The organism is Sphingomonas aquatilis (assembly GCF_014196115.1).
Taxonomy (GTDB): Bacteria; Pseudomonadota; Alphaproteobacteria; order Sphingomonadales; family Sphingomonadaceae; genus Sphingomonas; species Sphingomonas aquatilis.
In genome coordinates, this window is the sequence record NZ_JACIDB010000001.1 from 56,229 (window position 1) to 110,458 (window position 54,230).

Consider the following 54,230-nt stretch of genomic DNA (forward strand, 5'->3'; position numbering starts at 1 on the left):
TGTGTCACCGAAACATCGCGATACGCGCGCATCAAAGCGATAAACGTGCTGTGGCGGCCACAATGGGCAAGTATCGGCACGACTTGCACCCAAGATACGACGAATTTGTTCGCGGGGACTTGTAATGTGCGCTATGGCAGGTCCCAAGGCGCAATAGGTTTGGCGCCCGGAGGCTCGCGTTCGTCGTCCGGCGCACGGGTTCTTCGACGGATTGGATGCGGGCGAACCGGGAAGACGAATAGGGTTATGAGTTACGACAAAGGTGGCCGCGGCAATCGTGGCGGACGTGGTCGCGACAAGCGCGACGGTTTCGGCGGCGACGATTTCGGTGGCGGCAGCAGCTACGGCGGCGGCGGCTTCGGTGGCGGCGGCTTTGGCGGCGGTGATCGTGGCGGCTTCGGCGGTGGTGGCTTCGGTGGCGGCGGCTACGGCGGCGGCGACCGTGGCGGCTTTGGCGGCGGCGGCGGTGGTGGTTTCCGCGGCGGCGGTGGCGGCTTCAGCGGCGGTGGCCGCGGTATGCCCCCGCAGGTCGTCGGCGAAGGCACCGGCGTGGTCAAGTTCTTCAACGCGCAGAAGGGCTTCGGCTTCGTCGTCCGTGATGACGGCGGCGAAGACGTGTTCGTCCACATCTCGGCGGTCGAGCAGGCGGGCCTCAGCGCGCTTGCCGAAGGCCAGCCGCTCGGCTTCACGCTGGTCGACCGCGGTGGTCGCATCTCGGCAACCGAGCTGAAGATCGACGGCGAGCCGATGGCGGTGACCGAGCGCGCGCCCCGCGAGCCGCGTGAAGGCGGCTTCGGCGATCGCGGCCCGCGCGCCGGCGGCGCCGGTGGCCCGCAGCGCCAGTTGACCGGTGAGAAGGCGACCGGCACGGTCAAGTTCTTCAACGCGATGAAGGGCTTCGGCTTCATTCAGCGCGACGACGGCCAGCCCGACGCGTTCGTTCACATCTCGGCCGTCGAGCGCGCCGGCATGGGCACGCTGAACGAAGGCGACAAGCTGCAGTTCGAACTCGAGGTCGACCGTCGTGGCAAGTATGCCGCGGTGAACCTGTCGCCGGCTTCGTAATCGTCCCGATTCGCTAATGTGAAAGGCCCGGCCCTGCGATCCGCAGGTGCCGGGCTTTTTGCGTTTCGGGGGCGGAGCGTGTGCGCGGTGTGGAGGCCGATCTGGTGTTCGGCGCGACTGCCGTCACGGCCAGGCCCCACGGCTGATTGCATTCGGCCCGTTGGCTCGGTCCTCCCCCCCCTCGCGGGGGAGTTCGCATACCGCAGGCATGACGGAGGGGGAGTGGGGTAGCGCCCTGTGATCCGAACGTTCCTGTCCTCCCGCTCCGTCACCGCCTCGGGTCGATCATGCCCCCGGCATGATCTTGAACGGCCGGGGGCCGTTCATCCCGATGCGCCCTGGCGGGGGAGGACCGCCGGTCTGTTGGTAATGTCGATCGAGCCGGGTTCATCACATCGGAAGGGTCGCCACGGGCAAAGCACGTCCTTTGCCCGCGCCTCGTCTTTCATGACCGATGGCCTGCATGCGGTAGGCGGCGCGGTCTTTGCCGAAGCGTAGCGGCGAGCACCGCCTGCTTTTTGCGTTTTTCGGGCGGGCGTGCGACGGCATGTGCCGATGATGGCACGATCTTCTCTGGCGGCGATCGCCGCGGCGGTGGCGGTTCTGGGCGCGGCGGGGGCGGCCGTGTCGCGTCAGGCAGCGACAACTTCGCAGGCCACCCGCACCAGCGCGCCGCGTACGCCTGCTGCACCGCCTGCCGCTCAGGCTGTTCCCGCGGCCGACGCCGAATCGGGCGTGCCGGTCTATGCCGCCGATGTGGTGGCGCGCTTCCCGCATGATTCGGGGGCGTTTACCGAGGGGCTGCTGTTCTGCGGCGGCGCGCTGTACGAAAGCACGGGCAAGGAAGGCGCCTCGGATATCCGGCGGGTGACGCTGGACGACGGCAAGGTGGTGGCGCGCGCGCGGCTGTCGCCCGACCTGTTCGGCGAAGGAATCGCCTGCTGGCAGAAGAGCCTGGCCAGCGTGACGTGGAAGACGGGGATCGGATTCCGCTGGGCGCTGCCGGCGTTGACGCAGACGGGCAAGCCGTTCCGCTACACGGGCGAGGGCTGGGGCATGACCAGCGACGCGACGTCGATCCTGCTGTCCGACGGCACGCCGGTGCTGCGGCGGATGGACCCGGTGCGCTTCGCCGAGCGCGGGCGGATCGCGGTGACGCTCAACGGGCGACCGCTGAAGAATCTGAATGAGCTGGAATATGTCGGCGGCAAGATCCTGGCCAATGTCTGGATGAGCGGGTTCATCGCGCGCATCGATCCGGTGAGCGGCAAGGTGGAGGCGCTGATCGACCTCAGGCCCCTGATCGCGGAGATCAACAATCCCGATCCCGACGCGGTGGCGAACGGCATCGCGTACGACGCGGCGCACGACCGGCTGTTCGTGACGGGGAAATATTGGCCGACGCTGTTCGAGATCAAGCTGGGCGACGAGGTCGGCCGGGCGCGGTAGAGGTCTTTTCCAACCGTCATCCCGGCCGTGAGCCGGGATCCCGCTTCTTCTTCTGCGGCGGCGGTGGAAAGCGGGACCCCGGATCAAGTCCGGGGTGACGAGGGGGTGCTAATCACCGGCCGGCGAGATAGCGGGCGAGCGGGTCGATCATCTCTTCGGGAATGCGGCGGGCGATGACGGGCATGGTCGCGTGGCTCTTGCGTGCGTCGACCACGGTGTCGTCGCCGCGCCAGTGGCGCAGGCGCTGGGCGATGTAGCTCGCACGCTGGCCGGCGAGGACGGGATAGGGTTTGCCGGGAGCGTGGCAGCTGGCGCAGGCGGGCAGTTGCTTTGCGGGCAGGCCCTGCTCGACGATACGCGCGGCGGCGGCATCGGCGTTAGGGATGGGGCCGGGCGCGGCGCCTAGGCCGGGCATGGCGGCATAGGCGCGGGCGGCGGCGCGCATCTGTTCGGGCGTCATGCGCATCGCGACCTGCTGCATCACCGCGCTGGAGCGGGTGCCGTTGGCATAGCCTTGCAGCGCGGCGAGCAGCGCCGCCTGCGACTGGCCGCCGAGGATCGGCATGTCGGGCGCATTGCGACCGCGTCCGTCGCTGCCATGGCAGCCGGCGCATTGGAACAGCGGCGCGGCGGGGTCCGCTGCGCCGACCAGCGCCTGATATCGTGCGGGCGTCATGCCGGGCAAGCGACGGATGAAGGCGACCATGCGGCGCACCTCGTCGCGGCGGTCCTGCACCGCCCAAGCGGGCATGCCGGTATATTTGACGCCGTGCTGGAGAATCCAGAACAGCTGTTTGTCGGTCCATTCCTTCGCGTTGATCGCGAGGTCCGGCGCGGGCGGGGTGGCGGCCTGCATGACGGGCGAGGGCTTCACGCCGGGCGCGCCGTGGCAGACCGCGCAGGAATTGGCGAAATGGCCCGCCGCGCTGACGAGGCTGCGCGCGTCGGCCGGGTCGTCGGGCGAGGTGAAGGCGGCATGCGTGCGCACCGAGTTGCGCATCGCCCAGTGGAGGAACCAGTCGGTGATCTTCCAATGGCTGGACGAGGCGGCGAGGTTCATCACGCCCGACCAGGCGAACAGCATGCCCGCCGCGCCGAGCAGCACCAACGTGAGGATGGCGCGCACCCAGGTGATGCGGATCGTCATGCGGGCGCTCCCTCGCGCGGCTGGAGCAGGCGACCGAGTATCGCCAGCCCGCCGATCAGATAGGCGATGCCGCCGACGAGCAGCATGACGACGCCGGCGAGTTGCTGATCGGCGAGCGCGTCCGCTCCGTGATGCATATACAGCGGCCGCGGCGCGAGGCCGATCAGCGCGCCGAGCAACGTCATGTGCATCGACGTGACGAGCAGTGCCGCGACGCCGGCCGCGCGGTGGCGGGGGGCGAGGACGGCGGACCAAAGCAGCAGGCCAGCGGTGAGGAACATCGCCTGTTCGACCGCGAGCCACGCCGGCGCGTGCGCGACGAGGCGGCGCAGCGCGGGGACATGCCAGCCCCATACCACCACCGCCTCGACCAATGCGGCGGCGAGTGGGGTGGCGAGGCGGGGGACCAGCACGGCGGGGTCGTAGCGGCTGCCCTGTACTCCCAGCGCGATCAGCGGCGCGGCGATGGCGACGGCGATCATGTGCGCCGCCATGTGGCCGGTCATGCCGAACGGGCTGAGCACCCAGCCGACCGGCACGAGCGCAAGGCCTGCGAACAGGGGCGCGCGGCTCATCGGCAATCGCTCAGCACGATGACGGGGGCGGCGGTGAAGAGCACGGCGACGAAGCTCAATCCCGCGAGCAGCATCGTCGCGTACGCGAGGAATCGCAGGCGGTCGATGTCGGTGCCTTCGTTGTGCGGCGGCGGATCGCCGGGCGTGCGCGACTGCTGCCAGGCGATGACGCCCGACGCGACGATGACGAGCAGGGCCGCGACGGTGCCGATCGCGAAGGCGGTGGGGAAGCGCGCCCATTGCCCGAGCTTCGCGCAGGACACCGCGGCCCAGAGGTAGGAAAAGAGGAAATGCACCGCCCAGGTGGTCGGGGGGACGATCAGCGTCCATAGTGTGACGCGCAAGCTGCGCGCGCGGGTGAGGAGGCGCTTCACAGCCCTGCCTCCGGGAACAGGCCGACCGTCAGATAGGTGACGAGCGCGGTGAGCGCGAAGAAATGCTGGTAGACGGTGATGTTGCGCAGGTCGGCGTCATGCGCAGGGGCCATCCTCCGCGCCAGGCTGCGCGCGAGCGTGTAGAGCTGCATGACGATGCCGACGCCGGCGTGGACGGCGGTCCAGATGATCAACACCCAGACGATCGCGGGGTAGACGTTCGCCTTGGGATCGAGGCCGTCGAGCGATCCCAGCGCCGCGACGATGCTGGCGAGCGCGACGGCGGCGCCAGCGACGAGTGCCACGCGGGCGAGCGTCACGGCGCTGCGGTGGTTGAGCTCACGGGCGGCGACGGTCGCGGCCCAGCTGGCAAGGCTCAGGCCCAGCGCCAACAGCGGCCCACTGGCGCCCGGTCCGGCGAAACCCGCGCCGAAATCGGGGTGGATCGTCCAGTAGAAATAATAGCCGAAGACGAGGCCCGAAAAGGCGGTGGCATCGGCCATCATCGTGATGAACATCGCCCACCAGCCGGGCGCGGCAGGGCCGGAAATGTAGAGCGGCATCGTCATGCCGTGGCCGATCGGTTTGTCAGGCTTTTCGGGGATTTCGGCGGTGTCCCACAGCCACCACAGCACGCAGGCGAGCGTGACGACGCCGCTGGCCGCTGCCGCCAGGTAGAGGTGGTAGGTGGTGAGGATGAACACCGCGCCCAGCGCGACGGCGGTCATCATCGGCTTTACGCTGGGCGTGCCGAGGCGGATGACCGAGACGGGCTTGGCATCGAGGACGGAGGTGATGATCGTCTCGCGCCGGCCTTCCTCGGCATCGGGCAGGAAGAAGCGGCCTTCGTCGACCTTCTGCACGAAGTTCTTCTGGTCCCAGATCGGATAGCGGCTTTCGATCAGCGGCACGGAGCGGATACCCCAATCCTCGTCATCGGGGTGCGCCAGCCATTCGAGCGTGCCGGCGTTCCACGGGTTGCGCGGCGCCTTCCTACGCGTCGGTGACAGCGCGAGGTCGAGCACGAGTACGAGGACGCCGGTTGCGAACAGATAAGACCCTGCGGTCGAGGCGAGGTTGAGCCAGCCGATATTGAGGTCGGCGGGGTAGGTGAAGACGCGGCGCGGCATGCCTTCGAGGCCGGACAGGTGCATGGGCATGAAGGTGAGGTTCACGCCGACGAACATGATCCAGAAGGCGATGCGGCCGAGGCGGTCGCTGAGCTTTTTGCCGGTGATGAGCGGCCAGTAATAATAGAGGCCCCCGAACAGCGGCAGCAACGTCCCGCCGATCAGCACGTAATGGAGGTGCGCGACGACGAAATAGGTGTCGTGCGCCTGCCAGTCGAACGGCGCGATCGCGACCATCACGCCGGTCAGCCCGCCGATGACGAAGATCGCGAGGCTGCCGCTGGCGTAGAGCAACGGCGTCGACCATTTCACCTTGCCCGCCCACAAGGTCGCGATGAAGGCGAAGATCTGCACGCCGGTAGGGATCGCCACGGCTTCGGACGCGGCGGAGAAAAAGGCGAGGCTGATCTTGGGCAGGCCGGTCGCGAACATGTGGTGGACCCACAGGCCGAACGACAGGAAGGCGGTGCCGACTGCCGCCAGCACGATCCATGGATAGCCGAGCAGGTGGCGCTGCGCGAAGGTGGGGATCAGCATCGCGAACAGGGCGATGCTGGGCAGGAAGACGATATAGACTTCGGGGTGGCCGAAGATCCAGAACAGGTGCTGCCAGAGCAAGGGGTCGCCGCCCTTGGCCGCATCGAAGAACGGCCAGCCGAGCAGTCGCTCCATTTCGAACAACAGGTCGCCCGCGATCAGCGGCGGGAAGGCGAACAGGATCATCACCGCGACGACCAGGATGTACCAGGCGTAGAGCGGCATCAGGTTGAGGCGCATGCCCGGCGGGCGGCACTTCAGGACGCCGACGATCAGTTCGACCGCGGCGGCGACCGACGAGACTTCGATGAAGCTGAGGCCCAGCATCCAGATGTCGGCGCCGAGGCCGCTGAGGTCGGTGCGCGTCGTCAGCGGCGGGTACATGAACCAGCCGCCATCGGGCGCGGCGTTGAAGAAGATCGACCCGCCGACGAAGACGCCGCCGAGCAGGAAGCTCCAATAGCCGAAGGCGGAGAGGCGTGGGAACGGCAGGTCGCGCGCGCCGAGCAGCTGCGGCAGCAGGATGATCGACACCGCCTCGAACATCGGGACGGCGAACAGGAACATCATCATCGAGCCGTGCAGCGTGAACAGCTGGTTGAAGGTATTCGCCGAGACGAGGTTGTTGTCGGGCACCGCCAGCTGCGTGCGCATGATGAGCGCGAGTACGCCGGCGAACAGCATGAAGCCGAAGGCGGTCAGCGTGTACCACACGCCGATGCGGTTGTTGTTGACGTCGGTCCAGCGGAAGAACCACCCCGTCGGCGCCTTCCACACCGCGCGCAGGCGCTCTTCCTGTGCGGCGCGAAGCTGCGGATCGTCTTGCGCGTGGAGGCTCATTTCAGGCCCTCGAGATAGCGGGCGATGGTGGTGGCCTCGGCTGGAGTGAGTTGCGGGAAGGCCGGCATGCGGACGCCGGGCTTGGTCTTTTCCGGATGGCGGATGAAGGCGGCGACGTTGGCGGTCGTCATCGGCAGGATGCCGGCGGCGAGCGTGGGGCGGTTGCCGAAATGGGTGAGGTCGGGGCCGATGCGGCCTGCGGGGCCGGCGCCGCGGACGGTATGGCAAGCGTTGCAGCCGTTCTGCGCAAACAGGCGGGCGCCGTCGCTTTGGGACGTGGCCGGGCGGCGTTGGTCGGCAAGCCAGGCGTCGAACGCCGTAGGCTCCATCGCGATGACATCGAGCGCCATCAGCGCGTGGCTGAGGCCGCAGAATTCGGCGCATTGGCCGCGGTAGCGCCCGGCCTTGTCGGCGCGCACGACGAGCGTGTTGGTGCGGCCGGGAATCATGTCCATCTTGCCGGCGAGGCCGGGGATCCAGAAGCTGTGGACGACGTCCGCCGCGGTCAGGCGGAAGGCGACGGTGCGACCGACGGGGATGCGGATTTCGTTGGCGGTCTCGACCGGTGCGGCACCGGCGGGACGATAGGTGACGCGCCACCAGAATTGCTCGCCATCGACCGCGACCTGCAGATCGGCGGGCGCGATGGGGCGGGGGCGCATGAAGGGGAGCGAGTAGACGAGCAGGCCGAGCAGCAGAATTGTGGGGATGATGCCGCCGAGCCACAGGACGAGGCGCATGCCGCCGCGCAGGCCCAGCTCGCCTTCGGGCGCGCGCACCGCATGGCGCATCAGCAGTGCGAGCGCGCCGGCGATCACGACCGCGCCGGCGAGCATCAGCAGGAACAGGTGGCGGATGTCGGCGGCGTCGGCGCCGAACGGCGCGAGCGTCGACTGATGCGTGTTGCAGCCTGTCAGCAGGATGCAGCCGCCGGTAATGATGAAGCCCCTGATCCCCCGCATCGATGCCGAACGCTTCGGGGCCGAAACGGTTCGAGTTCAATCGTGTAAGGAAAGATTGCTGGGGGTGGGGGCCTCTTCTTCGTCATTCCCGCGGAGGCGGGAATCCAGACGCGCAGGTCTTCGATAGAGCCGCACCGTCAGAGGTTCTGGATTCCCGCCTGCGCGGGAATGACGGTGTGGGGGTGGCGAGGTTCCACATATCGGGCGGGCTGAATCGGCGGACGACGTCGTCGGAGCCGAGACGCAACGGCTTGACCCCTGCCGCCGCGCGGACGATGCGCCCGCGGCATGACTGCACATACGCTCGGCCTCGATTTCGGCACCACCAATTCCGTCGCCGCGGTGGCGCGCGGGGGGCAGGCGGAGCTGGTGACGCTCGACGCACCCGATGGCGCCGACGCGGTGTTCCGGTCGGCGCTGTGCTTTTGGGAGGACGAGCGCGGGCGCGGCGGCGTGCTGTCGGAGGCGGGGCCGTGGGCGATCCGCGAATATCTCGACTTTCCGCAAGGCAGCCGCTTCCTCCAGTCGTTCAAATCGGTGGCGGCGAATGCGAGCTTCGATACCGCGCCGGTGTTCGATCGGCGGATGCGCTTCGAGGAGCTGGGCCAGCTGTTCGTCGCCAAGATGGCGGCGCGGGCGAAGGGCGCGATGGCACGCGCCGATCGAGTCGTCATCGGCCGGCCGGTGACGTTCGCGGGCGCCAAGCCCGACGAGGCGCTGGCGAAGGCGCGCTACGATGCGGTGTTCGCGCAATTGGGCGCGGAGGTGCATTACGTCTACGAGCCGATGGGCGCGGCGTTCAGCTATGCCGAACGATTGAGCGAACCGGCGACGATCCTGGTCGCCGACTTCGGCGGCGGCACCAGCGACTTTTCGGTGGTGCGGATCGCGGCGCCGGGCGCGGGGCGGCGGTGCGAGCCGCTGGGCCACGCCGGCGTCGGCATCGCGGGCGACCGCTTCGACCGGCGGATCGTCGAGCATCTGGTGATGCCGATGCTGGGCAAGGGCGGCACCTATCGCTCGTTCGACAAGGTGCTGGAGATTCCGGGCGGTTATTTCGCCGACTTCGCGGACTGGTCGCGCCTGGCGCTGATGCGCAACCGCAAGACGCTGGCCGAGCTGGAGAAGCTGCGCCGCAACGCGACCGACCCGGAGGCGATCGGGCGGATGATCGCGGTGATCGAGGAGGAAGAAGGATACCACCTCTACGACGCGGTCGGGCGGCTGAAGCGCGCGCTGTCGGCGGCGGAGGTGGCGGAGTTCCGCTTCGAGGGCGCGGGGCTGAACATCGCGGCCGAGGTGCGGCGCGCGGATTTCGAGGCGTGGATCGCGCCCGATGTCGCGCGGATCGATGCGGCGGTGGATCAGGCGCTGGTCGCGGCGGGCGTTGCGGCGGAGGGGATCGACCGGGTGTTCCTGACCGGCGGTACGTCGCTGACGCCGCGCATCCGGCGGTTGTTCGCCGAGCGGTTCGGCGAGACGCGGCTGGCGACGGGCGGCGAGCTGACGTCGATCGCGCATGGCTTGGCGCTGATCGGGCAGCAGGCGGATGTCGGGGTGTGGGCGGTGTGATCCTCCCCAAGTCCTCCCCCGCCAGGGGGCGGGGGACCGTTCGGCGTCAGCCGAATGGTGGAGGGGGAGGAAGCGGCGGATCACGTGACGAAGGACACCGTTGACCTCCCCCTCCGTCACCGCTTCGCGGCGCCACCTCCCCCTGGCGGGGGAGGAATTGGGGTGGCCGGGGTTGCCGCCCGCCTCATCCACGTTAGCATGCGGCAACATCCCTGCCGGAGATCCTCGATGCGTCGTTCCGTTCTGCTGCTGTCCTCGATCGCACTTCTGTCGGTGGGGGTGCAGGCCCAGACGCAGACGAACCCGAACCTGCCGCCGCCGGGGGGCGATATCCCGGCGAAGTTCGTGCTGCCGACCGCCGATCACGATTACATCAAGCGCGACGTGATGATCCCGATGCGCGACGGGGTGAAGCTGCACACCGTCATCGTCATCCCGAAGAATGCGACCAATGCGCCGATCGTGCTGACCCGTACGCCGTACAATGCCTCGGGCCGTGCCAACCGCAGCGATTCGCCATCGATGGTCAATGCGCTGCCGCTGTCGGACGAGATCTTTTCGAAGAACGGCTATATCCGCGTCTATCAGGACATCCGCGGCAAATACGGGTCGGAGGGCGAGTATGTCGTGACGCGCCCCGTTATCGGTCCGCTCAACCCGACCAAGGTGGACCACACCACCGACGCCTATGACACGATCGACTGGCTGGTGAACAAGGCGAACCTGCCGCAGTCGAACGGGCGCGTCGGCATGATCGGGTCGAGCTACGAGGGCTTTACCGTCGTCATGGCGCTGCTCCATCCGCACCCGGCGCTGAAGGTCGCGGCGCCGGAAAGCCCGATGATCGACGGCTGGATGGGCGACGACTGGTTCCATTACGGCGCGTTCCGCCTCGCCAACATCGCCTGGATCGGCGGACAGACTGGCTACAAGAGCGGCGGGCCGCTGCCGCCGACCGGCGGGTGGGACGATTACGACAATTTCCGCACCGGTTCGGCGGGGGATTGGGCGAAGAAGTCGGGCTACGACCAGCTGCCCTATTGGAAGCGGATGTCGGACCATCCGGCCTATGACGCCTTCTGGCAGGGACAGGCGCTCGACAAATTGCTCGCCGCCAACCCCTCCAACGTGCCGACGATCTGGGAACAGGGCCTGTGGGACCAGGAGGATATGTATGGCGCGATCACCAGCTGGGAAGCGCTGAAGGCGAAGGGGAAGACCGGCAACAACTTCCTCGTCATGGGGCCGTGGCGGCACAGCCAGATCAACCGCGAAGGGCGCAGCCTGGGGCCGTTCCAGTGGGATGGCGACACCGCGGCGCAGTTCCGCGAGCAGATGGTCCTGCCGCTGTTCGACCAGTATCTGAAGGACGGGCCGGCGGCGAACCTGCCGACCGCGGCGATCTACAACACCGGCGAGAACCACTGGGACCGGTTCGCCAATTGGCCGCTCGCCTGCGACAGCGGCTGCGCGTCGCCGCTGAAGCCGATGTACCTGCAGGCGAACGGCGGGCTGGGCTTCGACACCGCGGCGGTGGGGGGTGACAGCTATGTCTCCGATCCGTCCAAGCCGGTGCCGCACCTGCCGCGGCCGGTGAATTTCGACGACGGGCGCTGGGGCGACTGGCTGGTCAGCGACCAGCGCCACGCCGATGGGCGGCCCGACGTGATGACGTACATGACGCCGGTGCTGACCGAACCGATGCGCGTCTCGGGTGCGCCGATCGCCGACCTGTATGCGACGACGACGGGGACGGACGGCGATTTCGTCGTGAAGGTGATCGACGTCTTGCCCGCGCAGAATGCGACCGATCCGAAGATGGGCGGGTATCAGCTGCCGATCAGCCTCGACATCTTCCGCGGGCGCTATCGCGACAGCTTCGCCAAGCCGAGCGCCATTCCGGCGGGCAAGGTGCAGCATTACCGGTTCCGCCTGCCGACGGTGAACCACGTGTTCCAACCGGGGCATCGCGTGATGGTGCAGGTGCAGTCGAGCCTGTTCCCGCTCTACGACCGCAACCCGCAGACGTACGTGCCGAACATCTTCTTCGCCAAGCCGGGGGATTACCGGAAGGCGACGGTGACGATCGAGCGCGGCGGCAAGACACCGAGCGCGGTGCTGCTGCCGGTGGTGCCGGTGGAGCAGGCGCAGGCGAAAGCGCAGTAATCCCTTGTCACCCCGGACGTGATCCGGGGTCCCGCTTTTGCCGCCGCTGAAAGACGAAGCGGGACCCCGGCTCTTCGGCCGGGGTGACGGCGTGGGTTAGTTGAGGGGCAGCGTCACGCGGAATGTCGTCGGCTGCGAATCGACCAGCGTGATCGTGCCGCCGCCGGCTTCGAACAGCGAGCGCGCGATGGGGAGGCCGAGACCGGTGCCGCCCTGCCGGCGGCGGGTGGTGAAGAAGGGTTCGAACAGGCGGGCGGCGTCCGCGGGCGCTATGCCGGGGCCGTCGTCGTGGATGGTGAGGACGGCCTGCGCCTCGTCCACGGAAGCCTCGATCCGCACTGCGTGGGCGCCCGCTTGCCGCGCATTGTCGAACAGCGTCGCCAGTGCCGTTTCGATCGTCGTGGCGGGGAGCGCGACCGGCGGGATCGGGCCGGGTGTGACGTCGACCGCGAAGCTCGCCCCCCGCACCGCATCCGCCGCGCGGGCGATCACGCTGGCGGGATCGGCGCAGGGCTCGCCGGGTGCGGTCATGTCGGCGCGGGCGAGGTCGAGCAGGCGCGTCGTCAGCAATGTCAGCCGCTGCGCATCGGCGTCGACATTGGCGAGGAAGCGGGTGCGGTCGGCCGCGGCCATGTCGGGATGGTCGTGCAGCAGCTCGATCGCGCCGCGGATGCCGGCGAGCGGTGTCTTGAACTCGTGGCTGACCGCATAGGCGAAGTCGCGCAGGTAGCGCGAGCGATGCTCGATCGCGGCGGTCATCGCGGCGAAATCGGCGTAAAGGCCCTGGATCTCGATCGCGGCGGTGGGCGGCACCTCCGGCACGCTGCCGCGGCCGCTGGCGACGGCGCGGGTCGCTTGGCCCAGGCGCTCGATCGGGCGGGTGACGCCGCGCGAGATGACGCCGCTGATGACGATCAGCAGGCCGAAGATCGCGGCGATGCCGATCGCGATCTTGCCGCGATCTTCATACAGGCCGCGGAACAGCGCGCGAGCGGTGCGCGACAGCAGCAGCACGCCGACGACGCGGCCGTTCACGACGATGGGGCGGGCGTGGTGGATGCGGATCGCGGCGGCGCGGCTGAGCCATTCGAAGCGATAGACCGCGCGATAGGCGCCGTTGCGGCGGAGCGTGGTGGCGGGCCGGCCGTGCAGCGCGGCGGCGACTTCGGGCAGCGCGGCAAGGCTGCCGCCGCCATTGACGAGGCGGCCGCCCCGGTCGAGCAGCAGGATCGAGGCAAGCGTCGTCATCTGGGTCGCGCGCAGCACGGGGGCGAGGGTGTGCGCGGCGGCGACCGCATCCGGGGCGGGCGCGGGCGCGGGCGTCGGATCGGGACGTTCGGGCAGGATCGGGGTGAGGCTGAGGTCGACACCATATCCGGGCACGACGATGCGGGCCGGATAGAGCGGCGTGCCCGGTGTCGCGCCTGGCCAGTCGGCGGCGGCGGCGGCAGCGAGCGCGGCGCCTTGCGCGACCAGCTCCGCTTCGGTCTGGCGGACGAGCGTGTTTTCGTAGACGCGCAGGAACACCGCACCGAAGCCGGGCAGCGCCGCGACGACGAACAACGTCGCGAACAGGATCGTGCGCAGCCGCAGGAGCGGCCAGTGGCGCTTCGCCCAGTCCTTCAGCGCGATGATCACGCGCCCGTGCAGGGGCCCAGGCGGTAACCGATGCCGGCGCGCGTTTCGATCAGATCGGCAGCGCCTATCCCCGCGAACTTGTGGCGCAGGTTGCGGATGTGGCTGTCGATCGTGCGGTCGGTGATTGCGAAGCCGGGTCCGTGCAACCGGTCGATGATCGCGTCGCGGCTGAAGACCTTGGCGGGCATCGAGGCGAGCAGGCGCAGGATCGAAAATTCGGTGACGGTCAGGGCGACCTCTGCGCCGTCCCAGGCGGCGCACCAGCCGTCGAGGTCGAGGGTCAGGCGGCCGTGGCCGAGCGTGCGCCCCTCCTCGACCTGCGGCGGGCGGGCGGCGGTGCGGCGCAGGATCGCCATGACGCGCGCGACGACTTCGCGCGGGGAGAAGGGCTTCACAACATAATCGTCGGCCCCCAGTTCGATGCCGAGCACGCGGTCGATCTCGTCGTCGCGGCTGGACAGGAACAGGATCGGCGTGTCGCCGCCGCCATCCTTGGCGCCGCGAAGCCGGCGGCAGACCTCCAGCCCGTCCATGCGCGGCATGTTGATGTCGAGGATGACGAGGTCAGGCTTGTGCGTCTGTACCATCGCGAGGCCCGCCTCGCCGTCCGCCGCCTCGACCGGCGACAGGCCGGCCTTGTCGAGCGCGAAGGCGAGCAGCTGGCGGATATGGGGATCGTCGTCGACGATCAGCACGGTGCGGGGCATCGGGCACAGGATCATCGTTGCGGGGCCTTCGTCAATGGGGCGGGCGTCGATGGGGCGGGTGCGGGCTGGGGCGGCGGTTCGATGATGCCGCACCGGCGGCCGTCGGGCGCGGGGCGCAGGCGCGGCGGGGTGGCGCCCATCATCGCCTCGACGCTGGCGAGGCGGCGGGCGCCCCGCCATGTCCAGCCGCGTGAACTGCTCTGTTGCGCGGTGAGCGTCCGCTGCGCCTCCCAGCGGATCGAGGCGATCGCGTCGCGCGCGGCGGGGTCGCGGGCCGCCTGCTCTAGCCGGGCAAGCGGCAGGATCGCGGACGGGCCGAGCGTGTCGAGATAGCACAGGTCGAGGTCGGCGAGCGGCGTGTGGCGGCGGATCGCCATGTCGACATTCCAGGCGGCGGCGGTGGCGCGTAGATCGACGAGGGTGCAGCCCGTCAGCACGACCGCGGCGGCGAGTGCGTTGGCGTTGACCAGCCATGCGCTCGATCGGCCGGCGAGCAGCCGCCACAGGATCAGCACAAGGCCGGTCGCGACCAGCGCCATCCAGATCAGCGCGGACAGGCGCAGTACCGTCATCGAATAGGCATCGACATAATCGAGCGTGCGCAATGCGCTGGACGCGACCAGCAGCACATTCTGGACGATCCACAATGTCACCAGCCGGCGTATCGCAGGGCTCGCCGCACCGGGGCTGCCCGGGCGGAGCGTCACCAGCACGAACAGCCCGGCGAGCAGCGCGGTGACGATCAGCGCATAGGCGCCGCGATGCGCATAGTCCGCCATCGTCACGCCGGCGGGCAGGGGCGCGCCGCTCCACAGGAAGGCGAGGTCGAGCGCGTTCTGGATCGCGAAGATCGTGTTGAAGGTGGCGAGCGACAGGATCAGCGTCGCGCTACCCACTTGCGGCAGGGCCAAGGTGGGCAGCGTCCCGTCCCAGCCGGTGCCGCGCGGATCGGGGCGCAGCGTCGCCCACACCGGGAGCAGCACGACGATCGCGATGACGCCGCGGAACAGGACGACGCCGATATCGGGCAGGACCATGCCGGCGAAGGCAGATTCGATCAGTGGATTGGCCTGGGCGAACAGCGTCAGGAACAGCGCGCCGCCCGCGATCGGCAGGGCCAGCGTGGCGGCGACGGCGCCGGGGCGGATGCCGGGACGGGCGCGGCGCGTGCGGGCGCGCGCGGTGAGGGCGACGTCACGAATCGGCAGCAGCAGCGCGGTCAGCCCGGTCCAGGCAAGGCGCAGGCCCCAGGCGATCGCGGTGTCGAAGCGTCGCCGCGGCAACAATGCGGCGAGCACGATTGCGACGAGGAACAGCAGCACGGCGAGCGCGCTGGGATCGTCGAACAATGCGGCGACGAACAGCGTGGCGGCGGCAAGCGCGACCTGCGCCGCGCGGTTGCGGCGGACGGCCGGCCGGGTCGCCACCAGCGCGACGATCCAGGCGAGCGCGGCGGTCCACAGGAAGGCGGCGGCGTCGAGCACCAGCGCTTCGACGAGGCAGATCACGGCGGCGGTCGCCGCGATCTTGGCGGACAGGGTGGAGAGACGGTGCGGCATGCGGGCATCCTGTGCGAGGGGCGCGGCAGGGATGGCGGGCAGGCGTCGAGGCGCGATGGCGCGGGGGGTGCTGAGGCGGTGTGCGTGTGGTGCAGATCCGGTGCAGGCGTCGATCGACCGCCCTACGGCCGTTCGCGCTGAGCCTGTCGAAGCGCTGCTGTCCTCAAGTGCGCCGCCCGTCGCGCCCCGCTCTTCGACAGGCTCAGGGCGAACGGGGTGAAACGGATTGCGTTAGGCCTGATCCCTGGCCCGCTTCGCCGAGCCGTCGCGCAAGGCCCATCGCAGTACCGATCCGACGCCCGCCATGCCGGCGCGGACCATCGGGCGGCGGCCGGGCGGCGGCGTGAGGTCGTGAAGCGTCACGGCCCAGCGCGGCAGCAGGTCGATGCCCGCGGCCATCAGCAGCTTTTGCGCGGAGGCGAGCGCTGGCGCCGCGACGGGCTGGTCGAGCAGGGCGCGGGCAACCTCGCGCGTGCGATGATCGGCGCGCAGGCGCGGGCGGATCGCGGTAAAATACGCGTCCACCTCGGCGCGGCTGCGTGGGACGTCGCGGGCGCCGAGCGCTTCGGCGACGCGGGCATATTCGGCGAGATAGCGGTCCTGCTCCGCCGCGGGATAGTCCGGGTCGCGGTAGCGGCGGTGCGCGGCGAGGAAGCTCGCGACCTCGGCGACATGGACGAAGGTGAGCAGTTCGGGATCGTTCGCGCTATAGGGCGTGCCGTCGGGCAGCGAGCCCGCGACGGAATCATGGATGCGGCGGACGCGGGCGATCATCCGCTCCGCCGTCTCGGTCGAGCCATAGGTCGTCGCGGAGATGAATTGCGCGGTGCGCCGCAGCCGGCCGAGCATGTCGGCGCGGAAGTTGGAATGGTCCCACACGCCCGCCAAGGCGCCGGGGTGCAGCATCTGGAGCAGCAGGGCGGCGACGCCGCCCGCCATCATTGCGGTGAAGTCGCCATGCACCACCCAAGCGGCCGAGCCGGGGCCGAACAGGCCGTCGTCGCCAGGCGGACGGGTGAGATCGATCGTGCCGTCGTCGAAGCCGACGAGCCGATGCACTTCGCGCTGGATCGCGCCGCGCAGATCGCTCATGCTGCTGTCCGTCAATCTCATGCACGTCCAACCGGTTGAGGGGTACAAAAGATGCGGCTGATCGTATCGATGATCGCAGGCCTTGCGATGACCACCGCCGTCGTGGCGCAGGAAAAGGCTGCGCCCGCCGGCAGTGCGATCGGCCGGGCGCTCGCCGATCCTGCGCGCGCCGACCAGTCGGGGGACGATGCGCGGCGCCAGGCGGCGGCGGTGCTCGCCTTTTCGGGTGTGAAGCCGGGCGACGTCGTCATCGATTATCTGCCGGGTGCCGGATATTGGACGCGCATCTTTTCCGGCATCGTCGGGCCGAAGGGCAAGGTCTATGCGCTGTGGCCGGCGGCGGGGGCGAAATATGCCGCGAAGACGCTGCCCGCCTTGCAGGCGCGCGGCTTGGCTAACGTGACCGCCGAGGTGCAGCCGACCAACCTGCCGACCGTGCCGCAACCGGTCGACCTGTTCTGGACGGTGCAGAACTATCACGACATTCCGAATAACGGCGCCGGCGAACCCGCGCTGCGCGCGTTCGACGCGGCGGTGTTCAAGCTGCTGAAAAAGGGCGGCACCTATGTCGTCATCGACCATGCCGATGCGCCCGGCACCGGCCTGTCGGGCACCGCGACGCGGCACCGCATCGATCCCGCCGTGGTGCGCCAGCAGATCGAATCGACGGGCTTCCGCTATGTCGGGTCGAGCAACGTGCTCGCCAACCCCGCGGACGATCATACGAAGAACGTGTTCGATCCGGCGATCCGGGGCAAGACCGACCAGTTCGTGATGAAGTTCCGCAAGCCCTGAGGGGCGACGCGTCTATCGATCCGTTCGTGCTGGGCCTGTCGAAGCACGGCCATTCACGTGCGGTGCGGGTGTGGTGACGCGCCCTGCGACAGGCTCAGGGCGAATGGTGGGCGGATAGGCGGCGATATGTCGTCGCGTCCACGAACCTCTCCGTCGTGTGCGGCGTTGGGCGCTGCATCTGACCAGGAGAATGCGTGTGTCGTCACTTGCCAACAGCCTGCCCAAGACCCTGCTCGCCGGCGTCGCCGGGGGGATCGTTGCCAGTCTGGCGATGGACCTGTTTCAAAAGGGTGTCGCCGCGGTGGTCGACATGGGCGGCAGCAACGACGATCCCGCGACGGTGAAGGCGGCGGACAGCGTCAGCGCGGCGGTGACGGGCGAGCCGGTGACGCAGAAGCGCCGCGAGAGCGCGGGGGTGCTGGTGCATTATGTGACCGGCGCGGCGCTCGGCGCGGGCTATGCGCTGGCGGCGCGGGTGTGGCCGGAAACGACGGCGGGGTTCGGCACGGCGTTCGGCGTCGGCGTCGCGACGCTGCTCGACGATGTGGCGGTGCCCGCGTTCGGCTGGGGACCATCAGCCACCGATACGTCGCCGGCGATCCATGCGTACGGGCTGGCGAGCCACGTCGTGTTCGGGGCGGCGCTGGAGGGAACGCGGCGGTTCGTCGAGGCGGTGGATTGAGGCGGGACTATCGCCTCTGACTCAGCGTCACCTTGGACGCCGGGGTCCCCTCTGCGGCGACTGAAAACGCAGGAGCCTCTGGCCAGCCCCCTGAGGCGCGGTGGACCCCGGACCGAGTCCGGGGTGACGTGGTGGATGGGGTAGGCGCCGCGCTTATGCCATCGCCGCGCGCAGCGTTGCCCTGACGCCCGGTGTGCGGGGTTCGTATTCCACGGCGGAATGCAGGCTTTGCGCCATGGCGCGGATCAGCTTGGTGCCGAGGCCGGTGCCCTTGGGCGTCGCCTCGGCGGGCATGCCGCAGCCGTCATCCTCCACCGCGAGCAGGAAGATGTCGTCGCCGTCGCGGCGCAACAGCACGCGAATCTCACCGCCGACGCCGTCCGGATAGGCATATTTGCACGCGTTGGTGACGAGTTCGGTGACGATCACGCCCAGCGACACCGCCTTGTCGGTCGGCAGGCGGATCGATTCGGCGACAAGGTGCAGCGTGTTTGCGCCGTCGTCACACGACAAAGTTTCGTTGAGTTCGTCGATCAGCGACTTCAGATAATCGTGCATGTCGACGCTTTCGACGTCGTTCGCCGAATACAGCCGGCGGTGGACCTGCGCGATCGCACCGATGCGGCGCTGCGTATCGTCCAGCGCGGCGCGCGCGGCGGGGTCGCTGAGCGCGCCTGCCTGCAACCGCACCATCGCTGAGACGAGCTGCAGCGAATTGGCGACGCGGTGGTTCACTTCGGACAGCAAGGTCTCGAGCCGCGCGTTGCTGGCGCGCAGATCCTCTTCGGCGCGCGCCTTTTCCCGCGTCAGGCGGCTACGCTCCAAGACCTGTTCGAAGCTGGCGGTAAGCAGATCGAAGAAGTCTTCGCCCACCGTCTTGACGACATAGTCCGCGGCGCCCGCCTTCAACGCGGCGATCGCGATCCGTCCCTCGTCCGATCCGGTGACGTAGACCACCGGTGGCGGCTCGGGCAGCGCCTTCAGCTGCTCGAGCGTTTCCAGCCCGTCCATTTCCGGCATGTAATGGTCGACCGCGACGAGATCGAACGGCTGGCCCGCCGCCAGCATCACGCCCTCCGCGCCGCTGTCGGCGACCGTCACGCTATAGCCGCGCCGTTCGAGCGTGCGCGCCGCGAGCCGGCGCAGACCGGCGTCGTCGTCGATATACAGGACGCTGGCGGGCGCGCTGGGCGGAACCTGGGTCAGGATCAGTGTTCCTCGACCTCGGGGACCTGGATCACCGACAGGAACAGGCCGAGCTGGCGGATCGCCTGCGCGAAGCTTTCGTAATTCACCGGCTTGGTGATGTAGACGTTGCAGCCCAGATCGTAGCAGCGCTGGATCTCGACCTTGTCGTCTGTGGTGGTCAGCACGACGACGGGGGTGCGCTTCAGGGGGCTGTCCTCTGCCTTGATGCGGGCGAGGATGTCGGTGCCGCTCATGTCGGGCAGGTTAAGGTCGAGCAGCACCAGCGCCGGGCCGTTCCTGGCGGGGCCGTCGGGCGCCTCGAACAGGAAGTGCAGCGCCTGGTTGCCGTCGGTGAAATGCTTTATGTCGTTGTTGATGCCGGCGCGGCGGATGTTCTTTTCGATCAGGCGCGCGTGGCCTTCGTCATCCTCGATCATGACGATGCCGACGGATTGATGGGCGTTCATGACGCAATGTCCTGGCTGGAAAAGGTGGCGGGAAGGTTGAGGCGGAAGGTCGACCCTTCGCCCAGCGCGCTATCGACGTCGATCGTGCCGCCGAGGCGATAGGCCAGCGCGCGGACATGCGCCAGCCCGATCCCCTCGCCGGGCTGGTCCTGTTGGCCCGATCGGCGGAACAGATCGAAGATGCGCTGGTGATCGCGGGCTTCGATGCCGCGGCCGTTGTCGGCGACCGACACGATCACGCGATCGCGGCGCTGCTCCGCCGATACGCTGATCGCGCCGGGGCGACCGGGCTGGAGGTATTTGCTCGCATTCTCGATCAGGTTCGACAGGATCTGTTCGATCGCGACGCGGTCGGTCACCACGCGCGGCATCGGGCGGATGACGGTGAGCGTGACGCCGCGATCGTCGAGGACGTGGCGGATCGACCCTTCGATCGTGTCGACCACGGCGGCGAGGTCGATCGCTTCGGGGGTGATGACGCGGCGACCTTCACGCGACAGCTTCAGGATGGCGTTGATCAGCCGGTCCATCTTCTGCGTCGAGGTGCGGATGAAGCCGATCGCTTCGGGCAGGTCCTCGCGCACCGCCAGCCGCGCATCCTCGGTAACGATATCGGGGCATTGCGCCTCCGCCTGCTCGACCAATGTGGTGAGCGGCGGAATGACCGCGGCGAGTTCGGCGGTGAAGCCCATCACGTTGACCAGCGGCGAACGCAGGTCGTGGCTGACGATATAGGCGAAGCGCTGGATTTCCTCGTTCGCGCGGCTGAGGTCGGCGGTGCGCTCGGTCACCGTCTCTTCGAGCCGCTCGTTGAACGAGCGCAGCGAATCGCGCGAGGCGGCAAGGTCGCGCGTGTAGCGCAGCACGGTGAGCAGCGAGGCGAGCACGACGAACGCGAGGATCACCGCGGCGGTGGCAAGGATGCCGTAGAACAGGCGGACGCTGGCGCGCTGTGCGGCGTTGCGGATCTCGAGCAGCCGGCGTTCCTCGCCGCTCATCCGTTCGAACAGCGCGCGGATCATCATCAGCCGCCGGATGCTGGTTTCCTGTTCGAATGCGGTCACCGCGTCCGCGCGGCGACCGGCATCGACCAGCGCGATCGTGCGACTGCGCTGGTCGAGCAGGGCAGCGACCTCGCGTTGCAACAGCGTGAAGCTCGTGACCTGGCGCGGATTGTCGTGGGTCAGCGATTCCAGCCGGGCGAGTGCGGGTGCCAGCGCCGCGCCCCATTCCCGGTAGGCGTCGCGATAGCGCACGTCGCTGGTCAGCAGATAGCCGCGACGCGAGGCTTCGCTCTGTTCGATCAGGCGCCGTGCGGTGCCGATCGCCAGTTCCACCTCATAGGTGTGGCCGACCGTTTCAGTGTGCTGTTCGCCACGCGCGGTGGCGAGGCCGGCGGCGATGCCCGCCACGATCAGCGCGGCGAAACCCATCACCATGAAGGCGATCAGCACGCGGCCGAAGCGGCCTTCCCTGACGACGAAACGGTTGCGGATGGTGGCGATCACGGGCGCTGCCTTACGCCAGCGTTACGAACCATTCCAGAGGGGTGAGATTATACTACAGCAAGAGGTCCTGCGCGCTGGCACGTCCCACGGCGCCGCCACCGCTGCGGCGATCCATTTCGGCATTGGCGGTGAAGCGGATGTCGGGATCGCGATCGGTCAGGAAGGCCATCAGGCTTTCATGGTCGAGCTCGCTCCATGCCTTGCCGCGATAGGGGCCGTAGCGGACACGCGGGATCAGGCCCGGGGTACGCGACCAGTCGAGGCATTGCGCGAGGCCCGCTTCGTTCAACTGATCGCGCAAATGGTGCGCGGTGACATAGGCGTCGGGGAAGGCGCGATGGACGGGCAGGCCACGCTGCTGGTCCAGCCCCTCGGGGCGGCGGTAATAGCGCAGCACCTGGTTGGAAAAACTGGGGCTGTCCGGCCACAGGCGCAGCGCGCACTTCCAGGTGCAGATCCATTCCTGGCCGTGGGTCAGGCTGGGCGTGCAGAATTGCTGTTCAAAGTCCGCCCGATGCGCGGCGAGCGCGACGCGGCGCGGGTAGGGATCGAGCACGCGGCGTGCGACGTCATGCCACCAGGGTGCGTCGGCGACATCCTCGTCGAGGATGTGGTGGATCGCCTGCGTGATCGGCGGGATGGCGCGGCCGGGATTGACGAGGATCGACCCTCCCTCGCCCTGCAATTCCCAGCGGCCATCGGCGCCGAGCGCAACGTCCTGCCAGCCGATTTCGCACACGCCATGCGCAGGCGGCGCGCTGCCGGTGGTTTCGAGGTCGATGACGCGGACGATCTGGGGCTGGGGACGCATTGCTGGGGTAGATGGGGGATGTGGACGGATTCCGCCAGCATTTGGTGAGGGGGGTGGTGAGCGGTGCTTGCTATGCAGAGGGCATTGCTGTCCGCCCCCTCCGTCACGCCTTCGGCGCGCCACCTCCCCCTGGCGGGGGAGGACTTTCGTCGTTGGCGTTGACGAGGGTGTGGGGTGTGTGGGGGGCGGGGTGTGGCGTGTGAGAGTACGAGACGGTTCGTCTCTCTACTCGTCACCCCGGACTTGGTCCGGGGTCCACCGGGCCGCAAGGGGATGGCAAGAGGCTCAAGCCACCCCCCTCGCCGCGGAGTGGACCCCGGACCAAGTCCGGGGTGACAGTGTGGGCGGCCGGTGGCAACCCACTCCGCTCCCGATCAGCGATAGTCGTCTTCGTCGATGTCCAGCTCGCGCACGCCGCGCTGCCGCCGGGCGCGGTCGACGAGTTTGCGGATGCCCTCGCGGCGTTCGCGGGCGGCGGGGATGTCGCGCAGGACGAACTGCATATTCTGCGTCGTGCGGTCCGACGAGGTGATGGTGATCGTGCCGATATCCGCGATCTGGTTGATGACCGAAAAGTCGACGCGCACGTCCTTGATCCGGTACAGCTCGATCTCGTCGATCGATTTCATGACGAGGCCGCGCTTCACGATCAGCCGCTGGTCGGTGATCTCATAGGCGGCGGCCATGTTCTGCAACCAGCGGACCGCGATGATGACGAGGCCCACGCCGATCGCGCAGCTGAGGATCGTCAGCCAGCCGGTGAAGCTGCCGAGCAGCCAGCGATTGGTGCTCGAGCGGAAGCTGTCGACGGCGCGTTCGGCACTGTAGGACCCAGACATGACACCGACCCTATCGGGCACGGCATGTCTGTCAATCGCGGGCGATGCCGCAGGCGGCAAGGTGCGCATCGACCTCGGCGAGCAAGGCGTCGAGCGCCGCCTGGGAGCGGGCTTCGGCGCGCAGTGTCAGCATGTCCTGCGTGTTCGAGGCGCGCAGCAGCCACCAGCCCGCGGGCGTCGTGACGCGGACGCCGTCGATCGCGACGACGGGCGTGCCGGTCGCCTCGACCCGCGCGCGCACCGCATCGATCACCCCGGCCTTGCGCGCCGGATCGATGGCGAAGCGCAGGTCGGGCGTGCTGACGAACGGCGGCATCGCGTCGTGCAAGGCGGTGAGCGACTGGCCAGAGCCATGCACTGCGCCGATCAGCTGCACCGCGGCGTACAGCGCGTCGTCGAAACCGTACCAGTCGTGGCCGAAGAAGATGTGGCCCGACAATTCGCCCGCGATCGGCGCGGCGTGGGCGAGCATCGCCTCCTTCATCGGGCTGTGGCCGGTCGCGCCCATCACCGCGGTGCCGCCCAGTTCCGCGATACGATCGAAGACGTAAGCCGAGGATTTGACGTCGGCCACCACGGTGGCGCCGGGACAGGCGGCCAGGACGGGCGCGATCAGCAGGGCGAGGAGCTGGTCGCCCCACAGCACGCGGCCCTTGCCGTCGACCGCGCCGATCCGGTCGCCGTCGCCGTCGAAGGCGATGCCGAAGTCGAGGCCCTTCTCCCGCACGAGCGCCTTGAGGTCGGCGAGATTGGCCTCTTCGGTCGGGTCGGGGTGATGGTTGGGGAAGCGGCCGTCGACGAGGGTGTGGAGCAAATGATGCTCGCCGGGCAGTTGCGCGACGAGCCGCTCCACCGCGGGGCCGGCGGCGCCGTTGCCGCAATCCCAGCCGATGCGGAACGCACCGCCGGCATAGCCCGCGAGTAGGCGCGCGACATAAGCGGGCAGGACGTCGTGGTGGGTGACGCTGCCGGTGCCCTCGCTCCACGCGCCGGTGGCGGCGAGGCGGGCGAGATCGACCACGTCGGCGCCGTAGAAGGAGCGGTGGCCGAGCACCATCTTGAAGCCGTTGTCGTCGCGCGGATTGTGGCTGCCCGTCACATGGATGCCGGCGTCGACGCCCAGCGTCGCCTCGGCGAAATACAGCATCGGCGTGGGGCCGAGGCCGATGCGGACGACGTCGACGCCGCCCGCGACGAGGCCGGCGACCAATGCGGTTTCGAGGTCGGGCGAGGACAGGCGCCCATCGCGTCCCACCGCCACGCTTGTGCCGCCCGCGGCGCGGACGCGGGTGGCGAAGCTGCGGCCGATCGCGGTCGCGTCGGCGGGGGCGAGGTTGCGCCCCACAGTGCCGCGAATGTCATATTCCCGCAGGATCGCGGGCGAGAGGACATGGCTCATGCGGGGCGGCGCAGGCCCTCGATCAGCAAATCACGCGCCGCGTTGATCTCACGCGTCGCCGATTCCGATCCGCCGCGATCGGGGTGGAATTCGGCGAGCAGGCGGCGATGCGCGGCGCGAATCTCCGCCTCGTCCGCCTCTGCCGCGACGCCCAGGATGCGGCGCGCGCGCTGCTGCGGGCTGACCGCGGTGCGCTTCGGCTTTCGGCCCAGATAGTGCCATGCGAGCCAGATCAGCCCGATGACGATCAGCCATTTCATGCGGCGATATCGGGGGTCGGCTCGGCGGCCTGGGATTCGAACGGCTGCGAGTCGGATGGCTGGGCCGGTTCGGGCAATTGCAGCGCCGCCATCATCTCGCGCAATTCCTGGCGCGAGGCGACATGGCCCAGGCCCATCGCGCCGAATTCCTTGGCATCGATCATGGTGAGGCCGGTCGGGAACAGCTCGCGATAGATCACGCGTTCGCCCAGGCCCGGAATGATGCGGAAGCCGACGCGCTTCGACAGCTGGGTCAGCGCATCCGATACGCGGCGCATGTTGCGCGCCTCGATATGCTGCAGGCGGTTGCGCAGCACGACCCAGTCGATCTGCGTCCCATCGGCGCGGGCACGCTGCTTGCGCGCGTCCCAGATCAGTTCCGAATAGAAGCTCGGCTTGGTGACGTTGAAGGTTTCGGGATCGACCTGGCCGATCAGGTCGAAGTCGACGAAGCTGTCGTTCATCGGCGTGACCAGCGTGTTGGACAGCGCCGCCGCGGTGCGCGCGAAATAATCGTCGCGACCGGGGGTGTCTACGATCAGGAAGTCCGCACCCTCGGACAGGCGGGTCCACTTTTCCTCGAACACGTCTTCGCTCGTGCCGTCGTGCGTGTCGTGGACGGGCATGGGCAGCGCGCTGCCCTTGCGCTGCATCGTGGCGGCGCGATTGTCGAGGTAGCGGCCGACGGTGCGCTGCCGGTGATCGAGGTCGAAACAGGCGACCTTCGCGCCCTTAGCGGCGAGCGCGATGGCGACGTGGACCGCCGTCGTCGACTTGCCGGTGCCGCCCTTTTCATTGGCGAAGACGATGACGTGGGGGGAGGGGACATGTGGCCCTGCGGGCACGGCTCGTTCCTTAATGCGTTCTTCCGGGTTGCCCGGTTGCTGCCCTCTTCATAGAAGCCGCGCGCTCATTGTTCGAGGGGGTAAACGGTGCAGACAGTTCGAGACCTGGCCGGCTTGCGCGACGCGGTCGCCGCATTCCGCGCCGAAGGGGCGACCATCGCGCTGGTGCCGACGATGGGTGCGCTGCACGCGGGCCATATGGCGCTGGTCGAGGCGGCGCGGCGCCCGGGCACGAAGGTGATCGCATCGATCTTCGTCAACCCCAAGCAATTCGGCCCGAACGAAGACCTCGCCCGCTATCCCCGGCGCGAGGCGGCGGACGCGCGCCTGCTCGCCGACCATGGCTGCGACCTGCTGTGGGCGCCGCCGGTCGAGGTGATGTACCCCGAAGGCTTTGCGACGAACGTCAGCGTTTCCGGCGTCAGCGACGGGCTGGATGGCGCGGCGCGGCCGGGGCATTTCGATGGCGTCGCGACCGTCGTCACCAAGCTGTTCAACCAGACGCGCGCCGACGTCGCCTATTTCGGCGAGAAGGATTTCCAGCAGCTCGCCGTGATCCGCCGCTTCGTCGCGGACCTCGACATGGCCATCGAAATCATCGGCGTGCCGACGCAGCGCGACGATGACGGCCTCGCGCTGTCGTCGCGCAACATCTACCTCGACGAGGAACAGCGCGCGAAGGCCATCGCACTGCCGCGCGCGCTGGGCGTCGCGGCGCGCAGCATCGCACGCGGCGACGATCCCGAAGGCGCGCTGGCGGAGGCGCGCGGCGCGCTGGTCGCGGCGGGGTTCGAGGTGGATTACGTCGCGCTGGCCGATGCCGAAACGCTGGCCGAATCGCCAGCGGCAGACCGGCCTCGGCGGCTGCTCGCGGCGGCGCGGATGGGCACGACGCGGCTGATCGACAATGTCGCGGTCGAGGCAACGCCCTGACGGACATGGTGTTTTTCGCGTTAACCATTTCGTAGCGGTCGGCGCGCCATGGTGGCCTTATGAAAAATAGGGGCGATCCATGGCTAACAGTCTCAAGAGTGCGCAGTTTCTTTTAGAAAGCCGCATCGCCGACGCGATGCGCGGCCGGCCCGAGGCGTTGTTCGACCTCGGCGTGTGCTATCAGACCGGGACCGCGGGGGCGGGGATCGATCTGATCGAGGCGCACAAATGGTTCAATCTCGCCGCCGTGGCGGGCCTTGAGGACGCGGTGGATGCCCGCGCCGACGTGGCCGAGGACATGACCGCGCGCGAGATCGCCGAAGCGCAGCGCCAGGCGCGCGCCTGGCTGATGATGACGCAGCGCCGGGCGGCGTAGGCGGTTCGCTACGACCTGGTGTTCGTCATCCCGGCGCAGGCCGGGATCCATGGACACGCCGCCGCCGATGGTTTGCGAACCACAGCCGTCCCGCCACCATGGATCCCGGCGTGCGCCGGGATGACGAGGGAGGGGCGGTGCCCATCCCACTGCCGTCATTCCCGCCTTCGCGGGAATGAAGAACCTCTGACCTTTCGGCAAGAAGCGCGACGGTAGCGCATCTGGATTCCCGCCTTCGCGGGAATGACGGGGTGGGGTGAGGTCCCTCTTTCCTCGTGGGACGCTAGGCGGCGGTATCTTTTGCCGGGGGCGCAATCACCCGAGCCGCGTTTGCCGCCTCGGATGGTTTTCGCGCCGCATACGGGCGGTCACCATTTGCGCCTAGATGACGAGGGGGTTCACCAAAGCACCGTCATTCTCGCGCAGGCGGGAATCCAGAACCTCTGACCTTTCGGCAAGAAGCGCGACGGTAGCGCGTCTGGATTCCCGCCTTCGCGGGAATGACGAACGTGGGGATCAGTCCGCCTTCTTCTTAGCCGGCGCCTTTTTGGCGGCCGGCTTCTTGGCAGCCGCATCCTTCGCCGACGGCTTCTTCGCCGCGGCCTTTTTGGCCGGCGCCTTCTTCTTTTTCGCCGGGGCCGCCGCCGCGCGGGCATCGATCAGCGAGGCCGCTTCCTCCAGCGTCAGCGCCTCGGGCGTGATCGACTTGGGCAGCGTCGCGTTCGTCTCGCCGTCGGTAACATAGGGGCCGTAGCGCCCTTCCATCAGCTTGATCTCCGCCTCGGTGCGCGGGTGCTTGCCGAGCTCCTTGAGCGGCGCGCGTGCGGCCCCGCGGGCGGGACGGCCACCGCCGGCCGCTGCCTCGGCGAGCTTGACCACCGCGGCGTTCATCCCTGTTTCGAACACGTCGGCGGTCGATTGCAGCCGCGCGTATTTGCCGCTGTGCGCCAGATAGGGGCCATAGCGACCGATCGAGGCGGTGATCGGCTCGCCCGTTTCCGGGTGATTGCCGATCGTGCGCGGCAGGCTCAAGAGCTTCAGCGCCCATTCCAGGTCGAGCTCGCCAGGCAGGTCCTTGGGGATCGAGGCGCGCTTGGCGTCCTTGCCCTCGCCGAGCTGAATGTACGGCCCGAACCGCCCCGACTTGCGCTCGACCTCCAGCCCGGTGACCGGGTCCTTGCCCAGGCCCTCAGGGCCGCTGTCCTCACCAGCCTCGGCACCGGCCTGCGCGAAGCGGCGGGTGTATTTGCACTCGGGATAATTGGAGCAGGCGATGAACGCGCCGAACCGGCCGCCGCGCAGCGCGAGCTTGCCCGCCTCGCATTTTGGGCAGAGCCTGGGATCGCTGCCGTCCGCCTTGTCGGGGAACAGATAGGGCGCGAGGAACTGGTCGAGCTCCGCGGTGATCGCCGACGGCTGCTGCTCCATCACCTCGCTGGTGCGCGGCTTGAAGTCGCGCCAGAAGGCTTCCAGCACGGCCTGCCATTGCGCACGGCCGCCGGACACGTCGTCCAGCTCCTCCTCCAGCTCGGCGGTGTAATCGAAGCCGACGTACTTCTCGAAGAAGCGTTCGAGGAACGCCGTGACGAGCCGTCCCGATTCCTCAGCGAAGAAGCGGTTCTTCTCGACGCGGACGTAATTGCGGTCCTTCAGCGTCTTGATGATCGAAGCATAGGTTGACGGGCGACCGATGCCGAGCTCTTCCATCCGCTTCACCAGCGAGGCTTCGGAGAAGCGCGGCGGCGGCTGGGTGAAATGCTGTTCGGCGGCGACGTCCTTCTTGGCCGGCGCATCGCCCTCGCGCAGGCGTGGCAGCCGGCGCGCTTCCTCGTCCTGGCTGTCGTCCTGGCCTTCTTCGTACAGCGCGAGGAAGCCGGGGAAGAGCACGACTTGGCCGGTCGCGCGCAGCACGTTGCGCCCCGTGCCGTCCGCCATCTCGACCGTGGTGCGCTCCATGCGCGCCGACGCCATCTGGCTGGCGAGCGCGCGCTTCCAGATCAGGTCGTACAGGCGCGCGTGATCGCCGCCGCCGACGCGGTCCTTGCTGAAGTCGGTCGGGCGGATCGCCTCGTGCGCTTCCTGCGCGTTCTTCGCCTTGGTCTGGTACTGGCGCGGCGAATCGGGGACGTAGCCACCGTCGTAACGCTCGGCGATCGCCTTGCGCGCGGCCGAAATCGCGCTGCCGTCCATCTGCACGCCGTCGGTGCGCATGTAGGTGATCGCGCCATCCTCATACAGGCCCTGCGCGATGCGCATCGTATGGTCGGCCGAGAAGCCGAGCTTGCGCGCCGCCTCCTGCTGCAACGTCGAGGTGGTGAAGGGCGGCGGCGGGTTGCGCGTCGCCGGCTTGGTCTCGACCGACTGGACCGAGAAGCGCCCCGCCTCGACCGCGGCCTTGGCCTTCTGCGCGTCGCCCTCATTGCCGATCGACAGGCGGTCGAGTTTTTTGCCGTCCCACTGGACGAGGCGCGCGGTGAAGGGCGTGCCGTCCTGCTCCATGCTCGCGGTGACCGACCAATATTCCTGCGCGCGGAACGCCTCGATCTCGCGCTCGCGGTCGACGATCAGGCGCAGCGCGACCGACTGCACGCGGCCGGCCGACTTGGCGCCGGGCAGCTTGCGCCACAGCACCGGCGACAGCGTGAAGCCGACGAGATAGTCGAGCGCGCGGCGGGCGCGGTATGCGTCGATCAAATCGGTATCGAGCTCGCGCGGGTTCGCCATTGCGGTGGTCACCGCCGCCTTGGTGATCGCGTTGAACGTGACGCGCTGGACGTCCTTGGGCAGCGCCTTGCGGCCCTTCAGCACCTCCTGCACGTGCCAGCTGATCGCCTCGCCCTCGCGATCGGGGTCGGTCGCCAGGATCAGGCGATCGGCGGTCTTCGACAGATCGGCGATGGCTTTGAGCTGCTTCGTTTTGTCCGCGTAATTTTCCCACTCCATCGCGAAGCCCTCGTCGGGATTCACCGACCCGTCCTTCGCCGGCAGGTCGCGGACGTGGCCGTAGGAGGCGAGCACCCGGTAATCCGAGCCGAGGTATTTTTCGATGGTCTTCGCTTTGGCGGGCGATTCGACGATGACGAGCTGCATGGCGGCGATTACGGTCCTTACGTGTACGCGCGAGGGTGGAAAGCCGCCGGGGCGACTGTCAACAGGGGGATGACACCGATGTGGGGATCGACGGGCGTCGAGGACAAGGCGTGGGCGATACTGGTATGAGCAGCGCAGGCGTCGACCATCGCCGCGCGCACCGGGCGCGCGTGCAGCTCGAACGGATGACCTTCTTTTCGGACGCGATCTTCGCGATCGCGATGACGCTGCTGGTGGTCGAGGTGAAGCTGCCAGCACTGCATCATGCGACGGGGCCGGAACTGGGGCAGGCGCTATGGGCGCTGCTGCCCAATTATGTCGGCTTCCTCGTCAGCTTTCTGGTGCTCGGCCGCTTCTGGATCATCCATCACGACGTGATGGGGTTGCTCCGCGCCGCCAGCCCTCGACTGGTGATGGCGAACCTGCTGCTGCTGCTCGGCGTCGCCTTCATGCCGTTCCCGACCGCGATCATCAGCGAATATGTGAACTTGCGCGTCGGCATCGGCTTTTACACCGGCTGGCTGATCCTGCTGGGGCTGCTCAACCGCCACCTGATCCGCGTGATCGCGCGCTCGCCGGAGCTGCTCGACGACGACATCGGGGCGCATGAGATCACGCCGCTGATGCACCGCAGCTGGATCCCCGTGATGATCGGCCTCTGCGCCTTCGCCGCCGGCATGGTGACCTGGGTCGCGGCGCTGGTGGTGCTGGTGGTGGTAAGCCCGGTCATCAGCATCGTCGTCGGCCGCTGGGCGGCACGGGCGGTCGGCTGAACCGAAGCGGTCGGCCATTCTCTCAACGGGCGAGCAGGCGCCGTTCGAGCAACGTCGCCATGTCGCGTCGCCCGTCCGCGATCACGACGACGAAGACGGTCGTCTCGATCGTCCGATAGATGATCCGATAGGGTGCGCTGACGATCTGGCGATAGTCGCGCATGCCGATCGTCTGCAGTTCGGGCGGCACGGCGCCGCGATCCGGGAAGTGGCGCAGCGCGTCGATCCGCCCGACCAATGTGTTGAGTAACGCGTCCGCCGCGGCCTGTCCGCCATGCGCCAGCCGATAGCCGTGGATGTGCCGTAGATCCAGTTCCGCACCGCGCGTCAGGCGGACGGCAAAGGGCGCCGTCATTGCGATCAGCCGGTGCGGATCGCGGCGGCGACGTCCTCCAGCGCGCGGGTGTCGCCATGTTCGATGTCGATCGTTCCGAGCGCGAGCAGCTTGAGCAACGCCAACGTTTCTCGCGTTTCGTCATAGGACGCGACGTCTTGAAGGACCGCCTTCACCTCGCCGTTCTGCGTGATCGCAAGAGGTTCGCGGGTTGCGGTAAGTTCAGTTAGCACGTCGGCCGCGTGTGCCTTAACGTAGCTGATCGGTTTGACCCGTTCCGCAAAGCCCATCATTGCCTCCAAACCAAATACGGACCGAATATGGTTCGCCTCGGTCTAGAAGGCAAGGCTGACCCTTCCGCCGGCATGGCGTTCCAGCCGGCCGGCGAGTTCCATTTCGAGCAACACGGTCTGGAGGATCGCGGGGGCGATGCCGCTTTGGCGGATCAGTTCGTCGACGGTGACCGGCACCGGGCCTAACAACGCGGTTACGCGGCGGCGATCGGTGTCGTCGGCGTCCGCGGGGGGCGGGCCGCCATAGCTGGCGGTGGGGGCGCGGACGCTGCGCGGGTCGATCGGGCGCAATTGTTCGAGGACGTCGGCGGCCGTCTGGATCAACGTGGCGCCGTCGCGGATCAGCAGGTTGCAGCCTTGCGCGCGCGGATCGAGCGGGCTGCCGGGGACGGCCATGACCTCGCGTCCCGCCTCGCCCGCCAGCCGCGCGGTGATGAGCGAGCCAGAGCGGGGCGCGGCCTCCACCACCACCGTGCCGAGCGACAGGCCGGCGATGATGCGGTTGCGCGAGGGAAAGTTGCGCGCGAGCGGCTGCGTTCCCGGCGGCTGTTCGGCGACCAGCAGCGCGCGGGCCGCGACCTCTTCCTGTAAGTCCCGGTTTTCGGGCGGGAAGGTGACGTCGATACCGCTGGCGATGACGCCGATCGTGTTCGGCAGCGCGCCGACGTGCGCGGCGGTGTCGATGCCGCGCGCCAAGCCGGAGACGACCGTCGCTCCTTCGGCGGCAAGATCGTGCGCGAGGCTGCGGGCAAAGCGGCAGGCGGCGGCCGAGGCGTTGCGCGCGCCGACGATCGCGACGCACAGGCGGCTGGCCAGAGTCAGGTCGCCGCGGACGATCAGCGCGGGCGGTGCAGTGTCGATCTCGGCGAGCAGCGGCGGATAGTCAGGATCGTCGAGGAAGACGTAGCGCGCGCCGAGTCTGGCCGTCGTCGTCAGTTCGCGCTCGACCAGTCCCGCGTCGGCGACACGCGGCGCGTTGCCGCCGCCGCGCCGGGCGAGCGTCGGCAGCATGTCGAGCGCGGCTTCGGGCGTGCCGAACCGGGCGATCAACTGGCGATAGGTGACGGGGCCGACCCCCGCGGTCCGGATCAGGCGAAGGCGCGCGAGATCGCGCTCGGCCACGCTCAGTCGTCCTGCGAGCCGTCCGCCGCGGCGCGCTTGCCGCCGCCGATGCGCGGTTCGGTGCCGTTGGCGATCCGCTCGATATTCTCGCGATGCTTCCAGAGCACGATTGCGGCGAGCGCGAGCAGCAGCATGACGAGATCGAACCGGCCGAAGATCGCGCCGCTGACCGGCGCGCTGACCGCCGCGGCCATGCCCGCGACCGACGAGATGCGGACCGTAGCGAGCAGCCCCAGCCAGACGACGGCATAGACCAGCCCCATCGGCCAGTGCAGCGCCAGCACGATCCCCATCAGCGTCGCGACGCCCTTGCCACCACGGAAGCGGAGCCAGATCGGATAGCAATGGCCGACGAAGGCGGCGGCCGCGGCGACCATCTGTTCGCCCGGGAACAGCCAGCTGACGATCCACACGGCGGCGGCGCCCTTCAGCAGGTCGAGCAGCAGCGTCGCCGCGGCGAGGCCCTTGCGTCCGGTCCGCAGCACGTTGGTCGCGCCGATATTGCCCGATCCGATCGTGCGCAGGTCGCCCGCGCCGCCGAGCCGCGTCAGGATCACCCCGAACGGAATCGAGCCCAGCAGATAGCCGAGCACCAGCGCCGCGGTCGGTGCCATCCAGAGGATTTCTGTCTGCAAGTGTGCCCCTTCGTGACTGGCCCCATCATAGCGGCATCGGACCGGCTTGGCCAAGGGGGGCGGACTTGCGGCGAGCGGTGCGGCGGCTATGCACGCGGGCGATGGATATGCGTCCGATCCTGTTCTTCGATTCCGGTGTCGGCGGCCTGTCGGTGGTCGCACCGACGCAGACGCTGCTGCCGTTCTCACCGATCGTCTATGCGGCCGATTCGGCGGGGTTTCCCTATGGTACGAAAAGCGAGGCCGAGATTGCGGCGCGGGTGCCGGCGCTGCTCGGGCGGCTGGTCGAACGCTATCGCCCGCGGCTGGTGGTGATCGCGTGCAACACGGCCTCGACGATCGCGCTGCCGGTGGTGCGCGCTGCGCTCGACGTGCCGGTGGTGGGGACGGTCCCGGCGATCAAGCCGGCGGCCGCCATGAGCGTCACGCGGGTGATCGGCGTGCTGGGGACGCAGGCGACGGTGCGGCAGGCCTATGTCGATGACCTCGCGGCGCGATTTGCGGGCGACTGCACGGTGCTGCGCCATGGATCAGCAGCGCTGGTCGAATTGGCTGAAGAGACGCTGGCCGGGAAGGCGCCCGCCACGGAGCGGTTCGCGGCGGCGCTCGCCGGGCTGATCGAGCAGCCGGGGGGCCAGCGGATCGACGTGATCGTCAACGCCTGCACGCACTTCCCGCTGGTCGAGGCGGAGCTGGCGGCGGTGGCGCCCGCGGGGGTGCGCTTCATCGATGGCGGGCCGGGAATCGCGCGGCGGATCGCGGCGCTGACCGACGGGCAGGACTGGCCTGCCGAGGCGCCGACGCATCGCGCGGTGTTCACGCGGCTGGGCGCGGCGGAGCGGGCGCTGGAGCCGGCGTTGGCGCGGTACGGGATTGGGGTGGTGGAGGCGCTCTAGCCTCACCCCACCGTCACCCCGGACTTGTTCCGGGGTCCACCGGGCCGCGGGGGGATGCTTTGAGCCTCCAGCCGCCTCCCTGGCTGCGGAGTAGACCCCGGAACAAGTCCGGGGTGACGGGGGATTTTTGGGCGGGGCCGCCGCCCACCCCTGGGACAAAATGCCCAACCCTTCGATCACCCTGACCTGTTTTATCCGCTGGCAACACCGCCGCGCGCGCGATACACGAGCATCCCATGAACAGCGACGGCACGGACACGCGCGTGGACTATTCGCGCGTTTTCACCCAGGCGATCGACCGCCTTCATGCCGAGGGACGCTATCGCGTCTTCATCGACATCCTCCGCAACAAGGGGATGTTCCCCAATGCGCGCTGTTTCGCGGGGCATAATGGCCCCAAGCCGATCACGGTCTGGTGTTCGAACGACTATCTGGCGATGGGCCAGCATCCCGACGTGATCGCCGCGATGGAAGAGGCGCTGCACGACGTCGGCGCCGGATCGGGCGGCACACGCAACATCGGCGGCAACACGCACTATCACGTCGATCTGGAGCATGAACTCGCCGACCTGCACGGCAAGGAAGGCGCATTGCTGTTCACCAGCGGCTATGTGTCGAACGAGGCGACGCTGTCGACGCTCGCCAAGATACTGCCCGGCTGCGTGATCTTTTCGGACGAGCTGAACCACGCCTCGATGATCGCCGGCATCCGCAACGCCGGGTGCGAGAAGCGCATCTTCCGTCACAACGACCTCGCGCACCTCGAGGAGCTGCTGGCGGCCGAAGACTCGGCGGTGCCCAAGCTGATCGCGTTCGAGAGCGTCTATTCGATGGAAGCCGACATCGCGCCGATCGCCGCGATCTGCGACCTCGCCGACAAATATAACGCGCTGACCTATCTCGACGAAGTGCATGCGGTCGGCATGTACGGCGCGCGCGGCGGCGGCATTTCCGAGGCTGAAGGCGTCGCGCACCGGCTGACGATCATCGAGGGCACGCTGGGCAAGGCGTTCGGCGTGATGGGCGGCTATATCGCCGCGGACCAGACGATCATCGACGTGATCCGCTCTTATGCGCCGGGCTTCATCTTCACCACCAGCCTGTCGCCGGTGCTGGTCGCGGGCGTGCTGGCGAGCGTGCGGCACCTGAAAGCCTCCAGCGTCGAGCGCGAAGGCCAGCAGGCGTCGGCGGCGCTGCTGAAGACGATGCTGAGCGAGGCCGGTTTGCCGGTGATGCTGGGCGACACGCATATCGTGCCGGTGCTGGTCGGCGACCCGGTGAAGGCCAAGCGGATCAGCGACATCCTGCTCGCTGAATATGGCGTCTACGTCCAACCGATCAATTATCCGACCGTCCCGCGCGGGACCGAGCGCCTGCGCTTCACGCCGGGCCCGAGCCATACGCCCGAGATGATGCGCGAACTCACGCAAGCGCTGGTCGAGATCTGGGGCCGGCTGGAACTGCGCAAGGCGGCCTGACCGCCGCCTGAATATCGCTCCCAGTGGCGTCGCGCCCGGTGAAGCCCGTGCTTCGACAGGCTCAGCACGAACGGTGGTTGCGTGGGTATTCGTCGAGGCGCCTCCTCCTGGGGCGGGCAGGCAGCGAGCGGGCCATGCCAGCCACTGCCGCCGCACAACCGTTCGCCCTGAGCCTGTCGAAGGGCGCTAACCCCGAGCGACGTCGCGCTTGGTGGCGCTGTGTGCTTCGACACGCTCAGTACCAACGGTGGTCGTGGAGGGAGCGATCGTAAGGCGCTGTTCTGTGGTGTCAGGCCGCCAATACCCCGCACAGGGCGCCGATGATGATCGAGAGGCTGCCCAGGCCCAGCGACAACGGCACGCGCAACGCCATCCAGCCGCCGGGCGTGATCCCCTGTGCGGTGAGCCGGCGGTCGACCAGCAGCGTCAGCAGCACCGCCACGCCCAACAGCACCAACGCCAGCGCCAGCGAGATGACGCCGCCGACCGACAGCAGGATCAGGCCGGCCGCGACGATCGAAGGTGCGACCGCCAGACAGGCGATCTCGCCCTGCCGCACGCCGGCGCACATCGCGAAACCCCACCAGATGCCGCCGAGGAAGCTGAGGATCAGCGCGGCATAGCCGAAGGCGAACATGCCACCCGTTTGCGTCGTCTGGTCGAAGGCGCAGGTGGCGGCGGCGGCGATCTGCGGCAGCAGGCCGGCATAGCCGAGGATCATCGCCGATTCGCCGACCGTGCCGGTCAGGCCCTGGCCGCTGGCATCGCTGCCGATCGGCTCGGCGCTGGCGGAGTGGCGCTCAGGCATCGGATCGCCAGCGGGATCGCAGGCGGGCGCAGCGGCTGCTCGGGGTGCGATCTTGATGCATGTTGTCCAAGCGCGTGACCGGCGCGGGCGTTCCCACGCGCCATCGTGTCCCGATGCCTTTCCCCGCATCGGCTGTGGCATTTGCGTGACGGTGGCGCTAAGGCGCCGCGCATCGCTTCCTCATCACAGCCGGGACGCCGCTTCGCCTTGCGCATCGCCTTCGCCTCCGATCACGCCGCCGTCGCGCTGAAGGCGCTGCTGGTCGCGCACGCCGCCACGCTGGGTCACGAGGTGGTCGACCTGGGTCCGGAAACCGACGCGCGCGTCGATTATCCCGATTACGGCTACAAGCTGGCCGATGCGGTCGCGCGCGGCGAAGCGGCGTTCGGCGTGGCGCTGTGCGGATCGGGAATCGGCATCTCGATCGCGGTCAATCGCAATCCGGCGTGCCGCTGCGCGCTGGTCACCGAACCGCTCGCGGCGTCGCTCGCGCGCAACCATAACGACGCCAACGTCATCGCGATGGGCGCCCGGCTGATCGGGCCGGACCTTGCGAAGGCGTGCCTCGAAGCCTTTCTCGCCGCTCCGTTCGAGGGCGGCCGTCACCAGGCCCGTGTCGACAAACTGTCGCAGAAGGATTGATCCCATGAGCACCCAGCCGAACGATCTCAGTGACATCCGCTCCAGCGGCTTCTTCACGCAAGGGTTGGCGGATGCCGATCCCGCCGTGTTCGGCGGCGTGGCCCACGAACTCACCCGCGAACAGACGCAGATCGAGCTGATCGCGTCGGAAAACATCGTGTCGAAGGCGGTGCTCGAGGCGCAGGGCTCGGTCTTCACCAACAAATATGCCGAAGGCTATCCGGGCAAGCGCTATTACCAGGGCTGCGCGCCGTCGGACGAGGTCGAGAGCCTCGCGATCGAGCGTGCCAAGCAGATCTTCGGCTGCGGCTTCGTCAACGTGCAGCCGCATTCGGGCGCACAGGCGAACGGCGCGGTGATGCTGGCGCTGGTCAAGCCGGGCGAGACGATCCTGGGCATGAGCCTGGATGCCGGCGGCCACCTGACCCACGGCGCCAAGGCGGCGATGAGCGGCAAGTGGTTCAACGCGGTGCAATATGGCGTCGATCCCGACACGCATCTGATCGACTATGACGCGGTCGAAGCCCTCGCGGTCGAGCATCAGCCGAAACTCATCATCGCGGGCGGCTCGGCCTATCCGCGCGTCATCGACTTCGCCCGCTTCCGCGCCATCGCGGACAAGGTCGGCGCGTATTTCATGGTCGACATGGCACACTTCGCCGGCATCGTGGCCGCCGGCCTGCACCCGACGCCGTTCGGCCATGCGCATGTCGTCACCACCACGACGCACAAGACGCTGCGCGGCCCCCGCGGCGGCATGATCATGACCGACGACGAGACGATCGCGAAAAAGATCAATTCGGCGGTCTTCCCCGGCCTGCAGGGCGGCCCGCTGATGCACGTCATCGCCGCCAAGGCGGTCGCGTTCGGCGAGGCGCTGCGCCCCGAATACAAGAGCTACATCGCCGCGGTGGTCGAGAACGCCAAGGTGCTGGCCGCCACGCTGAAGGAGCGCGGCGCCGACGTGATCGCGGGCGGCACCGATACGCACCTCGCGCTCATTGACCTGCGCCCGCTCGGCATCACCGGCAAGGACGCGGACGAGGCGCTGGAGCGCGCGGGCATCACCTGCAACAAGAACGGCATCCCCAACGATCCGCTGCCGCCGATGAAGACCAGCGGCATCCGCGTCGGCTCGCCCGCCGGCACCACGCGCGGCTTCGGCCCGGCGGAGTTCCGCGAGATCGGCAACATGGTCGCCGACGTTCTCGACGGTCTTGCAAAGAAGGGCGAACACGGGGACCCCGACGTCGAGGCGAACGTTCGGGACCGTGTGCGCAACCTCTGCGCGCGCTTCCCCATCTACGAAGGATAACAGATGTCGAAGATCGACGAGGTGCAGAGCACCGTGAAGAACACGCCCGGCCTGGGCAAGAAGATGGCCAAATACGGTGCGATCGGCGCCGTCGTGGCGATCCCCGTGCCGTTCGTCGGCCCGGTGCTGGGTGCGCTGGTCGGCGCGGGCGTCGCCTACGCCCGCCGCAACAAGATCTGAGGACGCGTTCGACCATTTATGCGTTGCCCGTTCTGCGGCCATGAAGACAGCCAGGTAAAGGACAGCCGCCCTACCGAAGACGGGGCGGCGATCCGGCGCCGGCGCCAGTGCGAAGGATGCGCCGCACGTTTCACGACGTTCGAGCGCATCCAGCTGCGCGACTTGTGGGTCGTGAAGAGCGCGGGCGACGGCGGGTCGCGCCGCGAGCCGTTCGAGCGCGAGAAGCTGCAACGCTCGATCGCGATCGCGACACGCAAGCGGCCGATCGAACCGGTGCGCATCGAAAAGCTGATCAGCGGCATCCAGCGCCAGCTGGAAACGCTGGGCGAGAGCGAAGTGTCGTCGAAGCGGATCGGCGAATTGGTGATGGAGGGGCTGAAGGGCCTCGATTCGGTCGCCTATATCCGCTTCGCCAGCGTCTATCGCGACTTCAGCGAAGCGCGCGATTTCGAGGAGTTCGCCGGGTCGGTCGAACAGGCAGGACGCGGCGCATGAGCGACACCAATCTCCCCGCGATCGTCCTGGTCCGCCCGCAGCTCGGCGAGAACATCGGCAAGGCCGCGCGCGCGATGCTCAATTTCGGGCTGACCGATATGCGCCTCGTCGCCCCGCGCGACGGCTGGCCCAACCCCAAGGCGGGTCCGGCGGCGAGCGGCGCCGACCTCGTGCTGGAACGCGCGCGCGTCTACGACACGGTCCAGGACGCGATCGCGGATTGCGCCCACGTCTATGCGACGACGGTGAGGAAGCGCGGCATCACCAAGCCGGTGGTGACGCCCGAAGTCGCCGCGAAGGCGATCCACGGCGCGGGTGAACGCTCCGCCATCCTGTTCGGGCCGGAACGGTCGGGGCTGGAAACCGACGACGTCGCGCTCGCCCGCACGATCATCACCGTGCCGATCAACCCCGAATTCGGCAGCCTCAACCTCGCGCAGGCGGTCATCCTGGTCGCCTACGAATGGTCGAAGGGCGTGAGCCTCGCGCAGCCGTCGCTGACCGAAATCGACGCCCCGGCACCGCAGACCGAGTTGGACGGCATGATCGCGCAGCTCGACGACATGCTGGAACGGGCGAACTTCTTCTTCCCGCCCGACCGCGTCCCCGCGACGCGGCGGACGCTCAGGACATTGCTCACCAAGCCCGGCTGGTCTTCGCAGGAAGTGCGCACGCTGCGCGGCGTGCTGTCGGCGCTGGATGGCGCCAAGGAACGGCGCAGCGAGCGGTAGGGCGGCGGCGTCGGCCATCCCCGCGAAGGCGGGGGTCCAGACACGCTATCGTCGCAGATGGAGCCGGAAGGTCGGCCCGTTTGCATTGCCGCCAACGCGGAAACGACGACCGATGTCGGGATGGGCGTCCCCCAACTCTACCCCGTCACCCCGGACTCGTTCCGGGGTCCACTCTGCGGCGGGGGGGAGTCCAGAGGCTCGAGCGTTCCCCAGCGGCCCAGTGGACCCCGGACCAAGTCCGGGGTGACGAAGAGTGTGGGGCGCCATCCTTCCTCCCGCTGCGCCGCGCGTGTTGGATCGAAAGCCGCGCTCTTCCGCGCTGTCCTACACGCCACCCCATAGTCTAGGGTCCGCAACACGCCATATGCCGATGTACGGCCAAGGCGCTCTCTTTATCAGTGGTGCGAAAACCGAAACGATGGGCCCAGAACGTTTCCGTTCAGGTGTCCACGTTGTCCATGTTCGCCGCGCGCGCGTCGAACTGCGTCAGCTCATAGGCGATCGAGGCTTCGACCAGCTGCTCCCACAGATCCGCGATCACGTCGCCCGGCAGCCCCGCCGCCTCCGCCGCCGCACGGGCATTAGCGATCACCTGGGCCTTGCGGCCTTCGTCGCGCACCGCACCGCGCGCCGGCTTGATGCGGGCGGCGGCATCCATATAGGCGAAGCGGCGGGCGAGCAGCGCGACCAGCTCGCGATCGACCTGGTCGACGCCCGCGCGGACCTCGGTCATGGTGGTGCAATCGGGGCCGGGCAGGGTCGTCGTCATGCGCGCTTCTGTAGCGGGGCTGCGGGACTTGTCGAGCATCGGCGCTTTCCTAGGGGACGGAATTGCGTCATGACTTCTGCCTCTTTTGCCCCGGAGGCTTTGCCCATGTCCCTGATCGCCCTCGCCTTGATCGCCACGGTGGCGCAAACGCCAGACCCGGCGCCGACGCCCGCGGCGGACAAGCCGATCTGCCGCCGCGAGCTGCCGATCGGGTCGTACCTGCCCGTGCGCACCTGCCACACCAAGGCGCAATGGGCGCAGATCGACGAGGCGAACGGTCGTGCCGCCAGCGACGCACGTCGCGCCAACGATGCGCGCAGCGGCACGATCCCCAATCGCTGATCCCGACCGCTCTCCGACGCCCCCGCGATTGACACGCTCGCCCCCCTCGGCTAGGCGCGCGCCTTCGCAACAGCCCCCGCACCCCGGTGAAGCGGTGGGCCTGCCTTCCTTCGGGATCAGCAGCGCGAAACCGGGATCAGCCCCGATCGTGATTCGTCGCGGTCGGGATCACGTCGTTACAGTTGCCAAGGAAGTATTATGTCGAAGCGCCATAGCGCCAAGCACAAGCTCGACCGTCGTCTCGGCGAGAATATCTGGGGCCGTCCGAAGTCGCCGGTCAACAAGCGCGAATACGGCCCGGGCCAGCACGGCCAGCGCCGCAAGGGCAAGGTGTCGGACTACGGCATCCAGCTGCGCGCCAAGCAGAAGCTCAAGGGCTATTACGGCGACGTCACGGAAAAGCAGTTCCGTGCGTGCTACCACGAAGCCGCCCGCATGAAGGGCGACACCAGCCAGAACCTGATCGGCCTGCTCGAGCAGCGTCTCGACATGATCGTCTATCGCGCCAAATATGCGCCGACGATCTTCGCGGCGCGCCAGTTGGTCAGCCACGGTCACGTCCGCGTCAACGGCGTGAAGTGCAACGTCGCGTCGCGTCGCTGCTTCGTCGGCGACGAGATCACGCTGGGCACTAAGGCCAAGGAAATGGCGCTAGTGCTCGAGGCGCAGAACCTCGCCGAGCGTGAAATCCCCGATTACGTCGCGCCGGACGGCAACGCCAAGGTGACCTTCGTCCGCGTGCCGACGCTGGACGAGGTGCCCTATCCGGTGAAGATGGAGCCGAACCTGGTCGTCGAGTTCTACTCGCGTTAATCGCGACGAACATCGAGAGATTCGGAAAGGGCGGTCCCGCGGGGCCGCCCTTTTTCGTTTGGGACAGGCTTCCCAATTCCTCCCCCGCCAGGGGGAGGGGGACCGTTCGGCGTCAGCCGAATGGTGGAGGGGGAGGTAAACGATGCCCTCCATTTTTCGAAGTCGTCGCTTTCCTCCCCCACCGTCACTGCTTCGCGGCGCCACCTCCCCCTGGCGGGGAAGGAATGCGCCTTCCGCCCCCGTGGACAAGCTGCGCCCCCCACGCCACAAGGCGCAGCAACGCTGACCTTGCCGGAGCTTCCCTTGCGCCGCTTCTTCCTGCCCGCCCTGCTCGCTGCCGTCGCGACCCCGGCCATCGCCCAGACCGCGCCCGACATCTCCGTCGACACGATGAAGGCGGTCACCAAGACGCTCTCCTCCGATGCGTTCGAAGGCCGCGCGCCCGGCAGTGCGGGCGAAACCAAGACGCTCGCCTACCTGCAACAGCAGTTCGCCAAGGCGGGGCTGAAGCCGGGCAACAAGGGCCAATGGCTGCAGGACGTGCCACTGGTCGAAATCACCGCGAAGAACGTCACGCCGCTGACGATCACTGGCGGCAAGACGCCGCTCAGCTTCGCCTACGGCCCGGACATGGTCGTCGGCACCTATCGCGTCACGCCGCATATCGACGTGACGAACAGCGACGTCGTCTTCGCCGGCTATGGCATCGTCGCGCCGGAGAAGGGCTGGAACGATTATGCCGGGCTGGACGTGAAGGGGAAGACGGTTGTCGTCCTGATCAACGATCCCGACTGGCAGACGCCGGAGGCCAAGGGCCTCTTCAATGGCCGGGCAATGACCTATTACGGGCGCTGGACGTACAAATATGAAGAGGCCGCGCGGCAGGGCGCCGCTGCGGTCCTGATCGTCCACCAGACCGAACCGGCGGCCTATAGCTGGAACGTCGTGCGCTCCAGCAACACCGGCGCCGAACATGTCGCCGATGCGGCCGACGGGCATATGGGCGATAGCGCCGCGCACGGCTGGATCCAGCTCGACGCAGCGCGCAAGCTGTTCGCCAGCGCGGGCAAGGACTTCGACGCCCTCGCCGCCGCGGCGAGGGTGAAGAGCTTCAAGCCCGTCGACCTGGGGCTGAAGGCGTCGGTCAGCTTCGACAATATGATCGCCAAGCAGGTATCGCACAATGTCGTCGGCATCCTGCCCGGCCGCGAAGCGCCCGACGAATATGTGCTGCTGTCGGCGCATTGGGATCATTTGGGCCGCTGCACGCCGGTGAACGGCGACGATATTTGCAACGGCGCGGTCGACAATGCCGATGGCGTCGCGGCGCTGGTCGCGCTGGCGCAGGCCAATGCCAAGGCGGGGCCGGCGCGCCGATCGATGGTGTTCGTCGCGCTGACCGCCGAGGAATCGGGGCTGCTCGGATCGGCCTATTATGGCGAGAACCCGGTCTATCCGCTGGCGAAGACGGTGGGCGGCGCGAACATGGATGCGCTCGCCATGTACGGCCCGGCCAAGGACGTGATCGTGATCGGGCCGGGCAAGTCGGAGCTCGACAATTATCTGAACGCCGCGCTGCAGCGGCAGGGCCGGCATGCGACGCCCGAGCCGACGCCGGAAAAGGGCTTCTACTACCGCTCCGACCATTTCAGCCTGGCGAAGCATGGCGTGCCGATGGTCTATTTCGAAACGGGGCAGGACCTCGTGAAGGGCGGACTTGCCGCCGGCCGCGCCGCCGCCAGGGACTATGAAGAGCATCGCTACCACGCGCCGTCCGACGAATATGATCCGAACTGGGACTGGAGCGGGGTGCAGCAGGACGTCGCGCTCTATTATATGCTGAGCCGCGATCTCGCGGAGAGCCGCGCCTGGCCGAACTGGCTGCCCGGCGATGAATTCCGCAGCATCCGCGACAAGAGCCGTGCCACCGTAACCGGAGTAGCCAAGTGACGACTATCGCCCCGCCGCCCGCCGAATGGGCGCCGCATTCGGCCGTGTGGATCGGCTTCCCGAGCCACGCCGACCTGTGGGTCGAGGATCTGGAGCCGGCGCGCGAGGAGGTCGTCGCCTTCGCCCGTGCCGTCCACGCCGAGGGGCGGGGCGAGAAGGTAATCCTGGTCGCCGCCGATGCCGAAGCGGGCGACACCGCCATGACCATGGCCCCCTTTGCCGAGGTGGTGGTCGAACCGTTCGGCGACATCTGGCTGCGCGACACCGCGCCGATCCTGCTGAACAGCGAAGAGGCGCGCGACTTCGACTTCAACGGCTGGGGCGGCAAATACGATCTGGAGGGCGACGACACGATCGGGCTACGGCTCGGCAAGTCGATCGGGGCGAAGGTCGGCTATTGCAACTGGGTGCTGGAAGGCGGCGCGATCGACGGTGACGGTGCCGGCACGGTGGTGACGACCGAACAATGCCTGCTCAATCCCAATCGCAACCCGACGATGACCAAGGCCGATATCGAGCGCCGGCTGCGCGAGGATCTGGGCTATACGCGTGTCGTCTGGCTGGGTGACGGCCTGCTGAACGACCATACCGATGGCCATGTCGACAACCTCGCCCGCTTCGTCGGCGAAGGGCGCGTCGCTTTGCCCAAGGCGGCGGAGAACGACCCCAATTGGCAGGTCTTCCAGCATGCCGAGCGCGATGCACGCGCCGCGGGGCTGGAGGTGGTGCTGATCCCGTCGCCCGGCCGCGTGCTGCGCGACGAAGAGGTCGTGCCGGCGAGCTACATGAACTTCTACATCGGCAATGCCGCGGTGGTCGTGCCGCTGTACGGTAGCGAGAACGATGCCGCGGCGGTGGCCGCGATCCAGGCGATCTTCCCCGACCGCGAGGTGGTGGGCCTGCACGCAGACCATATCCTGACCGGCGGCGGCAGCTTCCACTGCATCAGCCAGCAGATCCCGGCCTGATCGCATGGCGGCTCTGCTGGTCCGGGCCGGCGTGTCGGGTATCATCGTCGCACTCGTGGCGCTGATCGCGCGGCGCAGCCCGGCGGCGGGCGCTCTCGTGGCGTCGCTGCCGCTCGTCTCTGTGCTCGGCATGATCTGGCTGTGGCACGATACGGGTGACCCCGTTCGACTGGCGGACCATGCGCAGGCGACGCTGTGGTATGTGCTGCCCTCGCTGCCGATGTTCCTCGTGATCCCGGCGTTGCTGCGGCACGGTGTCGGCTTCTGGCCCGCGCTCGCCAGCGGTTGCGCTGTCACCGTTGCGCTCTATCTCGCCACCGTTGCGGTCGCCGCGCGATTCGGCGTCACCCTGTAGGAACCGTCATGACCGAGATCACCGTCGCTGCGCTGCAGCTTGCCTTTTCGAACGACATCGACGCGAACATCGCCAATGTGTCGCGCCTGGTGCGTGAGGCGGCGGCGCAGGGCGCGAGCGTGATCCTGCCGCCGGAATTGTTCGAGGGCGAATATTTCTGCCGCGTCGAGGACGAGGGCCTGTTCGCCAACGCCGCCCCCGTCGGCGAGCATAAGGCGGTGCTCGCCATGCAGGCGCTGGCCGAAGCGCTGAAGGTGACGATCCCGACCAGCTTCTTCGAGGCGGACGGGCCGCATTATTACAACAGCCTCGCGATGATCGGCCCCGATGGCGAAGTGCAGGGCGTCTATCGCAAGAGCCACATTCCCGACGGTCCGGGTTACGAGGAGAAGTTCTACTTCCGCCCCGGCAATACCGGGTTCAAGGTGTGGCCGGCGCCGCAGACCGCGCCCGGCTGGACGCTGGGCGTCGGCGTGTGCTGGGACCAATGGTATCCCGAAACCGCGCGCGCGATGATGCTGATGGGGGCCGAACTGCTGTTCTACCCGACCGCGATCGGCAGCGAGCCGCATGATACCAGCCTGGACACCGCGCGGCTGTGGCGACGTGCGATGGTGGGCCATGCGGTCAGTAACGTCGTGCCGATCGTTGCCGCCAACCGCGTCGGTGTGGAGCATGACCAGACCTTCTACGGCACCAGCTTTATTGCCGATGAGCGCGGCGACATCCTTGCCGAGCTGGACCGCGAGGAGGAGGGCGTGATCGTCGCGACGCTCGACCTTGCCCGTATCCGCCGCCACCGCGCCGCCTTTGGCTTCTTCCGCGACCGCCGGCCGGAGCTGTACGGTCGCCTCGTTCAGGACATCTGAGCGAGCGCCACCGCGCGGGCGAAGACGGCCTCGAACATCTCGTCGTCGACGCGGCCGGTGTTCTGATTGTAGCGCGACGGGTGGTAGCTATCGACCAGCATCCGCCCGTCCGGCATGCGATGTTCGGCGCCATGGCCGAACGTCGCCTTGGGCAGCCGGCCGCCCAGCACCTTCACCGCCGACTGATGCGCGATCTGGCCGAGTGCGACGACGACGCGCAGGTTGGGAAGCGCTGCGATCTCGGCGTCGAGATACTGGCGGCAGGTGCGGATTTCCTCCGGCGTCGGCTTGTTGGCGGGCGGCAGGCACTTCACCGCGTTGAGGATGATCGCGCCGGTGAGGGCGATATCGTCGGTCGGGCGGTTGGCGAAAGTGCCGGTAGCGAGGCCTACCTTCACCAGCGTCGCGAACAGCAGCGTTCCCGAATGATCGCCGGTAAAGGCGCGGCCGGTGCGGTTGGCGCCGTGAAGGCCAGGGGCGAGCCCGACGATCGCGATCGTCGCGTCCGGATCGCCGAAGGCGGGCACCGGGGCATTCCACCACGTCGGGTTCTGCTCGCGCAACGCCTCGCGCGCCGAGACGAGCCGGGGGCAGAGCGGGCAGTCCCGCGGCGGCTCCACGGAGAAAAGGGCCGTGGGTGGGGCGGCGTCTAGGCTCTCGGGGAGGCTATCGGATGCGATCGTCATCGGTATCGCCTAAGGCGTGGGAATGGCAACGGCAATCTATGCGATCGGGATCGGATCGAATCGGCGGGGGCGACATGGCGGTCCGGCGGATGAGGTGCGCGCCGCGATCGCGGCGATCGGCGGGGTCGTCGCCACGTCCCCGATCATCGCGACGGCGCCGCTCGGCCCCTCGATCCGCCGTTTCGCCAATGCGGCGATCCTGATCGAAAGCGATGAGGCCCCGCCAGTGCTGCTCGTGCGGCTCAAGCGAATCGAGGCGGCCTTCGGGCGCCGGCGCGGACGGCGCTGGGGGGCGCGGGTGATCGACCTCGATATCCTGTTGTGGTCGGGTGGCGTCTGGCGGAGCGCCGGGCTGACGGTGCCGCATGTCGCGCTGGCCGAGCGGGGTTTCGTGCTCGCCCCACTGCGGCACATCGCGCCGGGCTGGCGAGTGCCGGGCGCGATGCGGACGATCCGCCAATTGGCGCACACGGTTGACCGGCCGCGTCGCCGCCCCTAGGTGCCCCCAATCGATGGCGGGGGTCCGTAGCTCAGTCGGTAGAGCAAGCGACTTTTAATCGAGAGGTCCCGGGTTCGAGCCCCGGCGGACCCACCATCGACGCTTTACGGGGGCATCTACCCGGTCCCCGATCGGTTCATAAGCCGCAGCATCCGCCGATCGCGCGTCGCATGGTAGCCCTGTGATCTCGCCGAAGCACGCGCGCACCGCCAGCCGTCCACGCTTGATATGTCGGTATTGCTGACGCATGATCTGGCGCGAACAAGAGGGGTGGGGACAATGAAGCGCATCTGGACGATAGCAGTCGTGGCGATCATGGCCTGTGCGGCGCCTGCCGTCGCGCAGTCCGCGGATAGCCAGGCCAAGCCGGCCGAGAAGAAGACCTGCCGCAGGCTGACGCCGACGGGATCGTTCATGGCGACCCGCGTCTGCAATACCGAGGCAGGATGGCGTCAGTTCGACGGGATCACGCAGCAGGGCGTGAGCGACTTCCGCCGCTCGTTGAACATGAGCGCCACCAACGAGCGCGCTGGCGAAAAATAAGTCGGTTACGCGGCTGCCCGCCACGCCGGTGGGCGCCGCGATCCGCTGTTTCGGATTCGTCCCGCGCCAGGTTACGGCATGCAGGCTGAGTTCGATCGCGACAGGACACTCACCCCCGCCATAGTCGGCGCGCTCGATCAGCCGAACAGTCGGCTCCAGAACGACGGCTGCGCCGACCGGGACGCCTGCCATTGCGCGCGCGCATCTGCTGCCCGCTGGTGAAGAGCGCGGATGCACTCGTCGCGGGGGAGGTCGGAAAGCCGCTGCGGAGGGATGGACTGGCCCATAACGCATTGATGAATCGCACGATGAAGCGTGCTTTGGCAACGACGATGCGACGAATTGCAGTCGATCGTCGCAAAAGTCTGGAAATAGCTGCCCGGCTGTTCGCCAGTGTCGATCGTGCCCATCATGCGCCGCCCCTGAGCCGAATGCGCGGTCGTGCGTTGATCACCACCAGACCCACGCAGGAGAGCGACATGGCCGATGTGACCGATCCGACCCACGAACCCGAGAGCTACTCCGATCTGCCGACGCAGCCGACCGGGTCAGGCCCCGCCGACCTCGAGGTCGCGTACGAGCAGATGCGCCTTGCCGAGGAGGCCCAAGACACCACTGGCGGCGTGCCTGCCGCGGCGGTGGTGGATGCGCCCGTGCCCGTCAGCGACGCGGGCGCCATCGCCGAAAGCGAAGCGCATCCGAGCTGAGGCGGGCGAGGGGGCGCTGAGCGTCCCCCTTCCAATCATCGCTTGAGGGCGGGTCAGCGGTGGGTGGACCGCCGGTTGACCGGCACCAGAGACAGCTGGCTCGCGCGCGATGTACCCCGGCGCATTTCGAACCCGATGAGCGCGAGGTTCGCGGCGATGAAAGCGGACATGGTGACGTAGAAGGCCATGGATCGTCTCTCTGCGGCATCGGCCTTCGCGGCCTGTGAGGAGCAGATCGTTGGCGTCGCAAAGGTTTACCGCAGGTGACCGAGGCCGCGATCGTGGCCGATCGCGCGACAGTCCGAGCCAGCGTCACGGCGACCGCCTGCCGGAAGTGTCGGGGCGGCGCCAATAACGCGGCACCGCCCCGGCCGTGCATCAACGGCAGACGCGGACGCGGCGGTGATGACGATAGACGATACGGCAGTGTTCGCGGCGATCACGGCCCCAATGGTGGCCACGATCGCGGCGGTTGCGGTCATACCCACGATGGTCGCGGTGATCGCGCTGGTCGTAATGGGGACGGCCACGATCGTGGCGCTGGGCGTCGGCCGTACCGGCGAGACCAGCGGTGCCTGCCATCATGGCCACGGCAGCGAACAGCATCTTGAGCGTCATATACCCTCCTTCGTCAGCGCCATTGCGGCACGTGAGGGGGATTACGCAGGCGACACGGCATCGTTCCTGACCTTTTGCGGAAGCACACGATCGGCGATTTTGATCCCGACAAGAGCGAGTTGGGAATCGGACGAAGACGGGATCGTTCAGGTGGCAGGCATGCCGAATGTCGCGAGCCCGCACCGCGCTGCCACGCGATGATCGCCCGCCCGACTTTGGTCTCAACCGGTCGCGCGCATCATCATCGGTCGAGCTTTGCCATCCCGATCGATGGGAGCCGGCCGTCCCAGCAGGAACCCCTGCGCTTCGTCGCAGCCTTGTTGGCGCAGGAACTCCAGTTGCTCCGCGGTTTCGACGCCTTCCGCCAGCACGGGGATCGAGAGGCTTTCCCCAAGGGCCAGCACCGCACGGATGATGGCGGCGGACTGTGGGCCGCAATCCAGATCGAGCATGAAGGACTTGTCGAGCTTGATCTTGTCGAACGGGAAGGAGCGCAGCGTCGAAAGCGACGAATAGCCGGTTCCGAAATCATCCATCGCGACCGATACGCCGAGCGCCTTCAACTGGCGGAGGACGTGGGTCGTGCGTGCGTGATCCTCGATCATCGCGGTTTCGGTGATCTCGAGTTCGAGGCGCGACGCCGGCAGGTCCGTTTCCAGCAGGATCTGATGAACGAGACTGGGCAGATCGACGTGGCCGAGTTGCACCGGTGACAGGTTGACCGCGATCTTGTGCGGTTCTGCCCACATCGCCGCTTCGGCGCATGCGGTCCGCAACACCCATTCGCCGATCGGCAGGATCAGCCCCGACTGTTCGGCAAGGGGGATGAAGTCCGACGGCGACACGCAGGTGCCGTCCGCCTTCGTCCACCGCAGCAGAGCTTCATAGCCCGTGATTCTGCCAGTGCGAACGTCGCCCTGTACCTGCCAGTGGAGAGCGAGTTCGTCGTGGTCGAGCGCGTGGCGCAGTTCCTGCACCATCCGCCGACGATCGCGGACGGCGCGATCCATTTCCTCTTCGTAAAAGCAGACGTGCGACGCGATCGACCCCTTGGCCCGGTACATCGCAAGATCGGCATTGTTGATGAGCGCCGAGACATCGTCGGCGTCTTGCGGCCATAGCGCGATGCCGACGCTGGCGCCGCAACTCGCCTCGCTGTGATCCAACGTGACCGGTTCCATGATCGCGGCGCGCAGCCGTTCGGCAAGGCCCAGCGCATCGGCCGCTTCGCTGACCGGCTGGACCGCCACGAATTCGTCGCCGCCAAGGCGTGCGACGAATTCGCCCGGCATCATCGCCGCCTTCATGCGCTCGCCGATCGTGATCAGCAGGTGATCGCCCGCGGCATGGCCGTGGATATCGTTGACCTCTTTGAAGCGATCGAGATCGATCGATAGCAAAGCGACGGCAGCATGCCCGCTGGCGGGCGACGCCTGTTTCGTCAGCCATTCCAGGAACGACGTCCGGTTCGGTAGGCCGGTCAGACTATCATTGCGCGCGAGATGCGTGATCCGGCGTTCCTGTGCGAGCCGAGCCCTGAGATCGCGAATGGAGTAAATGGTGTGTGGTTCGACGCCACGCGCATCGATGCGGACCGCGATTTCGATCGGGATGGTACTGCCGTCCATGCCGGTCATCGTCGATTGCGTCAGCCGGTCGGCGTCGATTGCCGTGGCGCCGGCGATCCAGCGCTCGATCGGCTGGCCCATGATGTCGGCGGGCGAGAGGCCTGCCAGCGTCGCGAAGGCCGCGTTGGCGGCCACGACGCGGCCGGCGCTGGTGACGACCATGCCATCCACATTGCCCTCCAGCACTTCATCCAGCCGCCGCTTCGATTCCGCGCTGGCCTGGGCGTCGAGGACATAGGTCGACAGGCCCGTGCCGAGCACCAGCATACCGACGCCGGCGACGGCGAACGCCATGATGATCGCGGCATCGTCCGATCCCGCCTGACCCGCTTCGGCTGCGAAGGGGACGATTGCCATCGCGGCCATGCCGGTGAAGTGCAGGATTACGATGGAACCGACCATCAGCCCTGTCGCGAACCAGCCCCCGGCAAACCGCCCGTGCGCGAGGGCTCGATCGAAGGCCGCGGCACCGAGCAGAACAACGCCCACGATCGAAACTGCGACATAGTCAGGCGACCAGCTGATGAAGCCCTGCGCCGCGAATGCACGCATTCCGGTGTAATGCATGATCGTGACCGCCAGCCCGAACAGCGCGCCGCCGCAGGCCGGCATCCAACGCCCCTTCATCGTCGCCGCCTTGAGCGCGATGGCGCTGCCCGCGATCGCGAAGAGCAGGGACACACCGGTCAAGCGGGGTTCGTAGCTGACGCGGACGCCAGGCTGATAGGCGATCATCGCAATGAAGTGCGTGCACCAGATCGTCGCGCCGGTCGAAACGCCGCCCATGAAGATCCAAGCCAGCCGGGTCCGTGGCTCAGCCTGACGGATGCGCCCCAGAAGCTGAATCGTGATCGCCGATCCGACCAGGCAGAACAGGGCCGCCAGGCCGACCAGCCAGAGGTTGTGATCCTGCGTCAGACAGGTGAGGAAGCGCATCCAGCGTGGTCCTTTTTTCGGACCATTCTCATTCAAATATCAAATTTGTTTTAATTTCAGTTGGTTTGGGCGACCTTGCTGGCAGCCCATCCCTATTGCGTCGCTAGATCGAGGTCAGTTCGGCGCCACCTGTTGCCCTGCAATTATAACCCAAATTGCGTTCGATCGTCGTTGATCATGCGCGTGATGCTGTCTGAGCGGCCCTGCGGTCGAAGGCCGGTGCTATGGATTACGCCGCCAGGTCGAGGCCCAGCATCGCAACCGTCGCCATGAGCGTGTCACCAGCGACAAGGCATGCCAGCTGCGATCGGTACAGGCTGGCGAGATCGCGGTGCATGGCGCGGACCGCATCGTCGGTCGCCAGCGCGGCCAAGGCCATCTGATCCTCGATGCGGCGATGCAGTATCTCGCTGGTGAGGCCTGTGTCCATCCATCGCCTCTCGGCCCCGAAGCGTTACGCGGCGATGCATCAGATTGGTTAATCGCCCAGGTTCGTGCATCGAAGCGGGTGACCATCAGCGGCCCCATGCGCGATGAGCGTGGACGTCGAGCCCATGTGGCGACGCGGCGCATCATGTCATGGTGGCTGCCGTGATCCTGTCCTATGGTGCGCGCCGTTTCGGTGGCTGTGGGGGAAGGGCATGAGGACGGATCTGAGGATCACGACGGCGATCGCCGCGGCGCTGCTGGCGTCGGGGTGTGGCCGGTCGGAACCCGAGCCGGATGGCTGGACCGCGCAGACCGATACCGCGATCTGTACCGATCGCGAGGGGCGGCGCGTTGCCGATGACCAATGCCCGCGGCAGGCGCTGGCGAGCGGTTATCATGGCGGGGGCGGCAGCAACGCGTTCCTGTGGTATTTCCTGGGGCGCAACAGCGTGATCCCGCCCTATGGCGAGACGGCGCGCGGGGGATCGTTCAGCCGCGCAGGCGGCGTCAGTTATGCGCGGGCGCCGGCCAATACCTTCGTCAGCCGATCGGGCGCGATCAGCCGCGGCGGGTTCGGCGCATCGGCGCACAGTTTCGGCAGTGGCCGGGCATGATCCGCGTCGCGACCGATCCACGCGCCGACTGGCAGGCGAAGGTGGAGGCGGAGGGGCTGATCTGGCACAGCGTCGATGGCCGGCCCTATTGGGACGAGAGCGTCCATTACCGCTTTTCGGCCGCGCAGATCGCCGAGATCGAAGGGGCGACGGCGGAGCTGTACCGACTGTTCCTCGCCGCCGGGCAGGCGATCGTCGACGATCCCGCGCTGCTGGACCGGTTCGGCATCCCGGCGCCCTTCCATCAGGCGATCCGCGATGCGTGGGAGGCGGAGCCGCCGGCGCTCAACTACGGGCGATTCGATCTAGGATATGACGGTGCCGGCCCGCCCAAGCTGTTCGAATTCAATTGCGATACGCCGACGTCGCTGCTGGAAGCCGCGGTGGTCCAGTGGAGCTGGAAGGAAGAGCGCTTCCCGCACCTCGACCAATATACCAGCCTGCACGAGCGGCTGGTCGCCAAGTGGCGCGACATTGCGCTGCTGCTGCCGCCGGTCGTCCATTTCGCGCATGTCTCGGACGAGGCGGGCGAGGATATCGTCACGACATCCTATCTGCGCGACACGGCGGAGGCGGCGGGGATCACGACCGTGCCGATCCTGGTCGACGATCTGGGCTGGGACCATGACCGGCGCTGTTTCGTCGATCTGGCCGAGCAGCGGATCGAGGCGCTGTTCAAGCTGTATCCGTGGGAATGGCTGACCGCGGAGGCGTTTGCGGCGCCGCTGCTCGAGAGCCTAGACGATACGCTGTGGATCGAACCGATCTGGAAGATGATCTGGTCGAACAAGGCGATCCTCGCGATCCTGTGGCAGCTGTTTCCGGGGCATCCCAATCTGCTGCCCGCGAGCTTCGATATCCCGGAGGGCGATGCCGTCGCCAAGCCGCTGCTGGCGCGCGAGGGCGCGAACGTGTCGATCCGGCAGAACGGGCGCGTCGTCGCCGAAGCGGCGGGGGATTATGGCGACGAGGGCTATGTCTATCAGGCGTTATACCGGCTGCCCGAGACGGCGCCTGGATGTTTCCCCGTGATCGGCAGCTGGCTGGTCGATGGCGAGCCCGCCGGGATCGGCATTCGCGAGGACGGGCTGATCACCGGCAACACCGCGCGCTTCGTGCCGCACGTGATCGACGGGTAAGCCGGAACCGCTGGGTGCAGTGCGGCATTGATGCGGGCAGCGCGCGGGAATGATCCCGCTGCCCTGTTCGAGGAATCTATGAGCCGTACCACGCTGGGCCTGTTCGGTGCCGCCCGTCCCCGTCCCGTCGCGCAGGATCGCCTGATCGCGACGAGCGATACCGCTGCGGATGCGTATCGGGCGGAACGGCTGTCGGGCCTGACTCCGGTGGAACGGGCGCTGGCCGAGCCCAAGGGTTCGGCCGCAGCGCTGATCGCCTGATACGCCTCAGCGCGCCGCCAGTTCGGGGCGGCCGGCGTGATGGATGAAGACCTTTTCGTCGGCCCAGCGTTCGCGGCTCTGGCACGTGATCGCACTGCGTCCGGGATGGGGATCGGCGGCGAGGGCATCCGAGAAGAAGCGGATGCAATAGACATCGCGGTTGGCATCGTACCGGACCGTATAAGCGCGCGGCGCGGCCTTCAGCTGTTGGACCGCCGCGTCGGGCGTCGCAGCCAGAGCGGCGAGGGCGAGCAAAGACGGTATCATGGACATGGCGTTCCTCCCGATCGTCCGCTCGACACGATGTCGTGCGGGTCGACGGGCACCATGCGATAAGTGTGCCAGTTGAATAATACACCGGACTTGCGTGGTTTTCTTACAGACCCGGTGTCGTAC

Annotated in this window: 59 protein-coding genes and 1 tRNA gene; 30 read left to right on the top strand and 30 right to left on the bottom strand. The window is 68.0% G+C overall.

The genetic code is table 11. The features are described 5' to 3' along the window. Positions 1–246 precede the first annotated feature (246 nt). Both GGR47_RS19250 and GGR47_RS00275 read left to right on the top strand, forming a co-directional pair. A complete protein-coding gene (locus GGR47_RS19250; RefSeq protein ID WP_183949402.1) occupies positions 247–1,065 on the top strand; it encodes a cold-shock protein in 819 nt (272 codons plus the stop codon). A gap of 555 nt (positions 1,066–1,620) precedes the next feature. After that, positions 1,621–2,514, top strand: a complete 894-nt coding sequence (locus tag GGR47_RS00275; protein WP_147037132.1) for a glutaminyl-peptide cyclotransferase — start codon at positions 1,621–1,623, stop codon at positions 2,512–2,514. Between the two features lie 112 nt (positions 2,515–2,626). Here the strand turns inward: GGR47_RS00275 and GGR47_RS00280 are convergent, their stop codons facing one another. The 5 genes from GGR47_RS00280 to coxB are packed head-to-tail and all read right to left on the bottom strand — an operon-like array spanning position 2,627 to position 8,079. Further along, positions 2,627–3,661, bottom strand: coding sequence for a c-type cytochrome (locus GGR47_RS00280; protein WP_147037131.1), 1,035 nt, complete (start codon positions 3,659–3,661; stop codon positions 2,627–2,629). After that, entirely contained in the window at positions 3,658–4,236 is a 579-nt protein-coding gene (locus GGR47_RS00285; RefSeq protein ID WP_147037130.1) for a cytochrome c oxidase assembly protein, read from the bottom strand. Before GGR47_RS00285 ends, GGR47_RS00280 begins: the two co-directional genes overlap by 4 nt. Continuing rightward, entirely contained in the window at positions 4,233–4,610 is a 378-nt protein-coding gene (locus GGR47_RS00290; RefSeq protein ID WP_147037129.1) for a hypothetical protein, read from the bottom strand. Before GGR47_RS00290 ends, GGR47_RS00285 begins: the two co-directional genes overlap by 4 nt. Then, on the bottom strand, positions 4,607–7,117 hold the full coding sequence (gene ctaD, locus GGR47_RS00295) for a cytochrome c oxidase subunit I (RefSeq protein ID WP_147037128.1): 2,511 nt from the start codon (positions 7,115–7,117) through the stop codon (positions 4,607–4,609). The genes GGR47_RS00290 and ctaD overlap by 4 nt, the downstream gene beginning before the upstream one ends. Further along, a complete protein-coding gene (gene coxB, locus GGR47_RS00300; RefSeq protein WP_147037127.1) occupies positions 7,114–8,079 on the bottom strand; it encodes a cytochrome c oxidase subunit II in 966 nt (321 codons plus the stop codon). The genes ctaD and coxB overlap by 4 nt, the downstream gene beginning before the upstream one ends. Positions 8,080–8,367: 288 nt before the next feature. Between coxB and GGR47_RS00305 the strand changes: the two genes are divergently transcribed. Together GGR47_RS00305 and GGR47_RS00310 are read left to right on the top strand one after the other, a co-directional pair. Beyond that, a complete protein-coding gene (locus GGR47_RS00305) occupies positions 8,368–9,651 on the top strand; it encodes an Hsp70 family protein (RefSeq protein WP_147037126.1) in 1,284 nt (427 codons plus the stop codon). 228 nt (positions 9,652–9,879) lie between these two features. Further along, positions 9,880–11,817, top strand: coding sequence for a CocE/NonD family hydrolase (locus GGR47_RS00310; protein WP_183949404.1), 1,938 nt, complete (start codon positions 9,880–9,882; stop codon positions 11,815–11,817). Between the two features lie 96 nt (positions 11,818–11,913). Here the strand turns inward: GGR47_RS00310 and GGR47_RS00315 are convergent, their stop codons facing one another. From GGR47_RS00315 to GGR47_RS00330, 4 genes are all read right to left on the bottom strand, one after another. Beyond that, the gene (locus GGR47_RS00315) at positions 11,914–13,455 is read right to left on the bottom strand and encodes a sensor histidine kinase (RefSeq protein WP_147036477.1); all 1,542 of its coding nucleotides are present in this window, start codon (positions 13,453–13,455) and stop codon (positions 11,914–11,916) included. Next, positions 13,452–14,177, bottom strand: coding sequence for a response regulator transcription factor (locus tag GGR47_RS00320; RefSeq protein WP_147036476.1), 726 nt, complete (start codon positions 14,175–14,177; stop codon positions 13,452–13,454). The genes GGR47_RS00315 and GGR47_RS00320 overlap by 4 nt, the downstream gene beginning before the upstream one ends. Then, a complete protein-coding gene (locus GGR47_RS00325) occupies positions 14,174–15,721 on the bottom strand; it encodes a DUF4153 domain-containing protein (RefSeq protein WP_147036475.1) in 1,548 nt (515 codons plus the stop codon). The genes GGR47_RS00320 and GGR47_RS00325 overlap by 4 nt, the downstream gene beginning before the upstream one ends. A 231-nt stretch (positions 15,722–15,952) precedes the next feature. Further along, the gene (locus tag GGR47_RS00330; RefSeq protein ID WP_147036474.1) at positions 15,953–16,813 is read right to left on the bottom strand and encodes an oxygenase MpaB family protein; all 861 of its coding nucleotides are present in this window, start codon (positions 16,811–16,813) and stop codon (positions 15,953–15,955) included. Between the two features lie 51 nt (positions 16,814–16,864). Here GGR47_RS00330 and GGR47_RS00335 point away from each other — a divergent pair, with 51 nt between their 5' ends. Then, positions 16,865–17,608 (top strand): class I SAM-dependent methyltransferase, encoded by a 744-nt coding sequence (locus GGR47_RS00335; protein ID WP_147036473.1) that lies wholly within the window; start codon positions 16,865–16,867, stop codon positions 17,606–17,608. Between the two features lie 190 nt (positions 17,609–17,798). Further along, positions 17,799–18,290 (top strand): DUF1440 domain-containing protein, encoded by a 492-nt coding sequence (locus tag GGR47_RS00340; RefSeq protein WP_147036472.1) that lies wholly within the window; start codon positions 17,799–17,801, stop codon positions 18,288–18,290. Between the two features lie 153 nt (positions 18,291–18,443). On the opposite strand, the gene GGR47_RS00345 is transcribed toward GGR47_RS00340, so the two are convergent. The 8 genes from GGR47_RS00345 to GGR47_RS00380 all read right to left on the bottom strand — a co-directional run bounded on the left by GGR47_RS00345 (position 18,444) and on the right by GGR47_RS00380 (position 25,607). Then, positions 18,444–19,496, bottom strand: coding sequence for a sensor histidine kinase (locus GGR47_RS00345; protein ID WP_167509749.1), 1,053 nt, complete (start codon positions 19,494–19,496; stop codon positions 18,444–18,446). Positions 19,497–19,498: 2 nt separating this feature from the next. Further along, entirely contained in the window at positions 19,499–19,945 is a 447-nt protein-coding gene (locus GGR47_RS00350; protein WP_017977314.1) for a response regulator, read from the bottom strand. Then, the gene (locus GGR47_RS00355) at positions 19,942–21,453 is read right to left on the bottom strand and encodes a sensor histidine kinase (protein WP_147036471.1); all 1,512 of its coding nucleotides are present in this window, start codon (positions 21,451–21,453) and stop codon (positions 19,942–19,944) included. Before GGR47_RS00355 ends, GGR47_RS00350 begins: the two co-directional genes overlap by 4 nt. Positions 21,454–21,505: 52 nt before the next feature. Continuing rightward, positions 21,506–22,264: an exonuclease domain-containing protein gene (locus GGR47_RS00360; RefSeq protein WP_017977316.1), complete on the bottom strand. Its 759-nt coding sequence runs from the start codon at positions 22,262–22,264 to the stop codon at positions 21,506–21,508. A gap of 374 nt (positions 22,265–22,638) precedes the next feature. Beyond that, entirely contained in the window at positions 22,639–23,103 is a 465-nt protein-coding gene (locus tag GGR47_RS00365) for a PH domain-containing protein (RefSeq protein WP_147036470.1), read from the bottom strand. A 31-nt stretch (positions 23,104–23,134) separates the two neighbouring features. Next, entirely contained in the window at positions 23,135–24,502 is a 1,368-nt protein-coding gene (pgmG, locus tag GGR47_RS00370; RefSeq protein WP_147036469.1) for a phosphoglucomutase/phosphomannomutase PgmG, read from the bottom strand. After that, entirely contained in the window at positions 24,499–24,762 is a 264-nt protein-coding gene (locus tag GGR47_RS00375; protein ID WP_116462866.1) for a J domain-containing protein, read from the bottom strand. The genes pgmG and GGR47_RS00375 overlap by 4 nt, the downstream gene beginning before the upstream one ends. Further along, positions 24,759–25,607, bottom strand: a complete 849-nt coding sequence (locus tag GGR47_RS00380) for a division plane positioning ATPase MipZ (protein ID WP_147036468.1) — start codon at positions 25,605–25,607, stop codon at positions 24,759–24,761. Before GGR47_RS00380 ends, GGR47_RS00375 begins: the two co-directional genes overlap by 4 nt. Positions 25,608–25,694: 87 nt before the next feature. Here GGR47_RS00380 and panC point away from each other — a divergent pair, with 87 nt between their 5' ends. Together panC and GGR47_RS00390 are read left to right on the top strand one after the other, a co-directional pair. Then, positions 25,695–26,540: a pantoate--beta-alanine ligase gene (gene panC, locus GGR47_RS00385; protein ID WP_147036467.1), complete on the top strand. Its 846-nt coding sequence runs from the start codon at positions 25,695–25,697 to the stop codon at positions 26,538–26,540. Between the two features lie 79 nt (positions 26,541–26,619). After that, positions 26,620–26,916, top strand: a complete 297-nt coding sequence (locus GGR47_RS00390) for an SEL1-like repeat protein (protein WP_018250550.1) — start codon at positions 26,620–26,622, stop codon at positions 26,914–26,916. A gap of 516 nt (positions 26,917–27,432) precedes the next feature. On the opposite strand, the gene topA is transcribed toward GGR47_RS00390, so the two are convergent. Then, entirely contained in the window at positions 27,433–30,006 is a 2,574-nt protein-coding gene (gene topA / locus GGR47_RS00395) for a type I DNA topoisomerase (protein ID WP_147036466.1), read from the bottom strand. Positions 30,007–30,116: 110 nt separating this feature from the next. On the opposite strand from topA, the gene GGR47_RS00400 reads away from it, so the two are divergent. Continuing rightward, positions 30,117–30,779 carry a TMEM175 family protein gene (locus GGR47_RS00400; RefSeq protein ID WP_277286351.1) on the top strand — a complete coding sequence of 221 codons (663 nt, stop codon included), beginning with the start codon at positions 30,117–30,119 and terminating at the stop codon, positions 30,777–30,779. Between the two features lie 22 nt (positions 30,780–30,801). On the opposite strand, the gene GGR47_RS00405 is transcribed toward GGR47_RS00400, so the two are convergent. The 4 genes from GGR47_RS00405 to plsY are packed head-to-tail and all read right to left on the bottom strand — an operon-like array spanning position 30,802 to position 33,142. Beyond that, positions 30,802–31,134: a type II toxin-antitoxin system RelE/ParE family toxin gene (locus GGR47_RS00405; protein ID WP_147036464.1), complete on the bottom strand. Its 333-nt coding sequence runs from the start codon at positions 31,132–31,134 to the stop codon at positions 30,802–30,804. Between the two features lie 5 nt (positions 31,135–31,139). Then, positions 31,140–31,406, bottom strand: coding sequence for a type II toxin-antitoxin system Phd/YefM family antitoxin (locus GGR47_RS00410; RefSeq protein ID WP_147036463.1), 267 nt, complete (start codon positions 31,404–31,406; stop codon positions 31,140–31,142). 42 nt (positions 31,407–31,448) lie between these two features. Beyond that, positions 31,449–32,528, bottom strand: coding sequence for a DNA-processing protein DprA (dprA, locus tag GGR47_RS00415; protein ID WP_147036462.1), 1,080 nt, complete (start codon positions 32,526–32,528; stop codon positions 31,449–31,451). A 2-nt stretch (positions 32,529–32,530) separates the two neighbouring features. Then, positions 32,531–33,142: a glycerol-3-phosphate 1-O-acyltransferase PlsY gene (gene plsY, locus GGR47_RS00420; protein ID WP_147036479.1), complete on the bottom strand. Its 612-nt coding sequence runs from the start codon at positions 33,140–33,142 to the stop codon at positions 32,531–32,533. A gap of 122 nt (positions 33,143–33,264) precedes the next feature. Here plsY and murI point away from each other — a divergent pair, with 122 nt between their 5' ends. Beyond that, complete coding sequence (gene murI, locus GGR47_RS00425) at positions 33,265–34,059, top strand: glutamate racemase (protein WP_147036461.1); 795 nt, start codon at positions 33,265–33,267, stop codon at positions 34,057–34,059. A gap of 236 nt (positions 34,060–34,295) precedes the next feature. Then, the gene (hemA, locus tag GGR47_RS00430) at positions 34,296–35,537 is read left to right on the top strand and encodes a 5-aminolevulinate synthase (RefSeq protein WP_147037388.1); all 1,242 of its coding nucleotides are present in this window, start codon (positions 34,296–34,298) and stop codon (positions 35,535–35,537) included. 289 nt (positions 35,538–35,826) lie between these two features. Here hemA and GGR47_RS00435 read toward each other — a convergent pair whose 3' ends face one another. Continuing rightward, positions 35,827–36,345: a DUF3429 domain-containing protein gene (locus tag GGR47_RS00435; protein WP_147037389.1), complete on the bottom strand. Its 519-nt coding sequence runs from the start codon at positions 36,343–36,345 to the stop codon at positions 35,827–35,829. A gap of 207 nt (positions 36,346–36,552) precedes the next feature. Here GGR47_RS00435 and rpiB point away from each other — a divergent pair, with 207 nt between their 5' ends. The 5 genes from rpiB to GGR47_RS00460 are packed head-to-tail and all read left to right on the top strand — an operon-like array spanning position 36,553 to position 39,708. Continuing rightward, complete coding sequence (gene rpiB / locus GGR47_RS00440) at positions 36,553–36,987, top strand: ribose 5-phosphate isomerase B (RefSeq protein ID WP_147037390.1); 435 nt, start codon at positions 36,553–36,555, stop codon at positions 36,985–36,987. A 4-nt stretch (positions 36,988–36,991) separates the two neighbouring features. After that, the gene (gene glyA / locus GGR47_RS00445) at positions 36,992–38,302 is read left to right on the top strand and encodes a serine hydroxymethyltransferase (protein ID WP_043061275.1); all 1,311 of its coding nucleotides are present in this window, start codon (positions 36,992–36,994) and stop codon (positions 38,300–38,302) included. 3 nt (positions 38,303–38,305) lie between these two features. Then, positions 38,306–38,482 (top strand): small multi-drug export protein, encoded by a 177-nt coding sequence (locus GGR47_RS00450; protein ID WP_017977334.1) that lies wholly within the window; start codon positions 38,306–38,308, stop codon positions 38,480–38,482. An 18-nt stretch (positions 38,483–38,500) separates the two neighbouring features. After that, positions 38,501–38,977 carry a transcriptional regulator NrdR gene (nrdR, locus tag GGR47_RS00455; RefSeq protein WP_017977335.1) on the top strand — a complete coding sequence of 159 codons (477 nt, stop codon included), beginning with the start codon at positions 38,501–38,503 and terminating at the stop codon, positions 38,975–38,977. Beyond that, positions 38,974–39,708: an RNA methyltransferase gene (locus tag GGR47_RS00460; protein WP_043061276.1), complete on the top strand. Its 735-nt coding sequence runs from the start codon at positions 38,974–38,976 to the stop codon at positions 39,706–39,708. The genes nrdR and GGR47_RS00460 overlap by 4 nt, the downstream gene beginning before the upstream one ends. A 439-nt stretch (positions 39,709–40,147) precedes the next feature. Here the strand turns inward: GGR47_RS00460 and GGR47_RS00465 are convergent, their stop codons facing one another. Further along, positions 40,148–40,477, bottom strand: a complete 330-nt coding sequence (locus GGR47_RS00465) for a chorismate mutase (protein ID WP_147036401.1) — start codon at positions 40,475–40,477, stop codon at positions 40,148–40,150. 105 nt (positions 40,478–40,582) lie between these two features. Between GGR47_RS00465 and GGR47_RS00470 the strand changes: the two genes are divergently transcribed. The 6 genes from GGR47_RS00470 (at position 40,583) to aguB (ending at position 45,774) form a co-directional block, all read left to right on the top strand. Next, a complete protein-coding gene (locus tag GGR47_RS00470) occupies positions 40,583–40,819 on the top strand; it encodes a hypothetical protein (protein ID WP_147036389.1) in 237 nt (78 codons plus the stop codon). Between the two features lie 198 nt (positions 40,820–41,017). Further along, positions 41,018–41,632 carry a 30S ribosomal protein S4 gene (gene rpsD / locus GGR47_RS00475; RefSeq protein WP_017977340.1) on the top strand — a complete coding sequence of 205 codons (615 nt, stop codon included), beginning with the start codon at positions 41,018–41,020 and terminating at the stop codon, positions 41,630–41,632. A 303-nt stretch (positions 41,633–41,935) separates the two neighbouring features. Next, complete coding sequence (locus tag GGR47_RS00480; protein ID WP_147036402.1) at positions 41,936–43,582, top strand: M28 family metallopeptidase; 1,647 nt, start codon at positions 41,936–41,938, stop codon at positions 43,580–43,582. Next, on the top strand, positions 43,579–44,550 hold the full coding sequence (locus tag GGR47_RS00485; protein ID WP_017977342.1) for an agmatine deiminase family protein: 972 nt from the start codon (positions 43,579–43,581) through the stop codon (positions 44,548–44,550). Before GGR47_RS00480 ends, GGR47_RS00485 begins: the two co-directional genes overlap by 4 nt. A 4-nt stretch (positions 44,551–44,554) precedes the next feature. Continuing rightward, positions 44,555–44,905, top strand: coding sequence for a DUF3147 family protein (locus GGR47_RS00490; RefSeq protein WP_017977343.1), 351 nt, complete (start codon positions 44,555–44,557; stop codon positions 44,903–44,905). 8 nt (positions 44,906–44,913) lie between these two features. Further along, positions 44,914–45,774 carry an N-carbamoylputrescine amidase gene (aguB, locus tag GGR47_RS00495; RefSeq protein ID WP_147036390.1) on the top strand — a complete coding sequence of 287 codons (861 nt, stop codon included), beginning with the start codon at positions 44,914–44,916 and terminating at the stop codon, positions 45,772–45,774. On the opposite strand, the gene GGR47_RS00500 is transcribed toward aguB, so the two are convergent. After that, a complete protein-coding gene (locus tag GGR47_RS00500) occupies positions 45,762–46,460 on the bottom strand; it encodes a uracil-DNA glycosylase (RefSeq protein ID WP_147036391.1) in 699 nt (232 codons plus the stop codon). The genes aguB and GGR47_RS00500 overlap by 13 nt on opposite strands. Positions 46,461–46,482: 22 nt before the next feature. Between GGR47_RS00500 and folK the strand changes: the two genes are divergently transcribed. From folK to GGR47_RS00515, 3 genes are all read left to right on the top strand, one after another. Then, positions 46,483–46,959, top strand: a complete 477-nt coding sequence (folK, locus tag GGR47_RS00505) for a 2-amino-4-hydroxy-6-hydroxymethyldihydropteridine diphosphokinase (protein ID WP_147036392.1) — start codon at positions 46,483–46,485, stop codon at positions 46,957–46,959. 20 nt (positions 46,960–46,979) lie between these two features. After that, a tRNA-Lys gene (locus GGR47_RS00510) sits at positions 46,980–47,055 on the top strand. A 183-nt stretch (positions 47,056–47,238) separates the two neighbouring features. Next, positions 47,239–47,502 carry a hypothetical protein gene (locus GGR47_RS00515; protein ID WP_147036393.1) on the top strand — a complete coding sequence of 88 codons (264 nt, stop codon included), beginning with the start codon at positions 47,239–47,241 and terminating at the stop codon, positions 47,500–47,502. 137 nt (positions 47,503–47,639) lie between these two features. On the opposite strand, the gene GGR47_RS00520 is transcribed toward GGR47_RS00515, so the two are convergent. Next, positions 47,640–47,915: a hypothetical protein gene (locus tag GGR47_RS00520; protein ID WP_167509747.1), complete on the bottom strand. Its 276-nt coding sequence runs from the start codon at positions 47,913–47,915 to the stop codon at positions 47,640–47,642. Between the two features lie 66 nt (positions 47,916–47,981). On the opposite strand from GGR47_RS00520, the gene GGR47_RS00525 reads away from it, so the two are divergent. Next, entirely contained in the window at positions 47,982–48,209 is a 228-nt protein-coding gene (locus GGR47_RS00525; RefSeq protein WP_244305088.1) for a hypothetical protein, read from the top strand. Positions 48,210–48,262: 53 nt separating this feature from the next. Here GGR47_RS00525 and GGR47_RS19255 read toward each other — a convergent pair whose 3' ends face one another. Next, positions 48,263–48,397, bottom strand: coding sequence for a hypothetical protein (locus tag GGR47_RS19255; protein WP_276509318.1), 135 nt, complete (start codon positions 48,395–48,397; stop codon positions 48,263–48,265). Between the two features lie 217 nt (positions 48,398–48,614). Between GGR47_RS19255 and GGR47_RS00530 the strand changes: the two genes are divergently transcribed. Beyond that, entirely contained in the window at positions 48,615–49,028 is a 414-nt protein-coding gene (locus GGR47_RS00530) for a hypothetical protein (protein ID WP_147036394.1), read from the top strand. 20 nt (positions 49,029–49,048) lie between these two features. On the opposite strand, the gene GGR47_RS00535 is transcribed toward GGR47_RS00530, so the two are convergent. Continuing rightward, the gene (locus tag GGR47_RS00535; RefSeq protein WP_147036395.1) at positions 49,049–51,391 is read right to left on the bottom strand and encodes a bifunctional diguanylate cyclase/phosphodiesterase; all 2,343 of its coding nucleotides are present in this window, start codon (positions 51,389–51,391) and stop codon (positions 49,049–49,051) included. A gap of 229 nt (positions 51,392–51,620) precedes the next feature. Next, positions 51,621–51,821, bottom strand: coding sequence for a hypothetical protein (locus GGR47_RS00540; protein ID WP_147036396.1), 201 nt, complete (start codon positions 51,819–51,821; stop codon positions 51,621–51,623). Between the two features lie 211 nt (positions 51,822–52,032). On the opposite strand from GGR47_RS00540, the gene GGR47_RS00545 reads away from it, so the two are divergent. The 3 genes from GGR47_RS00545 (at position 52,033) to GGR47_RS00555 (ending at position 53,834) form a co-directional block, all read left to right on the top strand. Beyond that, positions 52,033–52,434: a hypothetical protein gene (locus GGR47_RS00545; RefSeq protein WP_017977354.1), complete on the top strand. Its 402-nt coding sequence runs from the start codon at positions 52,033–52,035 to the stop codon at positions 52,432–52,434. Next, positions 52,431–53,573, top strand: coding sequence for a glutathionylspermidine synthase family protein (locus GGR47_RS00550; RefSeq protein WP_043060792.1), 1,143 nt, complete (start codon positions 52,431–52,433; stop codon positions 53,571–53,573). Before GGR47_RS00545 ends, GGR47_RS00550 begins: the two co-directional genes overlap by 4 nt. 78 nt (positions 53,574–53,651) lie before the next feature. Beyond that, positions 53,652–53,834 (top strand): hypothetical protein, encoded by a 183-nt coding sequence (locus tag GGR47_RS00555; RefSeq protein ID WP_017977356.1) that lies wholly within the window; start codon positions 53,652–53,654, stop codon positions 53,832–53,834. A 6-nt stretch (positions 53,835–53,840) separates the two neighbouring features. Here the strand turns inward: GGR47_RS00555 and GGR47_RS00560 are convergent, their stop codons facing one another. Next, positions 53,841–54,107 (bottom strand): hypothetical protein, encoded by a 267-nt coding sequence (locus GGR47_RS00560; RefSeq protein ID WP_244305089.1) that lies wholly within the window; start codon positions 54,105–54,107, stop codon positions 53,841–53,843. Positions 54,108–54,230: the final 123 nt, after the last annotated feature.

Bases quoted from the DNA above. Each gene is read 5' to 3' on its own strand.
- GGR47_RS00545 (WP_017977354.1), top strand. From the start codon at position 52,033: ATGAGGACGGATCTGAGGATCACGACGGCGATCGCCGCGGCGCTGCTG.
- GGR47_RS00320 (WP_147036476.1), bottom strand. From the start codon at position 14,177: ATGATCCTGTGCCCGATGCCCCGCACCGTGCTGATCGTCGACGACGAT.
- GGR47_RS00405 (WP_147036464.1), bottom strand. From the start codon at position 31,134: ATGACGGCGCCCTTTGCCGTCCGCCTGACGCGCGGTGCGGAACTGGAT.
- hemA (WP_147037388.1), top strand. From the start codon at position 34,296: ATGAACAGCGACGGCACGGACACGCGCGTGGACTATTCGCGCGTTTTC.
- GGR47_RS00360 (WP_017977316.1), bottom strand. From the start codon at position 22,264: ATGCGTCCCCAGCCCCAGATCGTCCGCGTCATCGACCTCGAAACCACC.
- glyA (WP_043061275.1), top strand. From the start codon at position 36,992: ATGAGCACCCAGCCGAACGATCTCAGTGACATCCGCTCCAGCGGCTTC.
- nrdR (WP_017977335.1), top strand. From the start codon at position 38,501: ATGCGTTGCCCGTTCTGCGGCCATGAAGACAGCCAGGTAAAGGACAGC.
- GGR47_RS00285 (WP_147037130.1), bottom strand. From the start codon at position 4,236: ATGAGCCGCGCGCCCCTGTTCGCAGGCCTTGCGCTCGTGCCGGTCGGC.
- GGR47_RS00450 (WP_017977334.1), top strand. From the start codon at position 38,306: ATGTCGAAGATCGACGAGGTGCAGAGCACCGTGAAGAACACGCCCGGC.
- GGR47_RS00520 (WP_167509747.1), bottom strand. From the start codon at position 47,915: ATGATGGGCACGATCGACACTGGCGAACAGCCGGGCAGCTATTTCCAG.
- GGR47_RS00555 (WP_017977356.1), top strand. From the start codon at position 53,652: ATGAGCCGTACCACGCTGGGCCTGTTCGGTGCCGCCCGTCCCCGTCCC.
- topA (WP_147036466.1), bottom strand. From the start codon at position 30,006: ATGCAGCTCGTCATCGTCGAATCGCCCGCCAAAGCGAAGACCATCGAA.
- GGR47_RS00310 (WP_183949404.1), top strand. From the start codon at position 9,880: ATGCGTCGTTCCGTTCTGCTGCTGTCCTCGATCGCACTTCTGTCGGTG.
- GGR47_RS00335 (WP_147036473.1), top strand. From the start codon at position 16,865: ATGCGGCTGATCGTATCGATGATCGCAGGCCTTGCGATGACCACCGCC.
- GGR47_RS00410 (WP_147036463.1), bottom strand. From the start codon at position 31,406: ATGATGGGCTTTGCGGAACGGGTCAAACCGATCAGCTACGTTAAGGCA.
- GGR47_RS00350 (WP_017977314.1), bottom strand. From the start codon at position 19,945: ATGAACGCCCATCAATCCGTCGGCATCGTCATGATCGAGGATGACGAA.
- GGR47_RS00330 (WP_147036474.1), bottom strand. From the start codon at position 16,813: ATGAGCGATCTGCGCGGCGCGATCCAGCGCGAAGTGCATCGGCTCGTC.
- folK (WP_147036392.1), top strand. From the start codon at position 46,483: ATGGCAACGGCAATCTATGCGATCGGGATCGGATCGAATCGGCGGGGG.
- GGR47_RS00535 (WP_147036395.1), bottom strand. From the start codon at position 51,391: ATGCGCTTCCTCACCTGTCTGACGCAGGATCACAACCTCTGGCTGGTC.
- GGR47_RS00275 (WP_147037132.1), top strand. From the start codon at position 1,621: ATGATGGCACGATCTTCTCTGGCGGCGATCGCCGCGGCGGTGGCGGTT.
- GGR47_RS00280 (WP_147037131.1), bottom strand. From the start codon at position 3,661: ATGACGATCCGCATCACCTGGGTGCGCGCCATCCTCACGTTGGTGCTG.
- GGR47_RS00515 (WP_147036393.1), top strand. From the start codon at position 47,239: ATGAAGCGCATCTGGACGATAGCAGTCGTGGCGATCATGGCCTGTGCG.
- plsY (WP_147036479.1), bottom strand. From the start codon at position 33,142: ATGGCACCGACCGCGGCGCTGGTGCTCGGCTATCTGCTGGGCTCGATT.
- GGR47_RS00365 (WP_147036470.1), bottom strand. From the start codon at position 23,103: ATGTCTGGGTCCTACAGTGCCGAACGCGCCGTCGACAGCTTCCGCTCG.
- GGR47_RS00465 (WP_147036401.1), bottom strand. From the start codon at position 40,477: ATGACGACGACCCTGCCCGGCCCCGATTGCACCACCATGACCGAGGTC.
- GGR47_RS00460 (WP_043061276.1), top strand. From the start codon at position 38,974: ATGAGCGACACCAATCTCCCCGCGATCGTCCTGGTCCGCCCGCAGCTC.
- ctaD (WP_147037128.1), bottom strand. From the start codon at position 7,117: ATGAGCCTCCACGCGCAAGACGATCCGCAGCTTCGCGCCGCACAGGAA.
- GGR47_RS00490 (WP_017977343.1), top strand. From the start codon at position 44,555: ATGGCGGCTCTGCTGGTCCGGGCCGGCGTGTCGGGTATCATCGTCGCA.
- GGR47_RS00500 (WP_147036391.1), bottom strand. From the start codon at position 46,460: ATGACGATCGCATCCGATAGCCTCCCCGAGAGCCTAGACGCCGCCCCA.
- GGR47_RS19255 (WP_276509318.1), bottom strand. From the start codon at position 48,397: ATGGCCTTCTACGTCACCATGTCCGCTTTCATCGCCGCGAACCTCGCG.
- aguB (WP_147036390.1), top strand. From the start codon at position 44,914: ATGACCGAGATCACCGTCGCTGCGCTGCAGCTTGCCTTTTCGAACGAC.
- GGR47_RS00470 (WP_147036389.1), top strand. From the start codon at position 40,583: ATGTCCCTGATCGCCCTCGCCTTGATCGCCACGGTGGCGCAAACGCCA.
- GGR47_RS00390 (WP_018250550.1), top strand. From the start codon at position 26,620: ATGGCTAACAGTCTCAAGAGTGCGCAGTTTCTTTTAGAAAGCCGCATC.
- GGR47_RS00435 (WP_147037389.1), bottom strand. From the start codon at position 36,345: ATGCCTGAGCGCCACTCCGCCAGCGCCGAGCCGATCGGCAGCGATGCC.
- murI (WP_147036461.1), top strand. From the start codon at position 33,265: ATGGATATGCGTCCGATCCTGTTCTTCGATTCCGGTGTCGGCGGCCTG.
- GGR47_RS00305 (WP_147037126.1), top strand. From the start codon at position 8,368: ATGACTGCACATACGCTCGGCCTCGATTTCGGCACCACCAATTCCGTC.
- GGR47_RS00375 (WP_116462866.1), bottom strand. From the start codon at position 24,762: ATGAAATGGCTGATCGTCATCGGGCTGATCTGGCTCGCATGGCACTAT.
- GGR47_RS00325 (WP_147036475.1), bottom strand. From the start codon at position 15,721: ATGCCGCACCGTCTCTCCACCCTGTCCGCCAAGATCGCGGCGACCGCC.
- GGR47_RS00525 (WP_244305088.1), top strand. From the start codon at position 47,982: ATGGCCGATGTGACCGATCCGACCCACGAACCCGAGAGCTACTCCGAT.
- GGR47_RS00540 (WP_147036396.1), bottom strand. From the start codon at position 51,821: ATGGACACAGGCCTCACCAGCGAGATACTGCATCGCCGCATCGAGGAT.
- GGR47_RS00560 (WP_244305089.1), bottom strand. From the start codon at position 54,107: ATGTCCATGATACCGTCTTTGCTCGCCCTCGCCGCTCTGGCTGCGACG.
- pgmG (WP_147036469.1), bottom strand. From the start codon at position 24,502: ATGAGCCATGTCCTCTCGCCCGCGATCCTGCGGGAATATGACATTCGC.
- GGR47_RS19250 (WP_183949402.1), top strand. From the start codon at position 247: ATGAGTTACGACAAAGGTGGCCGCGGCAATCGTGGCGGACGTGGTCGC.
- coxB (WP_147037127.1), bottom strand. From the start codon at position 8,079: ATGCGGGGGATCAGGGGCTTCATCATTACCGGCGGCTGCATCCTGCTG.
- rpsD (WP_017977340.1), top strand. From the start codon at position 41,018: ATGTCGAAGCGCCATAGCGCCAAGCACAAGCTCGACCGTCGTCTCGGC.
- GGR47_RS00550 (WP_043060792.1), top strand. From the start codon at position 52,431: ATGATCCGCGTCGCGACCGATCCACGCGCCGACTGGCAGGCGAAGGTG.
- GGR47_RS00530 (WP_147036394.1), top strand. From the start codon at position 48,615: ATGACGATAGACGATACGGCAGTGTTCGCGGCGATCACGGCCCCAATG.
- GGR47_RS00340 (WP_147036472.1), top strand. From the start codon at position 17,799: ATGCGTGTGTCGTCACTTGCCAACAGCCTGCCCAAGACCCTGCTCGCC.